The sequence below is a fragment of the Mycobacterium sp. MS1601 genome (genome assembly GCF_001984215.1).
GTDB lineage: Bacteria > Actinomycetota > Actinomycetes > Mycobacteriales > Mycobacteriaceae > Mycobacterium.
In genome coordinates, this window is sequence record NZ_CP019420.1 from 457,657 (window position 1) to 513,309 (window position 55,653).

The 55,653-nt window shown below is 66.5% G+C and carries 60 protein-coding genes (2 of these 60 cut by a window edge); 31 read left to right on the forward strand and 29 right to left on the reverse strand.

What is annotated here, in order from left to right; genetic code table 11:
* From BVC93_RS02160 to mtrA, 6 genes are all read right to left on the reverse strand, one after another.
* Positions 1–842 carry the beginning of an ADP-ribosyltransferase gene (locus BVC93_RS02160; protein ID WP_083735735.1) on the reverse strand. The gene continues 1,822 nt to the left of window position 1, outside the view, so 842 of the gene's 2,664 nt are visible here — the first part of the coding sequence; its start codon is at positions 840–842; the stop codon falls past the left edge of the window.
* 3 nt (positions 843–845) lie between these two features.
* Positions 846–1,139 (reverse strand): WXG100 family type VII secretion target, encoded by a 294-nt coding sequence (locus tag BVC93_RS02165; protein WP_083735736.1) that lies wholly within the window; start codon positions 1,137–1,139, stop codon positions 846–848.
* Entirely contained in the window at positions 1,132–1,434 is a 303-nt protein-coding gene (locus BVC93_RS02170) for a WXG100 family type VII secretion target (RefSeq protein ID WP_083735737.1), read from the reverse strand. Before BVC93_RS02170 ends, BVC93_RS02165 begins: the two co-directional genes overlap by 8 nt.
* A 127-nt stretch (positions 1,435–1,561) precedes the next feature.
* The gene (gene lpqB / locus BVC93_RS02175; protein WP_442929063.1) at positions 1,562–3,298 is read right to left on the reverse strand and encodes an MtrAB system accessory lipoprotein LpqB; all 1,737 of its coding nucleotides are present in this window, start codon (positions 3,296–3,298) and stop codon (positions 1,562–1,564) included.
* A 20-nt stretch (positions 3,299–3,318) separates the two neighbouring features.
* On the reverse strand, positions 3,319–4,989 hold the full coding sequence (gene mtrB, locus BVC93_RS02180; RefSeq protein WP_083735739.1) for an MtrAB system histidine kinase MtrB: 1,671 nt from the start codon (positions 4,987–4,989) through the stop codon (positions 3,319–3,321).
* 106 nt (positions 4,990–5,095) lie between these two features.
* Positions 5,096–5,782, reverse strand: a complete 687-nt coding sequence (gene mtrA, locus BVC93_RS02185) for a two-component system response regulator MtrA (protein WP_068915896.1) — start codon at positions 5,780–5,782, stop codon at positions 5,096–5,098.
* 158 nt (positions 5,783–5,940) lie between these two features.
* Here mtrA and BVC93_RS02190 point away from each other — a divergent pair, with 158 nt between their 5' ends.
* From BVC93_RS02190 to BVC93_RS02200, 3 genes are read left to right on the forward strand one after another with little or no spacing between them, the layout of a single operon-like run.
* The gene (locus BVC93_RS02190) at positions 5,941–6,747 is read left to right on the forward strand and encodes an alpha/beta hydrolase (RefSeq protein ID WP_083735740.1); all 807 of its coding nucleotides are present in this window, start codon (positions 5,941–5,943) and stop codon (positions 6,745–6,747) included.
* Positions 6,744–7,304: a TetR/AcrR family transcriptional regulator gene (locus BVC93_RS02195; RefSeq protein WP_083735741.1), complete on the forward strand. Its 561-nt coding sequence runs from the start codon at positions 6,744–6,746 to the stop codon at positions 7,302–7,304. The genes BVC93_RS02190 and BVC93_RS02195 overlap by 4 nt, the downstream gene beginning before the upstream one ends.
* Before the next feature lie 36 nt (positions 7,305–7,340).
* Positions 7,341–8,603, forward strand: coding sequence for an HNH endonuclease signature motif containing protein (locus BVC93_RS02200; protein ID WP_083735742.1), 1,263 nt, complete (start codon positions 7,341–7,343; stop codon positions 8,601–8,603).
* Here BVC93_RS02200 and BVC93_RS02205 read toward each other — a convergent pair.
* Entirely contained in the window at positions 8,600–9,235 is a 636-nt protein-coding gene (locus BVC93_RS02205) for a dTMP kinase (protein ID WP_083735743.1), read from the reverse strand. The two genes, BVC93_RS02200 and BVC93_RS02205, sit on opposite strands and share 4 nt — an antisense overlap.
* A 254-nt stretch (positions 9,236–9,489) precedes the next feature.
* On the opposite strand from BVC93_RS02205, the gene BVC93_RS02210 reads away from it, so the two are divergent.
* Positions 9,490–10,368, forward strand: a complete 879-nt coding sequence (locus BVC93_RS02210; protein ID WP_197687525.1) for a heme-binding protein — start codon at positions 9,490–9,492, stop codon at positions 10,366–10,368.
* On the opposite strand, the gene BVC93_RS02215 is transcribed toward BVC93_RS02210, so the two are convergent.
* Both BVC93_RS02215 and ahcY read right to left on the reverse strand, forming a co-directional pair.
* Positions 10,365–11,678: a lipase family protein gene (locus BVC93_RS02215; protein WP_083735745.1), complete on the reverse strand. Its 1,314-nt coding sequence runs from the start codon at positions 11,676–11,678 to the stop codon at positions 10,365–10,367. The genes BVC93_RS02210 and BVC93_RS02215 overlap by 4 nt on opposite strands.
* 121 nt (positions 11,679–11,799) lie before the next feature.
* Positions 11,800–13,263 (reverse strand): adenosylhomocysteinase, encoded by a 1,464-nt coding sequence (gene ahcY / locus BVC93_RS02220; protein ID WP_083735746.1) that lies wholly within the window; start codon positions 13,261–13,263, stop codon positions 11,800–11,802.
* 230 nt (positions 13,264–13,493) lie between these two features.
* Here ahcY and BVC93_RS02225 point away from each other — a divergent pair, with 230 nt between their 5' ends.
* The gene (locus BVC93_RS02225) at positions 13,494–14,744 is read left to right on the forward strand and encodes an MFS transporter (protein ID WP_083735747.1); all 1,251 of its coding nucleotides are present in this window, start codon (positions 13,494–13,496) and stop codon (positions 14,742–14,744) included.
* On the opposite strand, the gene BVC93_RS02230 is transcribed toward BVC93_RS02225, so the two are convergent.
* The 5 genes from BVC93_RS02230 to BVC93_RS02250 form a co-directional block, all read right to left on the reverse strand.
* On the reverse strand, positions 14,686–15,360 hold the full coding sequence (locus BVC93_RS02230; protein ID WP_192860163.1) for a TetR family transcriptional regulator: 675 nt from the start codon (positions 15,358–15,360) through the stop codon (positions 14,686–14,688). The genes BVC93_RS02225 and BVC93_RS02230 overlap by 59 nt on opposite strands.
* Positions 15,361–15,409: 49 nt before the next feature.
* Positions 15,410–15,592: a rubredoxin gene (locus tag BVC93_RS02235; RefSeq protein WP_083735749.1), complete on the reverse strand. Its 183-nt coding sequence runs from the start codon at positions 15,590–15,592 to the stop codon at positions 15,410–15,412.
* A complete protein-coding gene (locus BVC93_RS02240) occupies positions 15,589–15,753 on the reverse strand; it encodes a rubredoxin (RefSeq protein WP_083735750.1) in 165 nt (54 codons plus the stop codon). Before BVC93_RS02240 ends, BVC93_RS02235 begins: the two co-directional genes overlap by 4 nt.
* Positions 15,750–16,892, reverse strand: a complete 1,143-nt coding sequence (locus BVC93_RS02245; protein ID WP_442929064.1) for an alkane 1-monooxygenase — start codon at positions 16,890–16,892, stop codon at positions 15,750–15,752. The genes BVC93_RS02240 and BVC93_RS02245 overlap by 4 nt, the downstream gene beginning before the upstream one ends.
* 184 nt (positions 16,893–17,076) lie before the next feature.
* Positions 17,077–18,543, reverse strand: coding sequence for an amino acid permease (locus BVC93_RS02250; RefSeq protein WP_083735752.1), 1,467 nt, complete (start codon positions 18,541–18,543; stop codon positions 17,077–17,079).
* A 59-nt stretch (positions 18,544–18,602) separates the two neighbouring features.
* On the opposite strand from BVC93_RS02250, the gene BVC93_RS02255 reads away from it, so the two are divergent.
* The gene (locus BVC93_RS02255; protein ID WP_083735753.1) at positions 18,603–19,928 is read left to right on the forward strand and encodes an FAD-dependent oxidoreductase; all 1,326 of its coding nucleotides are present in this window, start codon (positions 18,603–18,605) and stop codon (positions 19,926–19,928) included.
* Between the two features lie 112 nt (positions 19,929–20,040).
* Here the strand turns inward: BVC93_RS02255 and manA are convergent, their stop codons facing one another.
* The 4 genes from manA to BVC93_RS02275 all read right to left on the reverse strand — a co-directional run bounded on the left by manA (position 20,041) and on the right by BVC93_RS02275 (position 24,399).
* On the reverse strand, positions 20,041–21,267 hold the full coding sequence (gene manA, locus BVC93_RS02260; RefSeq protein WP_083735754.1) for a mannose-6-phosphate isomerase, class I: 1,227 nt from the start codon (positions 21,265–21,267) through the stop codon (positions 20,041–20,043).
* Positions 21,268–21,284: 17 nt separating this feature from the next.
* Complete coding sequence (locus BVC93_RS02265) at positions 21,285–22,430, reverse strand: TobH protein (RefSeq protein WP_083735755.1); 1,146 nt, start codon at positions 22,428–22,430, stop codon at positions 21,285–21,287.
* Entirely contained in the window at positions 22,427–23,809 is a 1,383-nt protein-coding gene (locus BVC93_RS02270) for a phosphomannomutase/phosphoglucomutase (RefSeq protein WP_083735756.1), read from the reverse strand. Before BVC93_RS02270 ends, BVC93_RS02265 begins: the two co-directional genes overlap by 4 nt.
* A gap of 155 nt (positions 23,810–23,964) precedes the next feature.
* Positions 23,965–24,399, reverse strand: coding sequence for a DUF3499 domain-containing protein (locus BVC93_RS02275; RefSeq protein WP_192860164.1), 435 nt, complete (start codon positions 24,397–24,399; stop codon positions 23,965–23,967).
* Between the two features lie 177 nt (positions 24,400–24,576).
* Here BVC93_RS02275 and BVC93_RS02280 point away from each other — a divergent pair, with 177 nt between their 5' ends.
* Positions 24,577–24,999, forward strand: coding sequence for a metallopeptidase family protein (locus BVC93_RS02280; protein ID WP_083740731.1), 423 nt, complete (start codon positions 24,577–24,579; stop codon positions 24,997–24,999).
* Between the two features lie 68 nt (positions 25,000–25,067).
* Here BVC93_RS02280 and BVC93_RS02285 read toward each other — a convergent pair whose 3' ends face one another.
* A complete protein-coding gene (locus tag BVC93_RS02285) occupies positions 25,068–25,430 on the reverse strand; it encodes a WhiB family transcriptional regulator (protein ID WP_083735758.1) in 363 nt (120 codons plus the stop codon).
* A gap of 291 nt (positions 25,431–25,721) precedes the next feature.
* Between BVC93_RS02285 and cofD the strand changes: the two genes are divergently transcribed.
* From cofD to BVC93_RS02300, 3 genes are read left to right on the forward strand one after another with little or no spacing between them, the layout of a single operon-like run.
* Positions 25,722–26,720 carry a 2-phospho-L-lactate transferase gene (cofD, locus tag BVC93_RS02290; RefSeq protein WP_083740732.1) on the forward strand — a complete coding sequence of 333 codons (999 nt, stop codon included), beginning with the start codon at positions 25,722–25,724 and terminating at the stop codon, positions 26,718–26,720.
* A complete protein-coding gene (locus tag BVC93_RS02295; RefSeq protein WP_083735759.1) occupies positions 26,717–28,054 on the forward strand; it encodes a coenzyme F420-0:L-glutamate ligase in 1,338 nt (445 codons plus the stop codon). Before cofD ends, BVC93_RS02295 begins: the two co-directional genes overlap by 4 nt.
* Entirely contained in the window at positions 28,051–28,596 is a 546-nt protein-coding gene (locus BVC93_RS02300) for an NUDIX hydrolase (RefSeq protein ID WP_083735760.1), read from the forward strand. Before BVC93_RS02295 ends, BVC93_RS02300 begins: the two co-directional genes overlap by 4 nt.
* Here the strand turns inward: BVC93_RS02300 and BVC93_RS02305 are convergent.
* The 3 genes from BVC93_RS02305 to rfbD are packed head-to-tail and all read right to left on the reverse strand — an operon-like array spanning position 28,578 to position 31,454.
* Positions 28,578–29,675 carry a sugar phosphate nucleotidyltransferase gene (locus BVC93_RS02305; RefSeq protein ID WP_157516745.1) on the reverse strand — a complete coding sequence of 366 codons (1,098 nt, stop codon included), beginning with the start codon at positions 29,673–29,675 and terminating at the stop codon, positions 28,578–28,580. The two genes, BVC93_RS02300 and BVC93_RS02305, sit on opposite strands and share 19 nt — an antisense overlap.
* Before the next feature lie 22 nt (positions 29,676–29,697).
* Positions 29,698–30,540 (reverse strand): glycosyltransferase family 2 protein, encoded by an 843-nt coding sequence (locus tag BVC93_RS02310; protein ID WP_192860341.1) that lies wholly within the window; start codon positions 30,538–30,540, stop codon positions 29,698–29,700.
* Positions 30,541–30,554: 14 nt separating this feature from the next.
* The gene (gene rfbD / locus BVC93_RS02315) at positions 30,555–31,454 is read right to left on the reverse strand and encodes a dTDP-4-dehydrorhamnose reductase (protein WP_083735762.1); all 900 of its coding nucleotides are present in this window, start codon (positions 31,452–31,454) and stop codon (positions 30,555–30,557) included.
* Positions 31,455–31,521: 67 nt separating this feature from the next.
* Here rfbD and BVC93_RS02320 point away from each other — a divergent pair, with 67 nt between their 5' ends.
* From BVC93_RS02320 to BVC93_RS02335, 4 genes are all read left to right on the forward strand, one after another.
* Complete coding sequence (locus BVC93_RS02320) at positions 31,522–32,988, forward strand: LCP family protein (RefSeq protein ID WP_083735763.1); 1,467 nt, start codon at positions 31,522–31,524, stop codon at positions 32,986–32,988.
* A 2-nt stretch (positions 32,989–32,990) separates the two neighbouring features.
* Positions 32,991–33,704, forward strand: a complete 714-nt coding sequence (locus BVC93_RS02325; RefSeq protein WP_083735764.1) for a TIGR03089 family protein — start codon at positions 32,991–32,993, stop codon at positions 33,702–33,704.
* Positions 33,705–33,917: 213 nt separating this feature from the next.
* Entirely contained in the window at positions 33,918–34,247 is a 330-nt protein-coding gene (locus BVC93_RS02330) for a hypothetical protein (RefSeq protein ID WP_083735765.1), read from the forward strand.
* An 18-nt stretch (positions 34,248–34,265) separates the two neighbouring features.
* The gene (locus tag BVC93_RS02335; RefSeq protein WP_083735766.1) at positions 34,266–35,054 is read left to right on the forward strand and encodes a biotin--[acetyl-CoA-carboxylase] ligase; all 789 of its coding nucleotides are present in this window, start codon (positions 34,266–34,268) and stop codon (positions 35,052–35,054) included.
* 16 nt (positions 35,055–35,070) lie between these two features.
* Here BVC93_RS02335 and BVC93_RS02340 read toward each other — a convergent pair whose 3' ends face one another.
* From BVC93_RS02340 to BVC93_RS02350, 3 genes are read right to left on the reverse strand one after another with little or no spacing between them, the layout of a single operon-like run.
* Positions 35,071–36,237, reverse strand: a complete 1,167-nt coding sequence (locus tag BVC93_RS02340) for an acyl-CoA dehydrogenase (RefSeq protein WP_083735767.1) — start codon at positions 36,235–36,237, stop codon at positions 35,071–35,073.
* A gap of 39 nt (positions 36,238–36,276) precedes the next feature.
* The gene (gene purE / locus BVC93_RS02345) at positions 36,277–36,798 is read right to left on the reverse strand and encodes a 5-(carboxyamino)imidazole ribonucleotide mutase (RefSeq protein WP_083735768.1); all 522 of its coding nucleotides are present in this window, start codon (positions 36,796–36,798) and stop codon (positions 36,277–36,279) included.
* A 1-nt stretch (position 36,799) separates the two neighbouring features.
* A complete protein-coding gene (locus tag BVC93_RS02350; RefSeq protein ID WP_236950384.1) occupies positions 36,800–37,963 on the reverse strand; it encodes a 5-(carboxyamino)imidazole ribonucleotide synthase in 1,164 nt (387 codons plus the stop codon).
* Positions 37,964–38,103: 140 nt separating this feature from the next.
* Here BVC93_RS02350 and BVC93_RS02355 point away from each other — a divergent pair, with 140 nt between their 5' ends.
* Complete coding sequence (locus tag BVC93_RS02355) at positions 38,104–38,790, forward strand: GtrA family protein (protein WP_083735770.1); 687 nt, start codon at positions 38,104–38,106, stop codon at positions 38,788–38,790.
* Here BVC93_RS02355 and BVC93_RS02360 read toward each other — a convergent pair.
* A complete protein-coding gene (locus BVC93_RS02360; protein WP_083735771.1) occupies positions 38,745–39,263 on the reverse strand; it encodes a PH domain-containing protein in 519 nt (172 codons plus the stop codon). The two genes, BVC93_RS02355 and BVC93_RS02360, sit on opposite strands and share 46 nt — an antisense overlap.
* 309 nt (positions 39,264–39,572) lie before the next feature.
* On the opposite strand from BVC93_RS02360, the gene BVC93_RS02365 reads away from it, so the two are divergent.
* The 9 genes from BVC93_RS02365 (at position 39,573) to BVC93_RS02405 (ending at position 47,975) form a co-directional block, all read left to right on the forward strand.
* Positions 39,573–41,210 carry an acyl-CoA carboxylase subunit beta gene (locus tag BVC93_RS02365; protein ID WP_083735772.1) on the forward strand — a complete coding sequence of 546 codons (1,638 nt, stop codon included), beginning with the start codon at positions 39,573–39,575 and terminating at the stop codon, positions 41,208–41,210.
* A gap of 72 nt (positions 41,211–41,282) precedes the next feature.
* Positions 41,283–41,561: an acyl-CoA carboxylase epsilon subunit gene (locus tag BVC93_RS02370; RefSeq protein ID WP_083740734.1), complete on the forward strand. Its 279-nt coding sequence runs from the start codon at positions 41,283–41,285 to the stop codon at positions 41,559–41,561.
* On the forward strand, positions 41,558–42,190 hold the full coding sequence (locus BVC93_RS02375) for a Maf family protein (RefSeq protein ID WP_083735773.1): 633 nt from the start codon (positions 41,558–41,560) through the stop codon (positions 42,188–42,190). Before BVC93_RS02370 ends, BVC93_RS02375 begins: the two co-directional genes overlap by 4 nt.
* 39 nt (positions 42,191–42,229) lie before the next feature.
* Positions 42,230–43,123 (forward strand): sulfurtransferase, encoded by an 894-nt coding sequence (locus BVC93_RS02380; protein WP_083735774.1) that lies wholly within the window; start codon positions 42,230–42,232, stop codon positions 43,121–43,123.
* Positions 43,124–43,127: 4 nt separating this feature from the next.
* The gene (locus BVC93_RS02385; protein ID WP_083735775.1) at positions 43,128–43,544 is read left to right on the forward strand and encodes a SufE family protein; all 417 of its coding nucleotides are present in this window, start codon (positions 43,128–43,130) and stop codon (positions 43,542–43,544) included.
* A gap of 183 nt (positions 43,545–43,727) precedes the next feature.
* On the forward strand, positions 43,728–44,522 hold the full coding sequence (locus BVC93_RS02390; RefSeq protein ID WP_083735776.1) for a hypothetical protein: 795 nt from the start codon (positions 43,728–43,730) through the stop codon (positions 44,520–44,522).
* Between the two features lie 137 nt (positions 44,523–44,659).
* On the forward strand, positions 44,660–46,456 hold the full coding sequence (locus BVC93_RS02395; protein WP_083735777.1) for an acetyl/propionyl/methylcrotonyl-CoA carboxylase subunit alpha: 1,797 nt from the start codon (positions 44,660–44,662) through the stop codon (positions 46,454–46,456).
* Positions 46,457–46,560: 104 nt separating this feature from the next.
* Entirely contained in the window at positions 46,561–46,887 is a 327-nt protein-coding gene (locus BVC93_RS02400; protein ID WP_083735778.1) for a hypothetical protein, read from the forward strand.
* A 101-nt stretch (positions 46,888–46,988) separates the two neighbouring features.
* The gene (locus tag BVC93_RS02405; RefSeq protein WP_083735779.1) at positions 46,989–47,975 is read left to right on the forward strand and encodes a malate dehydrogenase; all 987 of its coding nucleotides are present in this window, start codon (positions 46,989–46,991) and stop codon (positions 47,973–47,975) included.
* A 1-nt stretch (position 47,976) separates the two neighbouring features.
* Here the strand turns inward: BVC93_RS02405 and BVC93_RS02410 are convergent, their stop codons facing one another.
* Positions 47,977–48,531: a nucleotidyltransferase family protein gene (locus tag BVC93_RS02410; protein ID WP_083735780.1), complete on the reverse strand. Its 555-nt coding sequence runs from the start codon at positions 48,529–48,531 to the stop codon at positions 47,977–47,979.
* A 33-nt stretch (positions 48,532–48,564) separates the two neighbouring features.
* Between BVC93_RS02410 and BVC93_RS02415 the strand changes: the two genes are divergently transcribed.
* From BVC93_RS02415 to BVC93_RS02435, 5 genes are all read left to right on the forward strand, one after another.
* The gene (locus tag BVC93_RS02415) at positions 48,565–50,469 is read left to right on the forward strand and encodes a solute carrier family 23 protein (RefSeq protein WP_083735781.1); all 1,905 of its coding nucleotides are present in this window, start codon (positions 48,565–48,567) and stop codon (positions 50,467–50,469) included.
* Between the two features lie 45 nt (positions 50,470–50,514).
* Positions 50,515–50,970 carry a 2-oxo-4-hydroxy-4-carboxy-5-ureidoimidazoline decarboxylase gene (gene uraD, locus BVC93_RS02420; protein WP_236950385.1) on the forward strand — a complete coding sequence of 152 codons (456 nt, stop codon included), beginning with the start codon at positions 50,515–50,517 and terminating at the stop codon, positions 50,968–50,970.
* Positions 50,967–51,290, forward strand: a complete 324-nt coding sequence (uraH, locus tag BVC93_RS02425; RefSeq protein WP_083735783.1) for a hydroxyisourate hydrolase — start codon at positions 50,967–50,969, stop codon at positions 51,288–51,290. The genes uraD and uraH overlap by 4 nt, the downstream gene beginning before the upstream one ends.
* A 5-nt stretch (positions 51,291–51,295) precedes the next feature.
* Positions 51,296–52,462 carry an FAD-dependent urate hydroxylase HpxO gene (gene hpxO, locus BVC93_RS02430; protein ID WP_083735784.1) on the forward strand — a complete coding sequence of 389 codons (1,167 nt, stop codon included), beginning with the start codon at positions 51,296–51,298 and terminating at the stop codon, positions 52,460–52,462.
* A 172-nt stretch (positions 52,463–52,634) separates the two neighbouring features.
* On the forward strand, positions 52,635–52,928 hold the full coding sequence (locus BVC93_RS02435; protein WP_192860165.1) for an STAS domain-containing protein: 294 nt from the start codon (positions 52,635–52,637) through the stop codon (positions 52,926–52,928).
* Here the strand turns inward: BVC93_RS02435 and BVC93_RS02440 are convergent.
* Both BVC93_RS02440 and BVC93_RS02445 read right to left on the reverse strand, forming a co-directional pair.
* Positions 52,916–53,719 carry an RNA polymerase sigma factor SigF gene (locus BVC93_RS02440; protein ID WP_083735786.1) on the reverse strand — a complete coding sequence of 268 codons (804 nt, stop codon included), beginning with the start codon at positions 53,717–53,719 and terminating at the stop codon, positions 52,916–52,918. The two genes, BVC93_RS02435 and BVC93_RS02440, sit on opposite strands and share 13 nt — an antisense overlap.
* Positions 53,716–54,153, reverse strand: a complete 438-nt coding sequence (locus BVC93_RS02445; RefSeq protein ID WP_192860166.1) for an ATP-binding protein — start codon at positions 54,151–54,153, stop codon at positions 53,716–53,718. The genes BVC93_RS02440 and BVC93_RS02445 overlap by 4 nt, the downstream gene beginning before the upstream one ends.
* Before the next feature lie 235 nt (positions 54,154–54,388).
* On the opposite strand from BVC93_RS02445, the gene BVC93_RS02450 reads away from it, so the two are divergent.
* The gene (locus BVC93_RS02450; RefSeq protein ID WP_083735787.1) at positions 54,389–55,405 is read left to right on the forward strand and encodes a DNA topoisomerase IB; all 1,017 of its coding nucleotides are present in this window, start codon (positions 54,389–54,391) and stop codon (positions 55,403–55,405) included.
* Between the two features lie 126 nt (positions 55,406–55,531).
* On the forward strand, positions 55,532–55,653 hold the beginning of the coding sequence (locus tag BVC93_RS02455; protein WP_083740736.1) for a DUF7218 family protein. The gene runs 136 nt beyond the window's last position; 122 of the gene's 258 nt are visible here — the first part of the coding sequence; it begins with the start codon at positions 55,532–55,534; its stop codon lies off the right edge, out of view.

The following is a 55,653-nucleotide window of genomic DNA, read 5'->3' on the forward strand; positions in this document are numbered from 1 at the left end:
GCCATCAGGGCGGACACCTGGGATGCGAAGTTGTCGACCACCGTTTTGATGTCTTCGGCGATCTGCTTGATCTCCGATTCCTCGTCGTCGGTGAGGAAATCCCAGATGATCTTCGCGCCGGTCATCGGATCGCAGATGCGCGCCAGCAGGTCGATGATCGCGGCGTGCACCTCGTCAACTTTGTCGGCGTAAGAGATCAACTTCGCCGCTACGGACGTGGTATGTGACATCACTTCGGATGCCGCGTTGAGTGAGTCGGCGAACGCCTTCCCCATTGCTTCCGCTTCCGGAATCTGCTGAGCGCCAATGACGCCCAGCGCGGGCGCCGCCGTCGTCTGCGTCACCAGCAGCTCGGTGCCCGCCGCCATCCACGCGCCGGCGGCAGTGCGGAGCTGCGCGGAATCAGCTGTGGGCCAGATCATTCCGATGTACTTGCTGACCCACCCGAAGCCAGGTGGTGCTGGGATGCTGCCGCCTACCGATGTGGGCGGTTGCCCGGAGGCTATCGATCCGCTGGCGGCGGGCACCGGCAGCGGTTCGGCCGCTCCCCTGCCGTCGGACAACGCTTCGGCCATCGAATAGTTGTGCGCCGACATCCGCACGCCGTCACCGAGATTGACCAGACCGTTGCGGGATGCGGCGAAAGCCTTGAGCAGGCCGGCGGCTGCGGAATCGTAGGACTCCCCGATGGCCGAGCCCACGGGATCATCCCCGCACATACCGCCGCACCCCGACAGCGTCCCGGCCAGCGTCGACATGGTCCAGCCGATGTCCTTACCGACATCGGTCAGTGTGACGCCGGCGCCGTCGAGCGCGGCGGGATCAACCGACAGCGGGGCCATCGGCTAGATCGACCACATTTTCGCGTTGAGGGAACTGGCGCCGGAGTAATTGTCGTGCGCTTCCCCGCCTGCGGTGTGCAGTTTCTGCAGTGCATCGCGCATGGTGGCGGCGCCTTCGGTCCACAGCTGATGGGCGGCCTGATGCGCGGCGGCCGCCTCGCCGTCCCACCCCAGGTGCAGGTTCTTGACCACTGCGTCGATCTCGGACAACAGACCGTCGAGGGTGGTCTGGAAGGTCGACATGCGCTCCACCGCGTCGGCCAGCCCCTGGGGATCCACCGAGAATGCCTCAGCCATGCGGGCCGCCCAATTGCGCTCGGGCGGCGTCATCCTGGGCGGCGAACTCCTGGCCGGCGTGCCCCAGCAGGTCGGCCATGATGGCCAGCCCTTTCTCCACCTCGTCGGCCCCGGCGGACCACATCACGTACGCCTCTTTGTAGGTGCCGCCGGACTGCCCGCGCCAGGAGGCGAGCATCCCCTCCACCTGAGAATCCAACGTCTGCAGTTGCTTGAGCAGATGCTCGGCCGCCGCCGACAACGATGAACATGTTCCCGCCAGCACCGCCGGATCGACCCGCAGTTCCCCACTCACAGGAGTGAACGTATCGACTTGACGAATTGCGCTCAATTCACCTAGCCCGAGCAAACTCCATGCGAACGCCACCACGAGAACGCCCAGTTCATCTATGACGCGGCGTTCATCTACCTCTGCTGACCCGTCAGCCGGGCAGCACCGGCACTGCGCCGGCCACCAGCAGGGGCTGCACACCCCGCCACGCAAGTTGGTTCTCGGTGCCCGCGGCGGAGAGCTGGATGACACCGGCACGATCGGCGACGTAGACGGCGGCGGGGCTGGCAGCCACCGTGGTCACCGGCATCCGCAGATCATCGCTGGGCCCATCGGAATTCACCCCGTCGAGGTTGACGAACGAGACCGGGTGGGCGCTGTCGTTGCGGGTGACCACGATGTCGTCACCGGTGCGCCACGACAACGACACCACCGACTCACCGAGCCCGAAACCCAGGCGCCGCGGATACGTCAGCGCGAATTCCCCGCCTGGTAGCAGCTCGACACCGGCCAGGATCACCTGCCCGTCGATCACCATGGCCGCCCGGGTGCCGTCCCTGGACAGCTGCAGCTCGGAGATGACGCCGGGAAACCTGGTGGACACCGCGGTGGCGTCGACGGGAATCTGGGCAGGCTCCCCGGAAGCGGCCTCGCGGATGACACGCAGGACGATGTTGCCGTCGACGACGATCCAGACCGCCTGATCCAGAGCCCAGGTGGGTCGCGACAGGCTGCGCGCAACGGTGGAGCGCTCGCCGTCGCGTCCCAGGGCACCGATCCACAGATTGGATTCCTGGTCCGGCGCTCCAGCGCGCAGTGTGGTGACCGACGCGACCTGCTGACCGTCACGCGACAGCGATGCAGCACGCTGGTCCGGCATCTGGCCGAAGGAACCAGGCACCCGCGTCGCACGCTCGCCATCGAGGAAATGCAACGAGCCGCCCACCAGTGCGTGCAGTCCTGCCGCCGCGCCGTCGGCCGCGCCGGGGTCGGTGGCCGCCACATCGGAGGTGTTCCAGCCGTCGGCAAAACGTTCATCGAGCGGCGCGCCATCGACGTCGATCACGTACGGGCCCTTGATGTCTGCGCGCGCCAGTGTCCAGATGATCTGAGCGGCCAGCAGCTGCCTGCTGTGCGGATCCGTGGTGGACAGGTTCTCCAGCTGGATGCGGGCACCGCCGTATCCGCGGCCGACCCCGGTTTTGCCGCCGTCGGCACGCGTCACCGGACCCCGCAACCGCAGCGGCTCGGCCACCATGTTGCGCACCGTGTTGGCCATCTCCGACCGCGGACCCGAGATCAGTTTGGTCACCAGTTCGGTGGCCAACTGATCTGAGTCCGAGACCGCGACGTAGCGGGGATCGGGGGCCATGGTGGAGCCGGTGGGGTCGACGAAGTACAGCGTGTGGCGCTTGTAGGTGGCCTGGAACTGCTGCCAGTCCAGGAACACCCCGTTGGGCAGGCGGTCTATCCGCCAGCCGTCCTCTGTCTTGACCAATTCGATGGCACCGGGATCCGGAAGCGCACCCTCGGCGGTCTCGAACACCCCGATATCCGACAGTGAACCCAGGATGTCGGCCCGCATGGACACCGAAACTCTATCGGCACTGCGGGTTTCGACGAACACCACCCGGTCGAGCAGCAGCGCACTGCCCGCGTCGTCCCAGGAGCTGGACGCGGACTCGGTGAGGAACTGGCGCGCGGCGAGGTGTCGGTTGGCCGGATCAGCCGTCGCCTTGAGGAACTCCCGCAGCAACAGATCGGGCTCCATGCCCGGAGTCGGCTTGGGCAGGCTGGGTGGCGCTGAGCGCTCCACCGTGCCGATGGCCTGTGGCGCCGAGGAATTCGGCACCCCGGCGCACCCCGACAATGTTGCCGCCATGACCATCATTGCGGCCGCGATGCGCTTCACACGGTCTTCCCGGCGGGCTCACGATTACGCGGCTGCTGCGTCCCGCTCCGTCCACTGCGTTCTGGCCCAATGGGTTTCAGCGGCAATGGACTGGTGGTCACCTTGTGTCCACGCACCAGCGGAAGGGTCAGTCGGAAGCAGGCACCGTTGCCCGGCTCACCCCACGCCTCGAGCCGGCCCTGGTGCAGCCGGGCATCCTCGATGCTGATGGCCAACCCCAGACCGGTACCGCCGGAGCGGCGCACTCGCGACGGATCCGACCGCCAGAACCGGCTGAACACCAACTTCTCCTCACCTGGCCGCAGACCCACACCGTAGTCGCGCACCGTCACCGCCACCGTGTCCTCGTCGGCAGCCATGCGTATGCGCACCGGTTTACGCTCGGCGTGGTCTATGGCGTTGGCGATGAGGTTGCGCAGGATCCGCTCGACCCGGCGGGCGTCCACTTCGGCGATCACCTCGTCACCGGGCATCTCCACCAACAGTTCGATGCCGGCGTCATCGGCCAGGTGTCCGACGTTACCCAGTGCGCTGTTGACGGTGGAGCGCAGATCGACGGCCTCGACCGACAATTCGGCCACACCGGCGTCGTGCCGAGAGATTTCCAGCAGGTCGGCCAGCAGGGTCTCGAATCGGTCGAGTTCGTTGACCATCAGCTCGGTGGACCGCCGCAGGGCCGGGTCCAGTTCCTCGCTGTGATCGTGGATCAGGTCGGCGGCCATCCGGACAGTGGTCAACGGTGTCCGCAGTTCGTGGCTGACGTCAGAAGTGAAGCGGCGCTGCAGGTTGCCGAACTCCTCGAGTTGGGTGATCTGGCGACTCAGACTCTCGGCCATGTCGTTGAACGAGACCGCCAGCCGTGCCATGTCGTCCTCGCCGCGCACCGGCATGCGTTCGGTCAGGTGCCCTTCGGCGAACCGCTCGGCGATCCGCGACGCGGAGCGCACCGGCAGCACCACCTGGCGCGATACCAGCACCGCGATGCCGGCCAGCAACACCAGCAGCACCACGCCGCCGGTGGCCATGGTGCCGCGCACCAGCGTGATGGTGCTCTCTTCCGATGACAGCGGGAAGATCAGATAGATCTCGAGGTTGGTGACCCGCGACGGAGTTGGGCTGCCGATGATCAGCGCCGGGCCGGAGAAGCCCTCGGTACGCACTCCTGCGTACTGGTAGCTGACCTGGCCGGCCTTGACGAATTCCCGCAGCGCATCCGGGATCTGGTCGATGGGCCCGGCCGCCGTGGCGGCCCGCGGACCGTCGCCCGGCACCACGAGCACGGCGTCGAAAGCCCCTGCCAGTGCCGAGCCCGCCGCCGGGTCGGCTTTGGAGATCAGCGTGTTGCGGGCCAGCTGCAGACTGCTGTCGAGGGAGCGGCTCTCCTCACCCCCGACGATGCCGCCGACGGTGGTGCGCGCTCGCTCGATCTCTTCGGTGGCGGCGCGCACTTTGACCTCGAGCACCCGGTCGGTGATCTGGCTGGTCAGCACAAAACCGAGCACCATGATGACCGCCAACGACAGACCGAGGGTCAGCACCACCACCCGCAGCTGCAACGAACGGCGCCACGCGACGCCAACCGCTCGACTCACCGCGCTCAGGCCGCTCAGCAGGGGGCCGGTGCGACCCCAGCGTCCGCGAGTGCGCCGCTTCGAGCGCAGGATCACGTGAACGGCTCGATCACTGGAGCCGGATTGTTCGCCGCGTTCCCGTCTCTCGTCCCCCTGCGCTCCGCGCGGGAGGTACCCCCAGCGCTTCTTCCGCTCCCTTGGCTCACGGGGGTCCGGCCTTGTATCCCACCCCTCGCACGGTCAGCACCACCTGCGGGTTCTCGGGATCTTTCTCGACCTTGGCGCGCAACCGCTGGACGTGCACGTTCACCAGGCGGGTGTCGGCCGGGTGTCGGTAACCCCAGACCTGTTCGAGCAGCACATCACGAGTAAACACCTGGCGCGGTTTGCGTGCCAGCGCCACCAGCAGGTCGAACTCCAACGGCGTCAGTGAGATCTGCTCGCCTGCCCGGGTGACCTTGTGGGCCGGGACATCGATGTCGATGTCGGCGATCGACAGCATCTCGGCAGGCTCGTCCTCGTTGCGCCGCAGCCGCGCCCGCACACGTGCGACCAGTTCCTTCGGCTTGAACGGCTTCATCACATAGTCGTCTGCGCCGGATTCCAACCCGAGGACGACGTCCACGGTGTCGGTCTTGGCGGTGAGCATCACGATGGGCACACCCGAGTCGGCACGCAGCACACGGCAGACGTCGATCCCGTTCATCCCGGGCAGCATCAGGTCCAGGAGAACCAGATCGGGCCGCAACTCCCGCACCGCCGTCAGCGCCTGGGTGCCGTCACCGATCACCGCGGTGTCGAACCCTTCCCCACGCAAGACGATGGTGAGCATTTCGGCCAGCGATGCATCGTCATCGACGACCAAGATCCTTTGCCTCATGGTGTCCATGGTGTCACCGATACGCGACAAAACTCCGCTACCACACGCGCAAATATCGCCCGGATCTCCGAAGCTCACGGCCGGGAACAACTCGACCCTGGTCTCGGTTACACGCCTTGCAAGACTTATATAACATCGTTCTATAAGAGTTCGGAAGGACCAGGATCATGACCAACGTCGCCTTCATCCATGGACTGTGGGTCGCCCAGAGCGCATGGCAGCCCTGGATCGACTACTTCACGCAGAACGGTCATCAGGCCATCGCCCTCCCGTGGCCGGGCGAGCTCGCGACCGTCGACGCCACTCGCGAGAACCCGGACGCTCAGGCCGGCTACGGCATCAACGCCCTGACCGACCACTTCGCGACGCTGCTTCACCAGTTCGACGCCCCTGCGGTGGTGATCGGCCACTCCTTCGGAGGGCTCGTCGCGCAGAAGCTGCTGAGCCAGCACAAGGCGGCCGCCGCGGTCGCGATCGACCCCGCACCCATCAAGGGTGTCCGGGCACTGCCCCTGGCGCAGTTGCGCTCGGCGTTTCCGGTACTCGGCAATCCGCGCAACGGCAAGCGCGCCACGGGCCTGACCAAAGACCAGTGGCGGTACGGGTTCGGCAACGCGCTGACCCAGGCCGAATCGGACGCGCTGTGGGAGCGGTGGTCCATCCCGTCGCCGGGTAAGCCGCTCTTCGAAGCCGCCACCGCCAACTTCAGCCCGAACTCCCCCGCCGCGGTCGACACCGCCAACGGCACCCGCGGGCCACTCCTGATCACCGGAGGCACCGCCGATCACACCGTGCCGTTGGTGACCGCCAAGGCCGCGCATCATCTCTACCGCAACTCCGAGGCCATCACCGACTTCCACGAGTTCGACGGGCGCGGGCATTCGCTGACCATCGACAGCGGCTGGCGTGACGTGGCCGACACCTCGCTGGCCTGGATGGCACGGCGCGGCGTCGACAGCCCGGCGCGGGCGTGACCCGTCGACGCACGGCCAGCCAGGAGGTCTCGGGTGCGCTGCTGCAGGCGGCCGAAGCCGTCTTGGATCGCGACGGCGCAGGCGGTGTCACCGTCCGCGCCGTCGCCAGGGAAGCCGGAGTCGCGCCGATGGGTGTCTACAACCGGTTCGTGAACAAGGACGGAATGCTGACCGCTTTGGCAAACCGGGCGCTGGACGAATTGGCCGTCTCGATCGACATCGACGACGACGATCCGGATGCGCGATTTCGTCGCGCCTGCCGCGGCTACCGCGACTTCGCGTTGCGGCACCCGGCTCGCTACGCCCTGATCTTCGCCGCCGGCAGCCCGCTGAGCGACCAGTCCTCGGACGTGGCCGCGCATGGCCGTTCGGTGTTCGCCGTCCTGGTCGAGCTGGTCACCGAACTCGGCAGCGACGACCCCACCGAAACCGCACAGGCCGTCTGGAGCGCCGTGCACGGCGCGGTGTCCATCGAGCTGACGGGGATCGGTCAAACACCCGATTCATCAGCCTCTTTCGAGAACCTCTTGAGCTTGATGGTTGCCGGTCTGCGGTAACCCCAATTTGTCAGTGGCTTCTGCTTGGATGGTGTCATGTCCACCACCGCAACACCTTTGGCCGCTGCTGGGGAAAATCCCCAGCAGCGATTCGAGGTGTTGTTCGGCAGGCTGGGCGAGTTGGCCGGGCAGCGTAACGCGATCGACGGTGAGATCGTGGAGATCATCGCCGAGATCGACCGCGACGGACTGGCAGGCAACACCGGCTTCCGCTCCATCGAGGCACTGGTGGCCTGCAAAACCGGAGTATCCCCACACCGGGCGAAAACCGCCACCACCATCGCCCGACGCAGCGCCGAGTTCCCCCGATGCACTGACGCCATGCGCGAAGGCTGGCTCTCCCTCGATCAGGTCGGTGTCATCGCCACCAAGGCCGGCGCCGGTTCCGACGCGCACTACGTCCAGTTCGCGAAATACGCCACCGTCCAACAGATCCGCACCGCCATCAAACAGGAACCCAAACCAGAGCCTCTACCCGACGCTGAGCCCGCGCCGCAGCCGGAGCCGGAGCGCTCACTCACCCAGACCTCGGATGGCGAGTCCACCACCTGGCACGTCACCCTTGCCTCTGAGGAAGCTGCCGAGTTCGACGCCGCCCTACGCTCGCACCAGGACAAGCTCGTCGTCGAATGGAAACGCGACCACACCGAGGAGTCAGAAACTACGCCGCCCTTCCCGACGCCGGTGGACGGGTTCATGAGCCTGGTGCGAGCCGGCTGGGATACCGATGTCACCGCCCGGCCCCACGGTCAGCGCACGACCGTCGTCGTCCACCTCGACCTCGAATCCCGCCTCGCCAACCTGCATCTCGGGCCACTGCTTTCCGATGCCGACCGCCAATATCTTCTCTGCGATGCGACCTGCGAGGTGTGGTTCGAACGCCACGGCAAGCCCATCGGTTCAGGCCGGGAAACCCGCACCATCAGCCGTCGCCTGCGTCGCGCTCTGGAGCACCGCGACAGCGGCACGTGTGTGGTGCCCGGTTGCGGCGCCACCCGCGGCCTGCATGCCCACCACTTACGGCATTGGGAGGACGGCGGACCCACCGAACTCTGGAACCTGGTGTTGGTCTGCCCCTTTCACCATCGCATGCACCACCGCGGGCGGATCACCCTCACCGGCCCCGCCGACGGTTTGGTCGTCGCCGACGCCACCGGCCGCCGCATGACTGCAGGGTCCCTGGCAAGACCACCCACCACACCACGACCCGATGTGCCGCCACCGTTCGGGCCAACCGGGGAACGATGCGACTGGTGGTGGTACACGCCCTACCAGCCACCCACTGATACCGCGTGCTAGCGGGCGCCCGCCACTTCAGCTGCCACCGCAGCCGGATCGGCGTCAGCGCCGGCGATGAGCCAGCGGCCGCCCCAGTCGGCCGCAGCCAACTCCGAGTAGACGGCGCCGGTGCGGTACTGCAGCCCGCCATCGCGTTCGTAGGCGTCGCGAGCCCGGCTGGGGTCGCTCTCGGCACGTGAGCGGGCCCGTTGCTCAGCGAGCTCCACCGGAACATCGAGCAGCAGTTGGTAATCCGCACTCGGCAGGCGCAGCCGCTGGTATTCCAGCCGATACACCCAGTCCACCACCTCACCGTCGGCGCCCTGATGCAGGCGCGCCGCGCTGTATGCGGCATTGGATGCGACATAGCGGTCCAGGATCACCACGTCATGGCTGGCCCGCAGCTGCACCAACTCATCGATGGCACCCGCGCGATCCAACGCGAACAGCATCGCCATGGCATACACCGAGTCCGCGAGGTCGCCGTGATCACCATGCAGGGCCTCGGCGGCGACGTCTGCGGTCACCGACTGGCCGTACCGAGGAAACGCCAGCGTAGCGACAGTTTTTCCCGCAGCTGAGAATGCCGCCTGCAACGCTCGCGACAGCGTGTTCTTGCCGGCACCGTCTACGCCTTCGATCGCGATGAGCACCGCCGCAGCCTAGCGGCAAGTTCGCGTAGTGCACTACGCGCGACCCCGTGAACGAGTCCTCCGACACTGAGGTCAGGGCGGCCGCATCCACGCTGCCGCGCAGCCACAGGGGGAAACACATGCTGTCGAGCGCTCAAAAACGGGAACTGATCACGCAACCGCGAAGCGTAGAACGGGCCGTCACCGACGATCCGGCCCTCGGACCGCTACGCCTTCTGCCTGGCACCTGGATCAGCGAAGGCCGGGGATGGAACATGATCGCCCTGCCATTCGAGACCGCGACATTGGACTACCGGCTGCTCATGAACCAGTACAACGAGAAGCTGACGTTCAACCTCGTCGACAAGGCAGTGCCCAACCGTGGCCTGACGTCCGACCACGAAGCGCAGACCGACCAGCACATCGTCACCCTCGACTACGAGCAGGTGATCGACCAGCTGATCGCCACCGACAGCCCCGAGAGCACCGTGGCCGGACCGCAAGGCGCGGCCATCCACCACGAGCCTGGATTGTTCCTGCACATGGTCGACCAGATCGCCCCAGAGCGGATGGACATCGGCAGACTGGCCACCATCCCACACGGAAATGCAGCGCTGGCGCTCGGGAAAAGCGCCCGGATAACCGATTTCGAGCCGACGACGTCGATTCCGGCGGTGAATGGCCTGCCGATCGGGGTCAACCAGAACATCGGCAGCCCGTACCTGCTGCCCTACAAGTTCTTCGTCGACAACCCGTTCAAGGGCATCGTCTCCGATCCGAACTTCCCGGGTTTCGTTCCGACAGCGCCGCACCTCTTGCTGGTCAGCGCAGCCGAATCGCTCTCGATCAAGAGGACCACCATCCTCGATCTCGACACCACAAACGCCACCGGCGGGATCCACAACATTCCGTTCGTCGAGAGGCAGGCCGATGCAACGAAGATGCACTCCATGTTCTGGATCCACGAACTGACCGATGGTGGACTGGTCCTGCAGTATCTGCAGGTGGTGATCTTGGAGTTCTTCTTGCGCTTCGACGGCTCCGGCCTGCTGATCGGCTGGCCGCACGTCAGCATCAACACGCTGACCAAGCAGTCGGACACACCGCTCGACATGCTGGAGATGGCAACGCCGTTGGCTCGTGAGGTGGGCTAGTACTGACCGCAATTCGGTGTCGTCGGCACGCCGTTGAAGCGGGCGGCGATCCACTGCATCGCAGGCTCGCCGTCCACCAGCATGGGCAGTGCGTGATTGACCGCCGCCTTGTTGAGGAACGGGGGCTGTTCGTTGGTGCGGAAGTCGACGTCAGCGCCCTGGGCGCACCAGTCGCGGGCAAGTTGCGCGACCGGCGCGTAGGGAACCAATGGATCGAATCGGTTGCTGTTCAACAGCACTGGCGCATTCGGCCGGTATCGACCGAGCTTCTGCAGGTCCAGCAGCCCCTTGAACGGCTCCTTGGTGATCAACTGCTCGATCGGTGCGTTGAAGTAGGGTTGCAGGTGCCGAAAGGTGAATTTCGCGATGGTCTCGGCGATACACTGCTCCTGCACCTTGGACAGCATGTCGGTGCCGCGCGGGGTCAGCGTCGATCGGATCGCGGGCTCGGCCTCCGGGTAGCTGGCCATCACCGAGTTGACGGCGTAGCCCACCACACCCACCAAAGCGCTGCCGTCGGCGAAGGGGAACAGCGCAGTCAGATCGGCGGGCGGCGCACCGGCGTAGGTACCCACGATCTTCAATTCAGGCGCGTAGGCCGACGCCAGTTCGGCGGCGGACGCGGCAGCACCGCCACCTTGCGAGTAGCCCCAGAAAGCCAGTGGCCCTTGGGGGTCCAGCGAGGTTCCGGGCAGCCGCATGGCTGCGCGGCCGGCGTCGAGCATGGCGTTGCCCTGGGCGATCCGGTTGACGTAACTGTGCACACCGGGGGTGCCGAGGCCCTCGTAATCGGTCATCACGATGGCGAATCCGCGAGCCACCATGGTCGCGACGAACAGTTCCTCGTAGTTGAACGCGATGTCGAGGTACGGCGACCAGTGGATCCCCTGGTTGAACAGCCGCGACGGTGCACAGTGGTCCCCCTGGCCCTGGGTGCCGGGACCGTAGACGATGAGCGGACGGGGCCCCTGGCCCGGCCAGGGGTTGAACGGCTCGAAATAGGTACCCGTGACGGCGTTGGGGTTGCCGCGAGCATCGGTGCTGCGGTACATGATCCGAGTCCCCGTCGCCATGATGGCACCCAGTTGTCCGGACGGTTCGAGTACCAGCCGTGACGGTTCCGTCCGAATCAGGTCGCCGGGCGCGCCCTCGGGCAACGGATTCGGTGGTGTGTAGAACGCGGTGTACTCGTCCTCATTCCAATACGGATGATCGTCGTCTGCGCTGGCTGCAGGGGCGAAAACAATTGTCGAACAACTATTTACGAGCCCGACAAGACAGACGAGCAGGACGACCCCGACGCGAAACATTACTGGACAGTAACAAAGGAGGGGCTATTTGACTACGGATTCCGCAGTTTACGGATCGACAGTCAGCTGTCACACGAAGAACGCCCCCTTCCCGGAGGAAGAGGGCGTTCTCGCAGAAACGTCAGTAGCGGTAGTGCTCGGGCTTGTACGGGCCCTCGACGTCGACGCCGATGTACTCGGCCTGCTCCTTGGTGAGCTTGGTGAGCGTGCCACCGAGCGCCTCGACGTGAATCTTGGCCACCTTCTCATCGAGGTGCTTGGCCAGCCGGTAGACCTCGTTGTCGTACTCGTCGTTCTTGGTCCACAGCTCGATCTGCGCGATCACCTGGTTGGAGAAGCTGTTGCTCATCACGAAGGACGGGTGCCCCGTCGCGTTGCCCAGGTTCAGCAGCCGGCCCTCGGACAGCACGATGATCGACTTGCCGCTGTCGAACAGCCACTGATCGACCTGCGGCTTGATGTTGATCCGCTTGGCACCGGAACGCTCGAGGGCAGCCATGTCGATCTCGTTGTCGAAGTGCCCGATGTTGCCCAGAATCGCCTGGTGCTTCATCGCCTTCATGTGATCGAGGGTGATGATGTCCTTGTTGCCGGTCGAGGTGATGATGATGTCTGCCTCGGCAACGCCCTGCTCGACGGTCACCACGTCGAAGCCGTCCATCAGCGCCTGCAGCGCGTTGATCGGGTCGATCTCGGTGACGGCCACTCGGGCGCCCTGACCGGCCAGCGACTCGGCGCAGCCCTTACCCACGTCGCCGTATCCGCAGATCAGCACCTTCTTGCCGCCGATCAGCACGTCGGTGCCGCGGTTGATGCCGTCGATCAGGGAGTGGCGGGTGCCGTACTTGTTGTCGAACTTGCTCTTGGTGACCGAGTCGTTGACGTTGATGGCCGGGAACGCCAGCTCACCGGCGGCGGCGAACTGGTAGAGCCGCAGCACACCGGTGGTGGTCTCCTCGGTGACACCCTTGACCGACGCGGCGATCTTGGTCCACTTGTCCTTCTCCGTCTCGAAGCGCTTGGACACCAGCGCCAGGAAGACCTTCCACTCCGCGGAGTCGTCGTCCTCGGCGGGCGGCACCACGCCGGCCTTCTCGTACTGCGCGCCGCGCAGCACCAGCATGGTGGCGTCGCCACCGTCGTCGAGAATCATGTTGGCCGGCTCACCCTCCCAGGTGAGCATCTGCTCGGCCGCCCACCAGTACTCCTCCAGCGTCTCGCCCTTCCAGGCGAAGACCGGGGTGCCCTTGGGCTCCTCCGGGGTGCCGTGGGGGCCGACGACGACGGCCGCTGCGGCGTGATCCTGGGTGGAGAAGATGTTGCAGCTCGCCCACCGAACCTCGGCACCGAGGTCGGTCAGGGTCTCGATGAGAACGGCTGTCTGCACGGTCATGTGCAGCGACCCGGAAATCCGTGCGCCCTTGAGCGGCTGGACGTCGTGGTACTCGCGCCGCAGCGCCATCAGGCCGGGCATCTCGTGCTCGGCGAGCCCGATCTCTTTGCGGCCGAACTCGGCCAAGGATAGGTCGGCGACCTTGAAGTCGATGCCGTTGCGTACGTCGGCGGTCAGTTCCGGTGCAGTCATGTAAGAGCCCCTAAATCATTCGTCATTGTCGAGAACGTCGGGCGCGCATGAGGCAGCACCCAGACAGACAACCCAAAGCCTGCGGGCTCGCGGGACAGGCGGCTGAAGCGCTCTGCCAGCTAAGGGGTATCGATGACACCGTAGCGCCCGGCCGCGCGGTTCATCAATCTGCCCTGTTTGGACGGGTCGCCGCACGGGGTACCTCCGCCTGGCCGAATGGAGGTGTGCCGATGGGCGAACGCAGTGAGACCGTCGGAAGACGGTCCCTGATCAGCCTCGCGGTGCTGAACCTCTTCCTGGCGGATGCGCGCGACGGCCTGGGGCCGTTCCTGGACGCTTTCCTGGCCACCCGGGGCTGGTCCCCCATGGCACTCGGCGGCATCGCCACCGTCGGCGGGCTGATCGGTCTGGCTGCGACACCGTTGTTCGGCGCCCTGGTGGACGGCACCCGGTACAAACGCGCCCTGGTGGCGGGTCCGGTGGTGTTCGTCACGGCGGTGGGGTTGGCCACGCTGCTCGCCCCGACGAGTGCCGTGGTGTGGCTGGGTCAGACCGGTACCGCGGTGGTGGGGGCCGTCATCGGCCCGGCCCTGACGGGTTTGACGCTCGGACTGGTCGGCGAGCGGCTGTTCGGCAGGCAGATCGCCCGCAACGAGGTGTGGAACCACGTCGGCAACGTGGCGTATCTGACTGCGGTGTTCCTCGGGGTCTCGCTCTATGGCGAGGCCGCCATCATCGTCTTGATGCTGGTGACCGCCACTGGTGCGGTGGTCGCGGTGCTGGCCATCGATCCCCACCGCATCGACCACGCGACAGCACGTGGGCTGGGCGGGCCCGAGACGGGCTCCCAGCCGTCCGGGCTGCGGGTGCTGGTCTCCACACCCGGGCTGATGCTGCTCGGAGGGGTGCTGCTGATGTTCCACTTCGGCAATGCGCCGGTGAGCAGGTTGGTGGCCCAGGACTTCGCGATCGAACTCGGCAGCCCGTTTCGGACCACCGCCATCATCACCGGGGTGTCGCAGGTGTCGATGATCGCAGTGGCGGTGCTGGCGCCGTTTCTCATCCGGCGGTTCGGGCTCGGTGCGGTGCTGCTGGCCGGCCTGTGCGCACTGCCCGTGCGCGGGCTGATCGCCGGGACACAGAGCGGCTTCTGGTCGATCATCCCGATCCAGGCCCTCGACGGTATCGGCGCGGGTCTGATCGGTATCGCCACCCCTATTGCGGCCGAACGGCTACTGGCCGGATCGGGCCGCTTCAACATCGGACTCGCGGCCGTCATGACCATGCAGGGCGTCGGCGCCTCACTGAGCAATGTGGTTGCCGGCGCCGTCTCGCAGCGCTACGGCTACCAGGCCTCACATTTGCTCAGTGGCGGTATCGCCGTGGCGGCCGTGGCCGTGTTCCTGCGGTGGCGCGGCGCCATCATCCGGCCGCCGCGGGAGACCCGTTTGGATCCGGCCCGGCCGAGTGCGTCTCGATGACACCGTAGCGCTGGGCGTATGGCGTCATGAGCCGCGCCAGGTCGGCGGCCACATCATGGTCGGACTCCGGCGGCATCGAGACGTAGCTCATGGCCAGCCGGACGATGGCCCGCGCCAGCACCCCGGCGTCGTGCTCACTGCACTGCACCCAGCTGTGCCGGAACGACTCGGTGAGCCGCGCCGAAGACCGCGAGATGATAGGGGCACTGTCGGTGGTGATGATCTGCAGCAGGTCGGGTTTTGCCACCCCGGTGAGCAGTGAGATCACCAGCGGATCGGCCGCCGACTCGGCGAAGAACGCGCGGAAACCCTGCAGGAACGCCTCGGAGATGTTGCCGACGTTGGCCTCGACGGCATCGTCCACCGCGTCCACCAGACGGTCCGCCAGCCGCAGCGCGTATCCCTGTGCCAAGCCCTGTCGAGAGCCGAACTCGTTGTAGATGGTCTGGCGGCTGATCCCGGCCACCTTCGCGACATCGGAGAGGGTGATCGAGGACCAGTCCTTGGTGAGCAGCAGCTCGCGCATGGCGTCGAGAACCAGGTCGCGCAGCAGCACCTTGGAGGCCTCGGCGTACGGAACGCGCACAGGCTTGCCCTCGCTGCGCCGTCGTGCCACACGGGCGAGAGTGGCAGTAACGCCGCCGCTCGTCAAATGGACCCGCTGGTCAAGGCCGGGCAACTTCGATCATCTCGAAGTCGGATTTGGCCGCACCGCAGTCCGGACAGCTCCAGTCTTCGGGGATGTCGTCCCAACGGGTGCCCGGGGCGATCCCGTCCTCCGGCCACCCTTTCTCCTCGTCGTACTCGAATCCGCACTGCACACAGACAAACAGCTTCCAGTCGCTCACGACACTCCTTCGAAATCGGCTTTCTCGCGCACCGCGCAGTCCGGGCAACACCAGTCGTCAGGCACATCCGTCCAGGGCGTTCCCGGCGGAAACCCTTCCCGCGGTTCACCTTTGGTCTCGTCATAGGTGTAACCGCAACCGGGGCAGGCAAATGAGCTCATGCCCCGTACCGGGCCAGCACGCGCTCTCGCACGCGGGGGTGGATGTTCACCCGGGTGATGTCGCCGTCGTAGTGGTCCAGCACCCGGTGGTCCATCACCTTGCGCCACAGCGGCGGGAAGTACGTCAGCCCGATCATCGACGCGTAACCGCTGGGCAGGTTCGGCGCGCCGTCCATGCTGCGCAGTGTCTGGTAGCGCCGGGTGGGGTTGGCGTGGTGGTCGCTGTGCCGCTGCAGGTGGTAGAGAAACAGGTTGGTCACGATGTGGTCGGAGTTCCAGCTGTGCTCAGGGGTGCAGCGCTCGTAACGCCCGCTGTCCTTCTTCTGCCGCAACAACCCGTAGTGCTCCAGATAGTTGACCGTCTCCAGCAGCGTGAATCCGTAGATCGCCTGAATCACCATGTAGGGCAGCAGCATCGGTCCGAACACCGCGATCAGCACACCCCAGAACAGCACCGACATGGCCCAGGCGTTGAGCACGTCATTCGACGGGTGCCAGACCGGCTTGCCCGCACGCTTCAGGCGCTGCGCCTCCAGCTCCCAGGACGACTTCAGGCTGCCCCACACACTGCGCGGCAGGAACTCCCAGAACGTCTCACCGAAGCGGGCCGACGCCGGGTCCTCCGGGGTGGCGACACGGACGTGGTGGCCGCGGTTGTGCTCGATGTAGAAATGGCCGTACCAGGTTTGGGCGAGCGTGATCTTGGACAGCCAGCGCTCCAGAGAGTCCTTCTTGTGGCCCATTTCGTGGGCGGTGTTGATTCCGACACCCCCGAGCACACCCACCGACAGCGCCAGCCCGATCTTCGCCGGCCAGCCGAGACCACCGTCGAATCCCAGCCAGCCGAGGTCGGACGCGGTGAACAGGTATGCGCCCACGATCACGCTGGCGTATTGGAACGGCAGGTACGCATAGGTGCAGTAGCGGTAGTACTTGTCGTTCTCCAAGCGCTGCATCACTTCGTCCGGCGGGTTCTGCCCGTCCGGCCCGAAGAACCGGTCCAGTGTCGGCAGCAGCACGTACACCAGCAGCGGGCCGACCCAGAACGGCACCTGCGCCGCGGCGTGCCAGCCGGCGTTGTTGAGTGCCCAGACCACCGGCAGCATCACAAACAGCGCAGTGGGCGCAATCAGGCCCATGAGCCACAGGTAGCGCTTCTTGTCGCGCCACTGGTCGATATCCGGCGCCTGAGTGGCGGCATTGATGTCTGCGGTCACGTTCACCTCCATGTGAAAGTCATCACCTCGATGAGTTGACTATAGAAGCGAATTTGTCCCATGTCTAGACACGGAGACATCATTTGTAAAGCAATGTCGCAGTCCCTCAGGAGCGGAGCGCGGCCTCGCGGCGGGCCATCACCGAATGCCGACGCCCATAGAGGAAGTAGACGACCACACCGATCGCCATCCAGATCAGGAAGCGGATCCAGGTCAGGCCGGTGAGATTCAGCATCAGCCAGACGCACGCGATGATCGACAGGATCGGTAGCACCGGTACCCATGGGGTCCGGAACCCGCGCTCGAGGTCCGGCCGCGACCGGCGCAGCATGATCACGCCCGCAGACACCAGCACGAACGCGAACAGCGTGCCGATGTTCACCATTTCCTCGAGCTTCCCGATGGGAAACACCGAGGCCGCCACCGCCACCAGCGCCCCGACGATCAACGTGATCCGCACCGGAGTGCCGTGCACACCTGTTTTGGCAAGCTGTTGCGGGATCAGACCGTCGCGCGACATGGCGAACAGCACGCGGGTCTGCCCCAGCATCAACACGATCACCACGGTCGTCAGACCGGCCAGCGCGCCGATCGAGATCACCGTCGCCGCCCAGTTGATGCCGTTGGCTTCGAACGCGGTGGCCAGGTTGGGCGACTCGGCGTCGCGCAGCACCGTGTAGGACACCATTCCCGTGAGCACCACCGTGACGGCGACGTACAGCACCGTGACAATGGCCAGCGACGACAAGATGCCTCGCGGGACGTCGCGCTGCGGGTTCCTGGTCTCCTCGGCGGTGGTGGCCACGATGTCGAATCCGATGAACGCGAAGAACACGATCGACGCACCCGCCAGCAGTCCGTACCAGCCGTAGGAACTGCCCTCGGCGCCGGTGATCAAGGAGAACAGCGACTGCTCGGACCCCGACCCGCTGTCACCGGATTCCGCGGGCGGGATGAACGGCGTGTAGTTGGCGACGTTGATGTAGAAGGCGCCGACCGCGACCACCAGGAGCACCACGGCCACCTTGATGACGGTGACCACCAGGCTGACGCCGGCCGACAGTTTGGTTCCCCGGGCCAGCAGCAGGGTCACGAGCACGATGATCAGCAATGCGCCCCAGTCGAAGGGCACCCCGCCGATCTCGGCGACCGCGCTGCCGAACCCGAACACCGTGCCCAGGTAGCTGGACCAGCCTTTGGCCACCACCGCAGCGGCAACAGCGAATTCGAGGATCAGATCCCAGCCGATGATCCAGGCGATGAACTCCCCGAATGTCGCGTAGGAGAACGTGTACGCGCTACCGGCAACAGGCACGGTGGACGCGAACTCTGCGTAACACAGTGCGGCCAGGCCGCAGGCGATCGCGGCGATGACGAACGAGATCGAGATCGCCGGCCCGGTGAGGTTACCTGCGGTGGAGGCGGTGATGGTGAAGATGCCCGCACCGATCACCACACTCACGCCAAACACCGTCAAATCCCACCAATTGAGATCCTTGCGGAGTTTGGTTCCCGGTTCGTCCGTGTCGGCGATCGACTGCTCGACAGATTTGGTCCGCCACCGTCCGGTCATAGTTTCGTTACCTCCCGATCGCCCCGACCTCGGCTATGTAACCACTAGGTTGGGCAGCAATGGGGCGGACTGGAGAACATGCAGTCGTCATCGGCGCCAGCATCGCTGGGTTGTGCGCCGCCCGTGTGCTGTCCGAGTTCTTCGACCGGGTGACGATTGTCGAGCGCGATCAGCTCCCCTCGGTACCAGGATGCCGCACGACAGTGCCGCAGGATCGTCACGTGCACCTGCTGATGGCGCGCGGGGCAGCCGAATTGGACGCTTTGTTCCCCGGATTGCTGCGCGATATGGCCGACGCCGGGGTGCCCGTGCTGCAGAACCGTCCCGACTGCATCCACTTCGGCGCTGCCGGCCACGTCCTGGGCACCCAGCAGCGGCTGCGTAAAGCGTTCACGGCCTATGTGCCCAGCCGCCCATATCTGGAATGGCAACTGCGCCAACGTGTCCGCGCGATTCCCAACGTCGAGCTCGTTCAGGCGACAGTGACCGAACCGACCTACGATCGGGCACGAAGGACAGTGACCGGCGTCGATGGCCTGCCCGCGGACCTGGTGGTCGACGCAGGGGGACGCGGCACCCGATTGCCGGTGTGGTTGCGACAGTGGGGCTTTCCCGCCCCCGACGAGGACACTGTGGACGTCGGGATCGGGTACGCCACCCTACAGGTGCGGATTCCCGACGGCCTGTTCGACGAGGTGGTGGTGGTGGCCGGAGCTTCCCGCGACCAACCGCTGGGGCTGGGCATGCTGTACTACGAAGACGGGCTGTGGGGATTGACGACGTTCGGCACCGCGGGCGCCCAGCCTCCGCGCGATTTCGCCGCCATGGTCGAACTTGCCGAACGTGTACTTCCCGCACACATCGCGGCGGCGGTGCAGCTGGGCGAGCCGGTGGGCGACGTGGCCCGGCACCACTACCCGACCAGCCGGTGGCGGCGCTACGACAAGCTCACCGAGTTCCCCGATGGCATTGTGCCCCTGGGAGATTCCGTGGCGAGCTTCAACCCGACCTTCGGTCAGGGCATGACGATGACAGCCATTCAGGCGGCACATCTACGCCGGGTGCTGCAGTCCGGTTCCGACGACATCGCCGGGCAACTCGCGCGACTGGCCGCCAGAGCCATCTTCCCGGTGTGGACCATGAACGCCATCGGCGACCTGGTGCTGCACAACGCACCAGGCCCCCAACCCTGGTGGTACCGACCCGTCGGCAACCTGTTCGACCAGTTCCTCGGTGCGGCAGAGACAGATCCTGTTCTGGCCGAATGGTTCCTGCGCCGCTTCAGCCTGCTCGACAGCCTTTACATGGTGCCGACCCCGCAACTGGTCGGACGAACCGTCCGACACAACACATCGCTGTGGCTACGGCAACGACGGGCAGGTTAGATCGCACCCCGGCCCTCTCTCCCCCTCGTCCCTCGGGCTCGTCGACCGGGCTGGTCAACTCGCACCCCGGCCCTCTCTCCCCCTCGTCCCTCGGGCTCGTCGACCGGGCTGGTCAGATCCCGACCGTGGCCCGGAACAGCCGGGTGGGCTGGTCGGCGACCAACCGGATGGGTCCGTCGTCAGCAGCCACCCACGCCGCCGATCCGCGCTCCAACGTCAGGGTGTCGGACTTGGCCCGCACCACGGCAGAACCCTGCGCACACAACAGGATCTGTGGACCGTCGTGCTCACACGGCGCGTCGACCTCATGCCCGAGGTCATCGCCCTCGAGCACCAGCACCGACACCGCGAACTCGCCGGCCGGGGTGCGGTAAGTGGATTCGAACCCGTCAGTCTCGACGGGTGAGAGCAACGTCTCCTCGGTGGCCGGGGTGAAGTCGAGCACCCGCAGAAGCTCGGGCACATCGACGTGTTTGGGCGTCAGTCCGCCGCGAAGAACGTTGTCCGAGTTGGCCATCACCTCGATGCCCACGCCACGCAGATAACTGTGCAAATTGCCTGCGGGCATGTAGAGCGCCTGACCCGGCTCCAGGTGCAGCACGTTGAGCAGCAGCGCGGCCAGCACACCGGCGTCACCGGGATAGCGCTCACCGAGTTCGAGCACCGTCTTGGCTTCGGCCTCGAATTCGGTTGCATCCGAACGCAGGTAGTTGATCGCGCCGTCCAGCACCGCGGGCACCAGCACGTCGAGATCCGGCTGCGGGGCGGTGATCCACGTGGTGAACAGCGCGCGCAGTCCGTTGGCGTCCGGCTGGCCGGCGAGCAGCTGAACATAGGGGTCGAGGTCAGATACGGCAAGTGCGTTGAGGAACTCCACCGTGCGCGCCGCCGGCCGGAACCCAGCCAGCGCGTCGAACGGTTCGAGCGCGACGAGCAACTCGGGCTTGTGGCTGCGATCGCGGTAGTTGCGCACCGGCGCGCTCAGCGGCACCCCCATCCGCTCTTCGCGGACAAAGCCTTCGACGGCCTGCTCCGAGCTCGGATGTGCTTGCAGCGACAGCGGTTCGTCGGCGGCCAAGACCTTCATCAGGAACGGCAACGCGTCACCGAATCGAGCGCGGACAGTCGGGCCCAGTTGCCCCTCCGGGTCAGCGCGGACCACCTCGAGAAGTGACTGCTCGCCGGCGTCGGTGATGATGAAAGCCGGGTCACCCGGGTGCGCGCCGAGCCACAGTTCGGCTTCCGGATGGTTGGTCGGCACCTCGCGACCGGTGAACTCGGCAATAGCCGTCCGAGATCCCCACGCGTAGTTGCGAACCGCTCCCCGCATCAACTCCATGATCTGTTATCCCCCTGTCATCCGCGTGCGAGCCTCATGTACACGGCCGCCATCTCCAAACGAACTGCCAGAACAGCCAATTGCTGTTCGGGGCGCCCGGCATCCGCCGGCGCGGCAGGCAGCCCGCTCCCCTCCCATGGATCGGACCGGGGCCGGTCGCCACTGGGCCCGCCATCGGGTACGTCCTCGGTGCCCACCAGGTCCACATCACTGACCCCGGCGACACGCGCACCCACCACCGCACGTTCGGCGGCCAGCGTCAACGCCAGCACCCGAGGCCGCTGAGGCAGCGGTCCGTCGAGTTCCTCGTCATGGAACAGCGCATCAAAATCGCTTCCCGCACTGCCGCCTTCGGCACCCATCCCCTCACGCAGCGCCACCACCGCGTCGGCAAGTCCAGCGGCGGCCACCGGCTTATGAGCCACCCGCAGCAGCACGGCGGCCAGGTGTCGCGCCAGGGCCACAGTGGCCAGGTTGTCGCCGGCCAGCACCACGTCGCGTCCGCTCATCCGCTCGGCAAGTGATTTGGCGGCGTTGGTGAAGACTTCGCGCCCGGCACTGTTGCGCAACGCCTCGGCATCCAGTTCGTCGGCCATCACCGACAGGTCGGTGCGCACGGCGGCGGCACCGGTCTCGACGGCCCCCAGCGTCGCCAATCCCGTTGCCAGATAACGGCACAATCCGAACTCGTCGCGCACCCACAACCGTGGCTCGAGTACCGCAACCCGGCCTGCGGTGGCATCGCGCAGCGGCCCGGCATACGGGGCGGCGATCACCACCCTGGCACCTCGGCGAACTCCGGTGGCCGCGGCCGTCACCAGGGCCGGGTCGCCCACATCGTCGCCGGCAACCACCAGGACGTCCAGCGGGCCGATCCACGGGGGCACCTCCGAAGCGGTGACGATGGGCTCGGCGGCCGCGCCCCCCAGCACCGCGGCCAGCATGGCTCCCGCGGACTCCGCGGCGCCACGACCGGCCACCCAGATCAGTGAGCGAGGCCGTTGGCCGGTGTCGACGGATTCCAGCGCTCCCTCGGCGACCGCGGAGGCCACCGCGCGGACCTGAGCACCCGACATCGACGCACCCCGCAGCAAGCCGTCACGATCGGCGCCGATCAGGCCGTCGCTGTCGTCGAGATCGATCGAGGCGCGGGTGGCGCTCACGGTGCCGCCTGGGCCGCTTCGATCTCGGCAGCCACCTTGGCGACGATGGCGTCCACCTCGTCGGCGGTGCGGGCTTCGACGTTGAGCCGCAGCAGCGGTTCGGTGTTCGAGGTACGCAGGTTGAACCAGCTGCCCTCGCCGAGATCCACGGTGACACCGTCCAGGTGGTCGATGGACTGGATGCCGGTGCCGAACATCTTCAGCACGGACTCCACGCACGCCGGCGCGTCGTGCACCGTGAAGTTGATCTCCCCGGATGCCTCGTAGCGCTGGTAGTCGGCAGCCAGGTCCGACAGCGGACGGTCCTGTCCGCCCAATGCCGCCAAGACGTACAGCGCCGCAAGCATTCCCGAATCCGCACCCCAGAAGTCACGGAAGTAGTAGTGAGCCGAGTGCTCGCCACCGAAGATGGCTCCGGTCTCGGCCATCAGGCCCTTGATGTAAGAGTGCCCCACCCGGGAGCGCACCGGGGTGCCGCCGCGCTCGATCACCAGTTCCGGCACGGCTCGGGAGGTGATCAGATTGTGGATCACGGTGGCGCCGATCTCGCGGGAGAGTTCCCGGGCGGCCACCAGTCCGGTGACCGACGACGGGGAGACCGCCTGTCCGCGTTCATCGACCACAAAACAGCGGTCGGCGTCGCCGTCGAATGCCAGCCCGATGTCGGCGCCCGACTCGACGACAAATCGCTGCAGGTCCACCAGGTTGGCCGGATCCAGCGGGTTGGCCTCGTGATTGGGAAACGACCCGTCGAGTTCGAAGTAGAGCGGCAACACCGTCAACGAGGAGACCTGCCCCAGAACCTCGGGTGCGGTATGCCCCGCCATGCCGTTGCCCGCGTCGACGGCGACCCGCAGCGGCCGCAGATCGCTCACGTCGACGAGACTGCGCAGGAACTTCCCGTAGTCGGCCAGCACATCCTGATCAGTGACCGAACCGGCGGGCCCGTCGAAATCGGGGACCCCCGCCACGATCTCTTCACTGATGGTGGTCAAGCCGGTGTCCTTGCCGACCGGTTTGGCTCCGGCGCGGCACAACTTGATGCCGTTGTAGGCGGCCGGGTTGTGGCTGGCGGTGAACATGGCGCCGGGGCAGTCGAGCAACCCCGAGGCGAAGTACAGCTGGTCGGTGGAGGCCAAACCGATACGGACGACGTCCAGTCCCTGGGCGGTTACGCCGGCAGCGAACGCCGCCGCCAGTGCCGGCGAGCTCTCACGCATGTCGTGCCCGACGACCACCTGGGAACTGTCGGCTCGAACCAGGCGGGCGAACGCCGCGCCGACCTCGGAGACGAACTGCTCATCGATCTCGGAGCCGACCAGACCGCGCACGTCATAGGCCTTGATCACCCGGGCAACCGCGTCAGCGGATCGAGACATGGCAGGACTCCTGACTTCGACGTGGGCTGCAGTTGGTTGCCGATACCAGCCTAGCCGGAAGAGGCGTCCGATTAGCGGGCCAACTCGATACGAAAATGGGACGGCGGGCCCAAAAACGGGTTGCCGACGTGCCAGGAAGCGAGATGAATACAGATCTACTCGGACGGATCCGGCAACACTCGCAGATGCCCCCGGCGCCGTCCGGCGCCGGCGGGACGCTGGGCCGCCGGCGCGAGCACACCGCCGACCGGAGCGGCACTGGTCGCGGGATGCGGCCCGGGGTCGGAGAAGGAGCCGTGCATCGGCGCACCGGTAGGGACACCCGTGCGGCCTTCGCGAACAGCATCGGCCAACGCCACCAGGTCGTCCTCGTCCGGGTGGCTGGGCAGTGGCCCGGCGTGGCGAACCAGCTCCCACCCGCGTGGCGCGGTGATCCGGCCTGCGTGTGTCACACACAGGTCCCACGAGTGCGGCTCACGAACCGTGGCGAGCGGACCCACCACTGCCGTCGAGTCTGAATACACGAACGTCAGCGTCGCCACGGCATAGTGAGGGCACCCAGGCCTGCAGCAGCGACGGGGAACATTCACGCCCGTGAGGCTATCGCGCTGGTGCGCTCGTGCTCGGGCGGACACGCGCAGCCACGGCCGCCACTACTGAACCGTTACCTCTGTATGCCAGACCGTTACGATCGGCCGGTGGCACACTCCGGCAGCTCTCGACACCGCCCGTCAGGCGGTCGGTGGTCGTCGCGCCACGGCAGAGACATCCGGGGGCCGCTGTTGCCACGTGATGTTCCGGGCTGGCGCAGCCGGGCCGAGCGCTTCGACATGGCGGTGCTGGAGGCATACGAACCCATCGAACGCCGGTTCTCCGATCGGGTGACGACGCTGGATGTGGCGGTGGACGAGATTCCCCGCATCGCTGCGCGGGATCCGGAGAATGTGCAGTTCCCACCGGAGGTGGTCGCCGACGGGCCGGTGGCGCTCGCCAGGCTGATCCCTGCCGGGGTGGACGTCCGGGGTCAAAACACCCGGGCACGAATAGTCCTGTTCCGCAAGCCGATTGAACGGCGGGCCAAGGACACTACAGAGTTGACGGACCTACTTCACGACATTCTGGTGGCACAGGTGGCCACCTATCTGGGTGTCGAGCCGTCAGTGATCGACCCCACACTCGACGACGACTGAGCGCCACGACCGGTCGACGAGCCCGAGGTACGAGGGGAGAGAGGGCCGGGCGAGTTGTTCTGCGCCGACTAGATGATGCCGCGCTTGATGCGGCGGCGCTCACGCTCGGAGAGTCCACCCCAGATCCCGAAGCGCTCGTCGTTGGCGAGTGCGTACTCGAGGCATTCGTTCTTCACTTCACACCCCAGGCAGATGCGCTTGGCCTCCCGGGTGGAGCCACCCTTCTCGGGGAAAAACGCCTCGGGGTCGGTTTGCGCGCACAGGGCACGCTCCTGCCACTGGTCGTCGGCAGGTTCGGGTTCGGGCTCGAAACGGTCGGGGACGAGGCTCAAGTGCGGACGTCCTCCCATCTCTGTCTCCCCCTCGGTTGCCGGTTCCATGTTGGTGCGCGGGATACTGCCCATAGCGCCGATCAGGTGCTGATAGGACATGTTCCGCCTCCTCACATTTCTGCTAGTCGATCCTTGAATGTCGCCCACTATTGATCTGTGGCCATGCCAATTCGAACAGGTGATCGAATCTCGGTCTGCGACACCGGAACCGGCCGGCCAACCGGGAAATGACACTGATGTGATTAGACACGGGTTAGCTGGCGAGGTCAAGCCGTAGAACGGAATTTCATACCATTTGAGACCGACATTTCCGCGAGTCGGCGCTTGGGCGTGTCGTCACTGTGACCGCGCTGAGATCAGATGCAGCAACAACGCCTAGTCTCGTTCAATGTGAAGGTCACCGTTTTGGTCGGCGGAGTCGGCGGCGCGAGATTCTTGCTGGGCGTTCAAAAATTGCTGGGTCTCGGCCAGTTCGCCGCCGAACCTGAGGGTCAAGCTGAGGTCGAGCATGAGCTCACGGCCGTCGTCAACATCGGCGACGACGCATGGATGCATGGCGTGCGCATCTGCCCCGACCTCGACACGTGTATGTACACCCTCGGCGGCGGCATCGACCCCGAACGAGGGTGGGGCCATCGCAACGAAACCTGGCACGCCAAAGAGGAACTCGCCGCCTACGGAGTGCAGCCGGACTGGTTCGGCCTGGGCGACCGCGACCTGGCCACCCACCTGGTCCGCAGCCAGATGCTGCGAGCGGGCTACCCACTCTCACAGGTCACCGAGGCGTTGTGCAAGCGATGGAACCCCGGCGCCCGCCTGCTGCCCGCCAGTGATGACCGCAGCGAGACCCACGTCGTCATCACCGATCCCGACACCGACGAACGCAAGGCGATCCACTTCCAGGAGTGGTGGGTGCGCTACCGCGCCAAGGTGCCCACCCACAGCTTCGCGTACGTGGGTGCCGAAAAGGCAACGCTGGGGCCTGATGTGGCCGACGCCATCGCCGAGGCCGACATCGTGTTCGTCGCACCGTCCAACCCCGTCGTGAGCATCGGCCCCATACTGGCCATCCCCGGCGTCCGGGGCGCGCTGCGTTCCACAGCAGCTCCGGTGGTGGGCTACTCCCCCATCATCGGCGGGAAACCGTTGCGGGGCATGGCCGACGAATGCCTGACGGTGATCGGCGTGGAATCCACGTCCGAGGCGGTCGGCCATTACCACGGTGCCCGATCGGGTACCGGCATCCTCGACGGGTGGCTGATCTCCGAGCAGGACAGCGCCCAGATCGACGGCGTGGCAGTGCGGTCGGTGCCGCTACTGATGACCTCGCCGGAGGCCACCGCGCAGATGGTCCGCGACGGGCTCGACCTGGTGGGAGTAAGCCTGTGACGGAACACGGCTCCGCCGCCACCATCGAAATCCTGCCGGTGCCAGGGCTTCCGGAGTTCCGTCCCGGCGATGACTTGACAGCTGTCCTGGCCGGCGCCGCACCGTGGTTGCGGGACGGCGACGTCCTGGTGGTCACCAGCAAGGTGCTCTCCAAGTGCGAGGGTCGCATCGTCTCCGCGCCGTCTGATCCGGAGCAGCGAGACACTCTGCGGCGCAAACTCATCGACGGTGAGGCCGTGCGGGTGCTGGCGCGCAAGGGTCGCACGCTGATCACCGAGAACGCCATCGGCCTCATCCAGGCCGCCGCCGGCGTCGACGGCTCGAACATCGGCAGCACCGAATTGGCGCTGTTGCCCGTCGATCCCGACGGCAGCGCCGCCGCCCTACGCGCAGGGCTGGCCCAACACCTGGGCGTTGACGTCGCGGTGGTGATCACCGACACCATGGGGCGGGCCTGGCGCACCGGCCAGATAGACCAGGCCATCGGCGCTGCCGGACTGCCAGTACTGCACGGCTATGCCGGAGCCGTCGACAAGCACGGCAACGAGCTGGTGGTCACCGAGGTGGCGGTGGCCGACGAGATCGCTGCCGCAGCCGATCTGGTGAAGGGCAAGCTGACCGGCGTACCGGCCGCCGTGGTGCGCGGTCTGCAGTTCCGCGATGACGGAAGCCGCGGCCGAGATCTGCTGCGCCCCGGCGCAGACGACCTGTTCTGGCTGGGTACCGCCGAGTCGATCGAACTGGGTCGCAAGCAGGCTCAGCTACTGCGCCGTTCGGTGCGCCGATTCAGCGACCAACCGGTTCCTGCCGCACTCATCGAAGAGGCTGTCGCCGAAGCGCTCACCGCCCCGGCCCCACATCACACCCGCCCGGTGCGGTTCCTGTGGCTCACATCGGACAGCCGCACTCCCCTGCTGGACGCCATGAAACAGCAGTGGCGAGATGATCTTTCGCGGGACGGCAAACCCGCCGACGCCGTGGAGCGGCGGGTGGCCCGCGGGCAGATCCTCTACGACGCGCAGGAAGTCGTCATCCCGTTCATGGTGCCCGACGGCGCCCACGACTACCCCGACGACGCCCGTACCGCCGCCGAGCACACCATGTTCACTGTTGCGGCAGGTGCGGCCGTGCAGGCCTTGCTGGTGGCACTGGCGGTGCGACAGGTGGGCAGCTGTTGGATCGGGTCCACCATCTTCACCCCCGACTTGGTGCGCAAGCAGCTGGATTTGCCCGACGACTGGAATCCGATGGGCGCCATCGCAATCGGCTACCCCGCCGATGAGTCCGGCCCCCGCGACCCGGCTGCCGTCGACGGGCTGCTGGTGCGTCGATGACGGTGCGCGACTCCGTCATCAGAGTTCTCAACGCTTGGGCCGCACCGAATCCCGACCAGGATGCGCTACGGGAAGCGGTGCTCGGATTCGTGCTGGCCCGTCCGGATTCGTGTGAGCGCGCCTGCGAACCCGGTCACGTCACGGCGTCGACGGCGTTGCTGGACAGCACCGGCAGCCGGGTGTTGCTGACGCTGCATCCGCGACTGGGCCGGTGGGTGCAGCTCGGCGGGCACTGCGAACCTCACGACACCGACATCCAGACGGCCGCACTGCGCGAAGCCACCGAGGAGTCCGGCGTCACCGGCGTACAGCTCGGCGAGCTCGCCGCCCTGCACGTGCACGCGCTGACGTGTTCGCTGGGGAAGCCGACACGGCACCTGGATCTGCAGTTTGTCGCGACCGCACCACCGGGTGCCGAGATCACGATCAGCGACGAATCACTGGATCTGCGGTGGTGGCCGGTCGACACACTTCCGCAGGACACCGATCACTCGGTGCGCGCCCTGGTCGCCGCCGCGCGTGCTCAGAGGTCGCTGGAGTAGCGGATCCCGTGGTCGGGCAGCATCACGCCGGGCCACACCCTGGCGCCGCGCAGCAGCTCACAACGGGCACCGATGCTGGCCCCGTCGCCGATGACTCCGTCGCGGATCAACGACCGTGGCCCGATCTGGGCACCGTGTCCGATGATCGACCGTTCGATCACACAACCCGCCTCCACCCGCACACCGTCGAAGATCACCGCACCGTCCAGTCGGGCGCCCGCACCGATCTCGGCGCCGCGGCCGATCACCGTACCGCCGATGAGCACCGCCCCCGGCGCGACGGACGCACCGTCGTGCACCAGCGATTCGCCGCGGTGGCCACGCAGCGCAGGTGACGGTGCCAGGCCGCGCACCAGGTCAGCCGATCCACGGACGAAGTCCTCCGGAGTTCCCATGTCACGCCAGTAGGTGGCATCGACGTACCCGCACACCTTCACCCCGTCGGAGAGCAGCTGCGGAAACACCTCACGCTCCACCGACACCTCACGTCCGGTGGGGATGCGGTCGATGATGTCGCGGTTAAAGACATAGCAGCCCGCGTTGATCTGGTCGGTCGGCGGATCCTGCGTCTTCTCCAGGAACGCCTCCACCCGGTGGTTCTCGTCGGTGGGCACACAGCCGAAGGCGCGCGGGTCGCCCACGCGCACCAAGTGCAAGGTGACGTCGGCGTCGTTGGCGTGGTGGTGGTTGAGCAGTGCACCGAGATCGGCGCCGGAGAGCACGTCGCCGTTGAAGATGACGGCTCGCTCGTGCCGCAGTTTGGGCGCGACATTCGCGATGCCGCCACCGGTGCCCAGCGGCTCCTCTTCGAAGACGTACTCGATCTGCAGCCCGAGCTTGGATCCGTCACCGAACTCCGCCTCGAACACCGACGCCTTGTAGGACGTACCGAGGATCACGTGCTCGATCCCGGCTTCGGCGATCCGTGACAGCAGGTGCGTCAGGAACGGCAAACCGGCCGTGGGCAACATCGGCTTGGGCGCCGACAAGGTGAGCGGGCGCAGCCGGGTGCCTTTGCCACCCACAAGTACCACCGCGTCGACCTTGGACGGGTCAACCACTTCCAGAGTGCCGCTCATTGGCCTCCCCTTCCCCCTCGCCTCAGCCGCGGTGCCGCCGCGCACCACGTACTACCAGGTGCGATCGTACGGCCAAAGCGGCTCTCATGGCCCACCTCAGCGGAGCCCGCTGCCAGCCGGTATGCCGGTCGGACAGATACACATAGGTGCTGCGATGGTGGGCAGCGAGGTTGCGGGCGGGGTCCCGACCGGTGGAATGGCCTTTGGCATGCAGGATCTCGGCGTCGGGGACGTAGACGTTGAGCCAGCCGGCGCGGCCCAGCCTGTCTCCGAGGTCGACGTCTTCCATGTACATGAAGTAGCGCTCGTCGAACCCGCCGATCTGTTCGAAGGCCGCCCGCCGCATCAGCAGACACGATCCGGACAGCCATCCCACGGCCCGTTCGCTGGGTTCCTGGCGCTCCTGACGGTAGGCCCGGGTCCATGGATTGTTCTTCCAGACCGGGCCGACCACGGCGTGCATCCCGCCCCGGATGATGCTCGGCAGATGCCGCGCCGACGGGTACACCGACCCGTCCGGGTCGCGGATCAGTGGGCCCACCGCGCCGGCGGTGGGCCAGCGGGTCATCGCCTCCAGCAGCGCGTCGATACTCCCGGGTCCCCACACCACGTCGGGGTTGGCCACCACGATGAAATCCGAGTCGGGCAGCGAGTCCACGCCGCGATTGACCGCACTTCCATAACCCAGGTTGGCACCGGTGCTCAGCAGTCGGGCGTTGGGATGCCGCTGCACCGCGCTCTCCGGGGCGCCATCGGTGGAACCGTTGTCTGCCATCACCACGGTCACCGGACGATCGGTGGCCAGGCTCAACGACGACAGGAACCTCTCCAGGTGCGGGCCCGGTGAGTAGGTCACTGTCACCACCGGCAGTTCGTCACTCACGGCGTAGAGGGTAGCGGGCCGACGTTGGTGATCAGCGCCTCAGCCAACGCCTGCCGCCACGGACGCAACGGGGTGAGTCCCGCCCGCGCGGACAGCTCGCCGCCCAGTGCGGAGAAGGGCGGTCGCGGGGCCGGCCGGGGATGGGATTCCGTCCCCACCGGCCGGACCAGTTCCGGGTCGGCGCCGACGTTCTCGTAGACGGCCCTGGCCAGCTCGAATCGGCTGGCAGGTTCACTGTTGGCGGCGTGCAGCACCGACTCTCGGATGGTGCCGCCGGCGATCTCGAGCAGCGCGGCGCACAGGTCACCGACGTAGGTGGGAGAACCGATCTGGTCGGCCACCACGTCGACTCCCTCCCCTGCTGCGGCCTTGGCCCGCATCACCGCGGCGAAATCCGATCCGGTGCCTCCGGTGAACACCCAGGCGGTCCGGACCACCGTCGTGTCGGGCAGAGCAGCCAGCACCGCCAGTTCGCCGGCCAGCTTGGTGCTGCCGTACACCGAGTGGGGACCGGTCTCGTCGCCGGGCTCGTAGGGTCGGGGCCGGCCGGAGAAATGGCCGCTGAACACGTAGTCGGTCGAGATGTGGATCAACTGCGCTCCGACCCGAGCGCAGGCCTGTGCGACGTTCTCGGCGCCGGTCACGTTGACGGCGTATGCCCGGTCCTGTTGGTTTTCGGCAGCGTCGACCGCCGTGAACGCCGCGCAGTTCACCACCGCGTCACCGTCCTCGATCAGTGCTTCGGCGGCCTGCGGATCGGTGATGTCCCACTGCGCGGAGGTGTAGGCGGCAACCCGGTGACCTCGCTGTTCGACCAAGCGGGCCAGGAATCCGCCCACCTGTCCGCCGGCTCCGGTGATGACGATCCTGGGCAGGTTGGGTCCGGTGTCAGCCATGTCACCGAGTCTGGCACGCCGGTGTCGGCTACCCGGTTCCCGGCGGTGTCACCAGTAGCCTGGGCGGGTGCCAGCCCGAGTGATACGTGTGGTCTCGACCCTGATCGCCATCGCGATCGTGGCGGGGACCGGCGTCGCCTGGAGCACCATCCGGTCTTTCGAGGAGGGCATCAACCACATCAGCGCCGAGGCGCTCGGCGGTGGCGGCGAGGACGGCGCCATCGACATCCTGCTGGTGGGTGTGGACAGCCGGACCGACGCGCACGGCAACCCGCTGTCGCCGGAGGAGCTGGCGATGCTGCGGGCCGGCGACGACGTGGCCACCAATACCGACACCATCATCCTGGTCCGCATCCCCAACAACGGGAAGTCGGCCACCGCCATCTCCATCCCGCGCGACTCCTACGTCGAGGCGCCGGGCCTGGGCAAGATGAAGATCAACGGCGTCTTCGGCCAGGTCAAGCTGGAGACCATGAAAGAGCTCATCGAGGTCCAGGGCATGGACCCGGTGGAGGGCGAAAAACGCGGCGTGGAAGCCGGCCGCGAACGGCTGATCGAGACGGTTGCCGATCTCACCGGTGTCACCGTGGACCATTACGCCGAGGTCGGGCTGTTGGGCTTCTCCCTGATCACCGACGCCATCGGTGGCGTCGACGTGTGCCTCAAAGCCCCTGTCTACGAACCGCTTTCCGGCGCCGATTTCCCCGCCGGCTGGCAGCGCCTGGGCGGCCCGCAGGCGCTGAGCTTCGTCCGGCAGCGCCACGATCTGCCCCGCGGCGACCTGGACCGGGTGGTGCGCCAGCAGGTGGTGATGGCTTCCCTTGCCCACCAGGTGATCTCGGGCAAAACCCTGTCCAGTCCGGCCACACTGAGCCGGCTGCAGGATGCGGTGCACCGGTCGGTGGTGTTGTCCGACGGCTGGGACATCATGAGTTTCATCACCCAGCTACAGGAACTGGCCGCGGGCAGCGTGGCCTTCGCCACCATCCCGGTGCTCGACGAGGCCGGTTGGAGCGACGACGGCATGCAGAGCGTGGTGCGCATCGATCCCACCCAGGTCAAAGACTGGGTGACCAGCCTGCTCCAAGACCAGGATCAGGGCAAGACCGAGGAACTGGCGTACTCGCCGGGCAAGACCACCGTCGAGGTGCTCAACGACACCGACATCAACGGACTGGCCTCCTCGGTGTCGGACGTGTTGACCGCCAAGGGTTTCCTGCCGGGCAACGTCGGCAACAACGAAGGTCCCCGGCCGCCGGCCAGCCAGGTGCTGGCCCGCAGCGTCGACGACCTCGGCGCGCAGGCGGTGTCCGGCGAACTCGGTGACGTGCCCGTCGTGACCGACGAGACGCTGCCCGAGGGCACCGTGCGGGTGGTGCTCGCCGACGACTACACCGGCCCCGGCTCGGGCCTGGAGTCCGACCCCGCGCTGCACGGCGACGTGATCTCACAGGCCGCGGGCCCGGTGACGGCGCCGCCACCGCCGTCGCCGATCCTGACCGCCGGGTCCGACGACCCGCAGTGCGTCAACTGACCATGGCCGCCACTGTTTCCGGCGCGGTACTGGACCCGCTGCTGCGCAGTGACCCGATGGGGCCGCGCATCACCTTCTACGACGACGACACCGGTGAGCGCATCGAGCTGTCGACGGTGACGCTGGCCAACTGGGCAGCCAAGACCGCCAACCTGCTGCGCGACGAACTCGGCGCGGGCCCGGGTAGCCGGGTCGCGGTGCTGCTGCCTGCACACTGGCAGACCGCGGCGGTGGTGTTCGGGGTCTGGTGGATCGGCGCCGAGGTGGTCTTCGACGGTGACGCCGAGGTGGCACTGTGCACCGCCGACCGGTTGTCCGAGGCCGTTGCCGCGGTGGGCATGGGCGAGGTCGCGGTGCTGTCACTGGACCCGTTCGGCAAGCCGGTTCCGGATCTGCCCGTCGGTCTCACCGACTACGCCACCGCGGTACGGGTGCACGGTGACCAGATTGTGCCCGAGCAGGCCCCGGGCCCGGCACTGGACGGCCAGACCGTCGAGCAGGTACTCGCCGCCGCGAAGGCGGGCGCGCAGGCGCGGGGGTTGTCAGGAACAGACCGGGTGTGGTCCTGCGGTGCGTGGGACACCCCCGAGTTGCTGATCGCCAATCTGGTGGCGGTGTTCGCCGCGGGCGCGTCCCTGGTTCAGGTGGCCAACCCCGATCCGCAGGCCCAGCCGCACCGCCGCGATATGGAGAAGGTGACTGTCACCTTCGACTAGTTGCTGTATCCACGCGAGCCGTCACACAAAGCCTGGTACATCGAGGACAATCGCTGGTACAACAAAGTCAACGAGAAATCTCAGACTTCTGACTGGATTCGCCGGGCGTTGCCAGATATGTTACTGAACAGTTACGCGTGTTTGTTCCGTCAAACTGTCGGCGGGGTGGACACTAGGCAACAGCAGTTCCGTCGACGAAGCCGGAGAACCCCAATGGTCACACCTGTGTTCGCCATCGCCGTGGCTGTGATGCTGGCTGTCTTGGGCCGGTTCACTCGCAGCCACCCCGCGTGGCATCTCAGCGTCCACGCCCGCTTCTACATGGGCGCCGGTTACCTGAGCTCTCTCATCGCCACCTACTTCTTCCTCGCCGACGGCGGCGCGTCGTGGGTGTTCGGCGCCGCCTGGGCTGTCGCAGCCGTGTCGATGTTCGGTGCGGGTTACCTCGCCTTGCTCGGCGTTGTGCGCAGGCAGCACGCAGCGGCACTCTCGATGGAGACCATCGAGGTCGACCAGGTGCAGCCGCAGAGTCACGGCTTCTGACCGATAGGCTCGGGGGCCGTGAGCGCCGAGCCCCGATCTCCTCTTGATGTCACCACACTGCGCGACCTGCCCACCTGGCGCAGCGTCGACGTCGTGGACGAAACCGGATCCACCAATGCCGACCTGTTGGCCAGGGCTGCTGCCGGCGAGGACATCGCGGGCAACGTCCTGCTGGCGGAGTACCAGAATTCGGGTCGCGGCAGGCATGGCCGCGCCTGGACGGCACCGCCGCGATCGCTGATCGCGATGTCGGTCGGTATAGGCACCGCCGGAGTGCCGCCGGACGCCTGGGGGTGGCTGCCGCTGCTGACCGGCGTCGCGGTGGTTGATGCCCTGGCGCGCAGCTGTTCGGTATCGGCGAAACTGAAGTGGCCCAATGACGTACTGGTGGGCGGCGGCAAGCTGGCCGGCATCCTGGCCGAGGTGGCGGCTCCCGCTCCGGTGATCGTGGTGGGCCTCGGCCTCAATGTGTCACTGTCAGCCGACGAAGCCCCGGACCCCCGCGCGACGTCGCTGGCCATGCTGGGCAATTCGGCCGTCGACCGCACTGCGCTGGTAGCCGGGATTCTCGGGACGCTGGCCGACCGGGTGCGGCAGTGGCGTGCGGCCGGCGGCGCCGACGAGACCTTGATGCGCGACTACCGCACGCGCAGTTCGACTCTGGGAACCGAGGTACGCGCGCTGCTTCCGGGAGACACCTCGCTGGTGGGCACGGCCACCGACATCGACGCCTTCGGCCGCCTGATCATCGACGACGGCAGTACCGTGACGACGGTGGCCGCCGGCGACATCACGCACCTGCGGTGATTCGGGAAGTTTCAGTTCATTTCAAGAGGGCGCGGCTCATCACGACGCGCTGGATCTGATTGGTGCCCTCGTAGATCTGGGTGATCTTGGCGTCCCGCATCATCCGCTCGACGGGGAAGTCGACGGTGTAGCCCGCACCACCGAACAACTGCACCGCATCGGTGGTGACCTCCATCGCGATATCGGAAGCAAAGCACTTCGACGCCGCCGAGATGAAGCCGAGATTGCCCTCACCCCGCTCAGCCCGTGCCGCCGCGCTGTAGACCATCAACCGCGCCGCTTCGACCTTCATCGCCATATCGGCGAGCATGAACTGCACACCCTGGAAATCCGAGATCGACTTCCCGAACTGCTTGCGGTCCTTGGTGTACTCGATCGCCGCGTCCAGCGCCCCCTGCGCAATCCCCACCGCCTGCGCACCGATGGTCGGACGAGTGTGATCCAACGTCGCCAACGCCGTCTTGAAACCAGTTCCCGGATCACCGATCATGCGATCCCCGGAGACCCGGCAGTTCTCGAAATACAACTCCGTGGTCGGCGAACCCTTGATACCGAGTTTCTTTTCCTTCGGTCCGACGGTGAACCCCTCGTCATCGGCGTGCACAACAAACGCCGAGATACCGTTGGCGCCCTTGTCCGGATCGGTCACCGCCATCACCGTGTACCACGACGACTTACCACCATTGGTGATCCACGCCTTGGCACCGTTGAGAATCCAACCGTCACCATCGGGCTTCGCCCGGGTCTTCATCCCCGCGGCATCCGAGCCCGCCTCGCGCTCGGACAGCGCGTACGACGCCATGGCGCCGTCCACCAAGTCCGGCAGCACCTTGTTCTTCAACTCCTCCGAGCCCCGCAGGATCAGGCCCATGGTGCCCAGCTTGTTCACCGCGGGAATCAACGACGCCGAAGCATCCACCCGCGCCACCTCTTCGATGACGATGCACGCCGCCACCGAATCCGCACCCTGGCCGCCGTACTCCTCGGGCACATGCACCGCATTGAAACCCGAGGCGTTCAGCGCCTTGAGCGCCTCCTCCGGGAACCGTGAATGCTCGTCGACGTCAGCGGCGTACGGGGCGATCTCCTTCTCGGCCAGCCCACGGATAGCCGCGCGGAGCTCGACGTGCTCCTCCGGCAGCTGAAACAGATCGAATGACGGATTTCCGGCCCAACCAGCCATGATGCCTCCCGGTACTTCGGTCGCTACTCGTCGGTAACGTTACTCGGTTCCTACAGTTCCCAGCAGCCGGTCCCGCAGCGCGGCGTCCTTTTTGAGGACCATCGCCTCGAGGTCCGCCTGGAACGCCACCATCCGGGCGCGCAGTCGCGGATCGGTGGCCCCGAGGATGCGCGCCGCCAGCAGTCCGGCGTTGCGGGCCCCGCCGATCGACACCGTGGCCACCGGCACGCCGGCGGGCATCTGCACGATGGACAGCAGTGAGTCCATGCCGTCGAGGCGGGCCAGCGGCACCGGGACCCCGATGACGGGCAGTGGGGTGGCAGAGGCGACCATGCCGGGCAGGTGGGCAGCGCCGCCCGCCCCGGCGATGATGACCTCGATACCGCGGTCGGCGGCCGACTGGGCGTACTCGAGCATGCGGCCCGGCGTGCGGTGCGCGGACACGACACCCACCTCGAACGCGATCTCGAACTCGGCCAGCGCCTCTGCGGCGTCGGACATCACCGTCCAGTCGCTGTCGCTGCCCATGATCAGCCCCACGCGCGCGCTGCTGCGGCTCATGTCAGTGCCCTTCCCATCCGTCGGTCCATTCGGCGTGCGACAACCAATGTGCCGCGCGGTTGGCGCGTTCCCTGATGCCCGCGGGGTCGTCGCCCGGCGCACCGACGATGTTGACGTGTCCCAGCTTTCGGCCCGCTCGCTCGCTCTTGCCGTACATGTGCACCTTCGCCTCGGGCATGCGGCCAAACAGGTGGTGTATCCGCTCGTCGACACTCATCTGCGGAATCTCCGGGGCGCCAAGCACATTGGCCATCACTGTCACCGGGGCCAGGGCCGCGGTGTCTCCCAGCGGGTAGTCCAGCACCGCACGCAGGTGCTGCTCGAACTGACTGGTCACCGAGCCGTCCATGGTCCAGTGCCCGGAATTGTGTGGCCGCATTGCCAATTCGTTCACCAGCAGGGCGCCGTCGAGGGTTTCGAACAACTCGACAGCCAGCACCCCCACCACGCCCAGTTCACTGGCCAGGCGCAGCCCGAGTTCCTGGGCTGCGGCACCCAACCCGGCGGGCAGGTCCTGTGCGGGCGCGATCACCTCGACGCAGATCCCGTTGCGCTGCACCGTCTCCACCACCTGCCAGGCGGCCCCCTGCCCGAACGGTGAGCGGGCCACCAGGGCGGCCAATTCGCGCCGCATGGCGACCTTCTCCTCGATCATCACCGGTACCCCGTCGGCCAGGTACTTCTCGGCGATGGCGCGGGCCTCGTCGGGCGAATCGGCCATCAACACCCCGCGGCCGTCGTACCCGCCTCGTACCGTCTTGAGCACAGCGGAGCCGCCGACCTCGCGGGCGAAAGCCGCGGCGTCCTCAGCGGTGTCCACGGCGGAGAATCGCGGCACCGGAGCACCCAGCGCGCTCAGCTTGCGGCGCATCAGGAGCTTGTCCTGCGCGTGCACCAACGCCTGCGGCGGCGGAGCCACGTTCACACCGTCGGCCACCAGCTTGTCCAGCATTTCGGTGGGTACGTGCTCATGGTCGAAGGTGAGCGCCGTGGCTCCGGAGGCCGCGCGCTTGAGGGCGTCGAAGTCGGTGTGGGACCCCAGCACCACGTCGGGGCTGACCTGAGCGGCGGGATCGCGCTCGTCAACAGCCAGTACACGCAGCGTCTGCCCGAGGGCGATCGCGGCTTGGTGGGTCATCCGGGCCAACTGGCCGCCACCGATCATGGCGACCACCGGCGCATTCTGCGAAGATCTCGGCACACCATCATGGTGTCATGGCCGTCCCGGTCGCCGTACCGCCGGTGAGCAGCGCCGATGATCGACGATTACCCAGCGCCCAGCAGCGCTCCGTACACTCCCTCTTTATGTCCTTCGCTGATGCAACGATCGCGCGGCTTCCCCGTCCGATCCGTCCCTTCACCGAACGGCATCACGAACTCATCAAGTTCGCCATCGTCGGTGCCACGACGTTCGTCATCGACTCGGCGATCTTCTTCACCCTCAAGCTGACGGTGCTCGACACCAAGCCGGTGACCGCCAAGATCATCGCGGGCATCGTCGCGGTGATCGCCTCCTACATCCTCAATAGGGAATGGAGCTTCCGCGACCGCGGTGGACGGGAGCGCCACCACGAGGCCCTGCTGTTCTTCGGGGTGAGCGCGGTGGGCGTGATCCTGTCGATGGCACCGCTGTGGATCTCCAGTTACGTGCTGATGCTCCGGGTGCCGATGGTGTCGTTGACCATCGAGAACATCGCCGACTTCATCTCTGCCTACATCATCGGCAACCTGCTGCAGATGGCCTTCAGGTTCTGGGCGTTCCGCCGCTTCGTGTTCCCCGACGAGTTCGCGCGCAACCCGGAGAAGGCTCTGGAATCCACGCTCACCGGTGGTGGTATCGCCGAAGCACTCGAGGACGAATACGAGCTGCGGCACGGCCTCGCGGCCGATCAGACCGACAACAGCACGGTGACACCGCTGCGCCCGGTCCGCCCCGGCCTGCCGGATCAGCTGGGCGATTCCTCCGCCCCCAGGGTGTCGAAGACCTCGTGATACAGCAGCGAGTGGACCTGCTCCACTCGCGGGATGTCGTAGAACTCCAGCGGGTCCTGTGACGCCGACTCGATGATCAGCGTGCCGGTGCGCAGGATGCGATCCAGTAGTCCGTGCCGGAACTCCACACTGTTGACCCTGGCCAGCGGGATGTCGATGCCACTGCGGGTGATCAGGCCGTGCCGGAACATCACCCGGCGGTCGGTGATCACGAAATGGGTGGTCCACCAGTTCAGGAAGGGCCACACCGTCAGCCAACCCACCAGGATCAGCCACACGGCGCCGATGACCACGGAGACGACGGTCTTGGCGGCGGATTCCCAGTCGGTGTTGGTCACCACTGCGGCGCCGAACGCCGCCAGGGCGGTGGTGACCAACAGCACGAGAATCGGGCCTGTCAGCCGCTTCCAGTGTGGATGCCGGTGCAGCACCACACGCTCGTCTTTGGCCAGGACGTTATCGGGATAACCCACGAGGGCACTTTACCCAGGTCATCTGCGCGTGCAGCGGGTAAATCAGCCAGAGCCCTCACCGCCGGAGTGTTTGCCACATCGGCAAATCTGGTCAGTTTCCCCAGCAATAGTCGTACCGAATGCCAAGTAGTCCCCGGCGCCCTTTCGCGCGCACGTCAGCAAGCATTGTGAGCCAAGACAGCAACGCTGAGAGCTGGATTTCGAGGCACCTTGCGGCACCGGCACCAGGCGCACCGACACGCCCCGGCGCGGGCACCAAACGAGAACCCTGGCGGAATTCTAAGAAGACAGCCGATACCATCGGTTCCCATGACGAGTGTTACCGAGCCTGACGCCGGGGTTCCCGCAGAGAGCAAGGTCGATATCCACACCACCGCGGGCAAGCTGGCCGACCTGCGCAAGCGTGCCGAAGAGGCGCTGCACCCGGTGGGCGAAGCGGCAGTCGACAAGGTGCACGCCAAGGGCAAGCTGACCGCCCGTGAACGCATCTACGCGCTGCTCGACGAAGGGTCGTTCGTCGAACTCGACGCGTTGGCCCGCCATCGCAGCACCAACTTCGGCCTCGAGAAGAACCGTCCGGTGGGCGACGGTGTGGTGACCGGTTACGGCACCATCGACGGCCGCGAGGTGTGCGTGTTCAGCCAGGACGCCACGGTGTTCGGCGGCAGCCTCGGCGAGGTCTACGGCGAGAAGATCGTCAAGGTCCAGGAGCTGGCCATCAAGACCGGTCGCCCGCTGATCGGCATCAACGACGGCGCCGGCGCGCGCATCCAGGAGGGCGTGGTCTCCCTCGGCCTGTACAGCAAGATCTTCCACAACAACATCAAGGCCTCCGGTGTCATCCCGCAGATCTCGCTGATCATGGGCGCCGCGGCCGGCGGGCACGTCTACTCCCCCGCGCTCACCGATTTTGTGATCATGGTCGACCAGACCAGCCAGATGTTCATCACCGGCCCCGACGTCATCAAGACCGTCACCGGCGAGGACGTTTCCATGGAGGAGCTGGGCGGCGCCCACACCCACATGGCCAAATCGGGCACCGTGCACTACGTCGCCTCGGGTGAGCAGGATGCGCTGGATTACGTCCGCGACCTGCTGTCCTACCTGCCCCCGAACAACTACGCCGACCCGCCGCGCTACCCGGCGCCGCACCCGGCCCCCATCGAGGAGAGCCTCACCGATGAGGACCTCGAGCTGGACACCCTGATCCCGGATTCGCCGAACCAGCCGTACGACATGCACGAGGTGATCACCCGGATTCTCGACGACGACGAGTTCCTCGAGGTGCAGGCCGGCTACGCGGGCAACATCCTGGTGGGCTTCGGCCGAGTCGACGGACGTCCCGTGGGCATCGTGGCCAACCAGCCCACCCAGTTCGCCGGGTGCCTGGACATCAATGCCTCGGAGAAGGCGGCCCGGTTCATCCGGACGTGTGACTGCTTCAACATCCCGATCGTGCTGCTGGTCGACGTGCCTGGCTTCCTGCCCGGCACCGACCAGGAGTTCAACGGCATCATCCGCCGTGGCGCCAAGCTGCTGTACGCCTATGGCGAGGCCACCGTCGCGAAGGTCACCGTCATCACCCGCAAGTCCTACGGCGGTGCGTACTGCGTCATGGGATCCAAGGACATGGGCGCGGACGTGGTGGTGGCCTGGCCCACCGCCCAGATCGCCGTGATGGGTGCCTCCGGCGCGGTGGGCTTCGTCTACCGCAAGGAACTCAAGGATGCGGCTGCCGAGGGTGCCGACGTCGACGCCCTGCGCCTGGAACTGCAGCAGACCTACGAGGACACCTTGGTGAACCCGTACGTGGCCGCCGAGCGCGGGTACGTCGACGCCGTGATCCCGCCGTCGCACACCCGCGGGTACATCGGCACCGCGCTGCGACTGCTGGAGCGCAAGATCTCCCAGGTGCCGCCGAAGAAACACGGCAACATCCCGCTCTGATTTCGCGATTTGGGCGTGATTCCGGTCTCTCAGCGGCTGGAATCACGCCGAAATCACCTGAAAGGACACGCCTTGTCTCAGCACGTCGACATCACCGAGGTCAGCGACCCCCGGGACATGACCATTGACGACCCCGCCCCGCCGCAGACGGAGATCCGGATCGTCAAGGGTGAGCCGACCGACGAAGAGATCGCCGCGCTGGTCGCCGTGCTCTCCGCGGCGGGCGGCGGCACCGGAGAGCCGGGCCCGCAGGAACTCAACCCGTGGGGCCACCCTGTCGACAAGCTGCGCTACCACCTGACCAGCTGGCAGCGGGTCACCTTGCTGGAGCGGACGCACATGCGCCGATGACGCGACTCGTCCTCGCGTCGGCGTCCTCGGGACGCCTCAAGGTGCTCAATCAGGCCGGGGTGCAGCCCCACGTGAGGGTGTCCGGTGTCGACGAAGACGCCATCATCGCCGCGATGCCCGGCGCACCTCATGCCGAGGTCGTCACTGCGCTGGCCGTGGCGAAGGCGCACGACGTGGCAGCCGGGTTGCCCGCGGACATTTCGGCCGATTGTGTTGTCATCGGCTGTGATTCGATGCTGCTGCTGGACGGTCAGCTGCGCGGCAAACCCGGCACGCCCGAGGCCGCGCACGCGCAATGGGGGCAGATGGCCGGACGCAGCGGTGAGTTGTTCACCGGCCACTGCGTTGTCCGCATGGCAGCCGGCAGCCATCGCGAGATCGCCGAATCCGGCTGCACCACAGTTCATTTCGGCAAGCCAACCGCAGCTGATCTGACCGCGTACATCGCCGGTGGCGAACCGCTGTTCGTGGCGGGCGCGTTCACCCTCGACGGGCTGGGCGCCTGGTTCGTCGATCGGATCGAGGGCGACCCGTCGAATGTGATCGGGCTGAGCCTGCCGCTGTTGCGACGGATGCTGGCCGACCTCGGTGTGTCCGTTGCGTCACTGTGGGCCGCCAACCCCGCCTGAGCGCGCGTGCACGGCGTGGGCGACCGGTAGGCTCGACGCGTGCCGCTACCAGCAGATCCCAGTCCCAAGCTCCAGGACTACGCCCACCCCGAGCGCCTCGTGACCGCCGACTGGCTGTCGGCCCATCTGGGCACCAAAGGTCTGGCCATCGTCGAGTCCGACGAGGATGTCCTGCTCTACGACATCGGCCACATTCCCGGCGCGGTCAAGATCGACTGGCACACCGACCTCAACGACCCCGAGGTGCGCGACTACATCACCGGCGAACAGTTCGCGGAATTGATGGATCGCAAAGGCATTTCGCGTGACGACACCGTGGTGATCTACGGCGACAAGAGCAATTGGTGGGCCGCCTACGCGCTGTGGGTGTTCACCCTCTTCGGCCATGAGGACGTCCGGCTGCTCAACGGCGGACGCGACCTGTGGATCTCCGACGGCCGTGACACCACCTTGGACGTGCCGTCGCGGAGCACCACCGGCTATCCCGTGGTTGAGCGCAACGACGCCGCCATCCGCGCCTTCAAGAACGACGTGCTGGCCACCCTGGGCACCGAGACGCTGATCGATGTTCGTTCGCCGCAGGAGTACACCGGTGAGCGCACCCACATGCCCGACTACCCGGAAGAGGGTGCGCTGCGCGGTGGACACATTCCCACCGCGATCTCGGTGCCGTGGGCCAAGGCCGCCGACGATCACTCCCGGTTCCGCAGCCGCGCCGAACTCGACGAGATCTACAGCTTCGTCGGCGAGGCGGGCAAGCCGGTCATCGCCTACTGCCGCATCGGCGAGCGGTCCAGCCACACGTGGTTCGTCCTGACCCACCTACTCGGCGTGGAGAACGTCCGCAACTACGACGGCTCCTGGACCGAGTGGGGCAACACCGTGCGGGTGCCGATCGTGGCGGGCGAAGCCCCCGGCGACGCGCCGGGGTGAGTCGATGAGCATGCCCGCCGCCCTGGCCGAAGTGGTGTCCGATTTCGCCGAGGTGCAGGGGCAGGACAAGCTGCAACTGCTGCTGGAGTTCGCCCAGGAGCTGCCGGAACTGCCCGCCGACCTCGAAGAGGCGGCCATGGAACCGGTGCCGGAATGCCAGTCGCCATTGTTCCTGCATGTCGACGCCGCCGATCCCGCTCATGTGCGGCTGTTCTTCAGCGCTCCAGCCGAGGCTCCCACCACCCGCGGGTTCGCCTCGATCCTGGCCACCGGGCTGGACGGGCAGAGCAAGGACGACATCTTGGCCGTGCCCGACGATTTCTACTCCGAGTTGGGCCTTGGGGCACTGATCAGTCCGCTGCGACTGCGCGGCATGTCGGCGATGCTGGCACGAATCAAGCGGCGGTTACGGGACATCTAGTCGGCACAGCCGGCGCCGTTTGCCACACCTGCCCATTGCCGGCACACACCCATCTGTGCGCGTGTCCACCGCCGGGCAGCGAGTGCGCCCGGTCGCCGACGAGCAAGCTCCAAGCAATACCTGGCAAACTGCTGTGAATTGTTCAATACATGCTCACCACTATTGGGCACTACACTCGAGCAAATGACCGCGGCCGACCATCAGCGGCACGCCGACGCCGTCGCAACCACCCTGGAGAGCCAGGTCGGCCAGACGCGGCGCGAGCTCGACCGCACCGGACTGGTCCGTCTCGTCGACGTCATCACCTCGGACTGGCTCTGCAGCGCCCGCGCGGAGGTCGACGACCATATTGGCCGCCACGGACGCGGTGAGCACAGTTTGATCGACGTCGAGCAGTGGGAGTGCCCCGCGATTGCGGCGCTGGCCACCGACGCACGGGTGGAGTCCTTTCTGCACTCACTGACGTCGCTGCCCGCGGCGCCGGGCTTCGGCGGATACCGCCTACGGGTGCTGCGGATCCTGGACGGCTCCGGCGTCGACTCTCCGCCGTTCGACTGGCACTACGACGCCAATGCCGTGACCATGCTGGTCCCGATCGTCATCCCGGACGACGATTCCGGTCACGTCGCCTTGTTCCCCGATCATCGCCCGCACCGACGCTGGGCGATGCTCAGCGCCGCGGAGCGACTGATCGTCCACAACAACGCGTACGGCCGGCGGCTACGGCACCGGTTCGACAATGCCCCGGAGGTCTTCACCGTCCGACTCAGGCCGGGCGATGCCTATCTGTTCCGCGGCTACCGCTCGCTCCACGCGACACTGCCGTGGCCGGCGAACACGCTGCGGGTCACCCTGCTGCTGCAATACGGCCATCCCTACGGCCCCGAGGGCAGGGTTGTGCAGGCGCTACGGGCGCGACGAAATCAGCAGCGGCAGCGCCGAACCAGGCGATACCCGGGCCACGAATCGCGAGGCTGACAGAACCTACCCGTCGGTAACCGGCACCGCCTCCCCCCGCCGACAGACGGGGCGCTTAAACTGCCCGATAGATTCTTAAAGACGTTTCTTAGAGACGGCCGCCGATCGGCCCACAGACTTGACCCCCAGGAGGCGTAGTGCCTAGTCACGCCAGTTCCAGCATCTCGAAAGTCCTCGTCGCCAACCGCGGCGAGATCGCGGTCCGAGTGATCCGAGCAGCCAAGGATGCCGGCCTGGCGAGTGTGGCGGTGTACGCCGAACCGGACGCCGACGCGCCGCACGTACGTCTGGCCGATGAGGCATTTGCACTCGGCGGACAGACGTCCGCCGAGTCGTACCTGGTGTTCGACAAGCTGCTCGACGCCGCCGCCAAATCCGGCGCCAACGCCGTCCACCCCGGCTACGGCTTCCTGTCCGAGAACGCCGACTTCGCCCAGGCCGTCCTCGACGCCGGGCTGATCTGGATCGGGCCCAGCCCGCAGTCCATCCGCGACCTCGGTGACAAGGTGACGGCTCGCCACATCGCCGCCCGTGCCCAGGCTCCCCTGGTTCCCGGCACCCCGGATCCGGTCAAGGACGCCGACGAGGTCGTCGCCTTCGCCAAGGAGTACGGCGTACCCGTCGCGATCAAGGCCGCGTTCGGCGGCGGTGGGCGCGGCATGAAGGTGGCCCGCACCATCGAAGAGATCCCCGAGCTGTTCGACTCCGCCACCCGCGAGGCCATCTCCGCCTTCGGCCGCGGTGAATGCTTCGTGGAGCGCTACCTGGACAAGCCACGCCACGTCGAGGCTCAGGTGATCGCCGACATGCACGGCAACGTCGTGGTCGCGGGCACCCGCGACTGCTCGCTGCAGCGCCGATTCCAGAAGCTCGTCGAGGAGGCCCCGGCGCCGTTCCTGACCGACGCGCAGCGCAAGGAGATCCACGAATCGGCCAAGCGCATCTGCAAGGAAGCCGGCTACTACGGTGCAGGCACCGTCGAATACCTGGTGGGCCAGGACGGGCTGATCTCCTTCCTCGAGGTGAACACCCGCCTGCAGGTGGAACATCCGGTCACCGAGGAGACCTCGGGCATCGACCTGGTGCGCCAGCAGTTCCGCATCGCCAACGGTGAAGCCCTCGACGTCACCGAGGATCCGACGCCGCGCGGACACAGCTTCGAGTTCCGGATCAACGGCGAAGACGCCGGTCGCGGCTTCCTGCCCGCCCCGGGTCCCGTCACCAACTTCGTTCCGCCCACCGGTCCCGGCGTGCGCCTGGACTCCGGCGTGGAGACCGGTTCGGTTATCGGCGGACAGTTCGACTCGATGCTGGCCAAACTGATCGTCACCGGCGCCACCCGTGAAGAGGCGCTGGAGCGCTCGCGCCGCGCGCTGGCCGAGTTCACCGTCGAGGGTCTGGCGACCGTCATCCCGTTCCACCGCGCCGTGGTGTCCGACCCCGCCTTCATCGGCGACGACAACGGCTTCACCGTGCACACCCGCTGGATCGAAACCGAGTGGGACAACACCGTCGAGCCGTTCACCGGCGGCGGTGCCGTCGACGAGGAAGAGGCGACTCCGCGCCAGACCGTGGTCGTCGAGGTGGGTGGCCGTCGTGTCGAGGTGTCGCTGCCCGGAGACCTCGCGATCGGCGGCGGCGCTGCACCCGCCAGCGGTGTGATCCGCAAGAAGCCCAAGCCGCGCAAGCGAGGCGCTGCCGGTGGTGCCGCCGCGTCCGGTGACGCCGTGACCGCACCCATGCAGGGCACTGTCGTGAAGGTCGCCGTCGAAGAGGGCCAGCAGGTCTCTGCCGGGGATCTGATCGTGGTGCTGGAGGCGATGAAGATGGAGAACCCGGTGACCGCGCACAAGGACGGCACCGTGACCGGGCTGTCCGTCGAAGCCGGTGCCGCTGTCACCCAGGGCACCGTCCTGGCGGAGCTCAAGGACTAGCCATCACCCACTGACCGCAACGGCCGCTCCTTCGGGGGCGGCCGTTCTGGTCTGGCACAGAGCACCGAGCCCGGGCCCGGGCCCGACGCCGCATAATTGCGGACGTGGAACCCGTCGAGATCAACGCCGGCAGTTGGTATCTGCGCGCGCTGCGCGCCGACGACCGGGTGGACGACCGGCCGGCGCTGACAGCTCTGGGCGAGACCGACCCGGACTACGTCACCCGATGCACCAGGGACTGGTTCGAGGAGAACCGCTTCACGTGGGCGGTCAGTGAGCCCACCACCGGGGAGATGCTGGCCGAGGTGACGCTGGACCCCGACGACGGCATGGTCACCTCACGCGCTCGCAGCGGTCATGACGACGTGTTGCCGACGTCCGAGGACGCTGTGCGTCGGTTCGCCGCAGGTGCGTTGGGTCTGGGTCAGTAGCCAAACCAATTGATGTGAAGTCGATCTCGATGACCTCAGCACTGCCTGTCTGACTGCAAGACTGGCGGACGGATCCTCACCACGAGCCGCAGGAGTCAACGATGACCCGCCCCCAGATCGTCGCCGTCACAGGTGCGGCAGGCAGCATCGGCTACGCCGCGCTGTTCCGCATCGCCGCGGGCGCCATGCTCGGCCATGACACCCCGGTGATCTTGCGCCTGGTCGAACTCCCCGAGGCGGTGCGCGCCGCCGAAGGCGTGGTGATGGAACTCGACGACGGCGCCTTCCCACTGTTGGCGGGCACCGAGATCCACGATGATCCCGTCCGCGCGTTCGACGGGGTCGATGTCGCGCTGTTGATCGGCGCCCGCCCGCGTACCAAGGGTATGGAGCGCGCCGATCTGCTGTCGGCCAACGCCCAGATATTCGCCACCGCAGGCCGGGCCCTCAATGCCGGAGCAAGCGCCGATGTCCGGGTTCTGGTGGTGGGCAACCCCGCCAACACCAACGCCATGGTGGCCGCAGCCAACGCCCCCGACATCCCCGCCGAACGCTTCACGGCGCTCACCCGCCTGGACCACAACCGTGCCGTCGCGGCCATGGCCCGCCACGCGCGGGTGCCCGTCACCGAGATCAGCCAGATGACCATCTGGGGCAATCACTCCCCCACGATGTACCCCGACATCTTCCACGCCAAGGTCGGCGGCCGCTCCGGTGCCGACTACGCCGCCGATACCCATTGGCTGACAGATGATTTCATTCCCACCGTGGCCCGCCGCGGCACCGCCATCATCGAGGCCCGCGGCGCCAGCTCAGCGGCATCGGCCGCCAACGGCGCCATCGACCACATCGACGACTGGGTGCACGGTACCCCGGTCGGCGACTGGACTTCGGTGGCGCTGCCCTCGCCCGGCGCCTACGGCGTCGACGAAGGGCTGGTGTGTTCGTTCCCGTGCCGGGCCGTCGACGGTCGGTGGCAGATCGTGGACGGCCTGGACATCAACCCCTTCTCCCGGTCACGCATCGACGCCTCGGTGACCGAGTTGCGCGAGGAACGCGACGCGGTGCGATCACTGGGCCTGCTCTGAGTCAGTCCGAAAGCGACCCATCGAGGGGGCTGTCGATGTCGGTACCGGTCGCCAGGTCGCCACACTCGACCGCCACCACGTCGGCGCGCCCGGACAGGAATGCCCGCGCGCCCTGGTCCCCGGACAGACCTGCCAGCAACGCGGGCCAGTGTGCCGCGGCAATCAGTACCGGATGCCCCGGTCGCCCGTTGTAGACGGCACGGGCCAGGTCAGCGCCGGACTCGAGGACCCGACGCACCACGTCGGCGCCGACGTCGGGGGTGTCCACCAGATGCAGCACCACCCGACCCGCACCGGTCGCGGCCGCCAGCCCGACCCGTAATGACGCGCTCAAACCCTGCGACCAGTCCTCGGCGATCACCGCGCGAGCCGGCGCCGGCACCTCCACCACGGCCGCTCCCAGCACCACCACCACATCGTCACAACCGCCGCCCGTGAGCGCCGAGACCGCGGACTGAAGCCAAACACCGTCCTCAGCAAGCACTTTCGGCATGCCAAAGCGCGTTCCCGCGCCGGCTGCCAGCAGCACTCCGGTCACGTGTTCTTCGCTCGACATGCGAACATTGTCGACCTGTCCGAAACTTGCGAGATGTCAGCCCCGGCGAAGTCCAACTCAGGCAAGCGAGTGCACCCCGTCGACGAGGTGTTGCCGATCCCGAAACTGGCCACCTACGGCTTCCAGCACGTGGTGGCGTTCTACGCCGGTGCGGTGCTGGTGCCGATCATCATCGCCGGCGCGGTCGGGCTCTCCCAGGAAGAACTGGTCATGCTGATCACAGCGGACCTGTTCACCTGCGGCATCGCCTCGATCATCCAGGCAGTCGGGTTCTGGAAGGTCGGTGTGCGGCTGCCGCTGCTGCAGGGCGTGACGTTCGCCGGCGTAGCGCCCATCATCGCGATCGCGATGGCCCATGGCGGCGCGTCGGCCGGCATGCTCTACGTATACGGCGCAGTGATCGTGGCAGGTGTCTTCACATTCCTGATCGCGCCCATCTTCATCAAGCTGCTGAAGTTCTTCCCGCCGGTGGTGACCGGTTCACTGATCACCATCATCGGGCTCGCGCTGGTACCGATCGGGGCAATGGACGCCGTCACCAACCCCCACACCCATGAGCCGGACCCCACCAACATCCGCTGGTTCCTCTACGCGCTGGGCACCATCGCGGTGATCGTGGCCATTCAACGCCTGTTTCGCGGGTTCCTGGCCACCATCGCCGTGCTGCTGGGCCTGGTGATCGGCTGTGCGGTGGCCTACGCGCTGGGCGATATGGATTTCGACCGCGTCGGCGAGGCAGCCGCCTTCGGTTTCACCCCGCCGTTCCTGTTCGGGATGCCCAAATTCGACATCGTGGCGTGCCTGACCATGATCATCGTGATGCTGATCATCGCCGTGGAGTCCACCGGCTCCACCATCGCCACCGGTGAGATCGTCGGCAAGCGCATCAAGGCCTCCGACATCGGCAACGTGCTGCGCGCCGACGGTGTGGCCACCACTATCGGCGGCATCTTCAACTCGTTCCCGTACACCGCGTTCTCCGAGAACGTCGGCCTGGTGCGACTCACCGGTGTCAAGAGCCGCTGGGTGGTGGCCGCAGCCGGGGTGTTCATGATCGTGCTGGGATTCCTGCCCAAGGTCGCCGCGGTCGTCGCCTCCATTCCCAACCCGGTCCTCGGTGGTGCGGCATTGACGTTGTTCGCCACCGTCGCCGTGGTCGGCATCCAGACGCTGGGCAAGGTGGATTTCACCGATCACCGCAACCTGATCATCGTCACCACCAGCCTGGCGCTGGCGTTGTGGGTGACGTCCTACCCCGACATCGCCCAGGCCATGCCCACGGGTCTGGACCTGATCTTCGGCTCGGGCATCAGCATCGGCGCGGTCAGCGCCATCGTGCTCAACATCGTGTTCTTCCACACCGGCGGCCTCGGTGCCCGCGTCGCCGGCGGCGGCTCGATCACGCTGGACGAGGTCAACACGATGACCAGGGAACGCTTCACCGAGGTGTTCGGGCACGTGGTGCAGGGTGTGCCGTGGGCCATCGAGCGGGCCTTCGAACAGCGTCCGTTCGCCGACACCAAGGCTCTGCGCGAAGCCTTCCAGGACGCTGTGCTCACCGGTACCAACGATCAGCAACTGGAACTGCTGAACGCCTTCCACGACCTGGGTGCCGAGGACGACACCGGGGCCGCACTGGCGGTCGATCACGTGGCTTTGTCCAACCTCGACGAGGACGACCACAATGACGTGGTGCAACTTGCCGCCGCGTACCGCGAACACTTCGGTTTCCCGCTGATCATCTGCGCCCGCGAGACCGAGCATTTCGATCGGGTCCTCAAGAACGGGTGGTCGCGAATCGACAACTCCCCTGCCGCCGAGCGCGCCTTCGCGTTGATCGAGGTGGAGAAGATCGCCAACTACCGCTTCACCGACCTGGTGGCCGACGCCAATCCCATCGCGGCGGCCCGATTCAGCCGGCTCAACGAGTTGCAGTAGATGCCGAGTCTGGACACGTTCAACTCCATGACGGACCGACAGCGGATGCACCTGCTGTTCGGGGTGTGCAGCTCGACCATCTGGGCTCGCCGGGTGCTGGCCGGGTCACCGTTTCGCAGTCTGGATTCGCTGTTCGATCGGGCCGATCGGGTGCTGGCCGAGCTGCCCGACGCGGAGATCGACGCTGCCCTCGACGGTCATCCCCGTATCGGCGCCAAAGTCGACAATCCGTCGTCGGCCCGTGAGCAGGCTGCGGTGACCTCCGCCGGCGACGAGGTGAAGGCCCAGCTGGCGCTGAAAAACAGGGAGTACGAGGACAAGTTCGGCTACGTGTATCTGGTGTGTGCCAGCGGCCGCTCCGCCGAGGAGTTGCTGGCCATTCTGACCGACCGGCTGGACAACGATCCCGAGACCGAGCGCCGGGTGATGCGCAGCGAACTCGCCAAGATCAACCGGCTGCGACTCGAGCGTCTGTTCAGCGAGGCAGGATCTAGCTCATGACACACGTGAGCACGCACGTCCTCAATGCCGTCACCGGCCTACCCGGTGCCGGTGTGGCGGTAACCTTGACCGACTCGGCGGGCACCATCCTGGCTCAGGCCAGCACCGATGCCGACGGCCGCGTCGGCAGTCTCACCGACGCAGATCTGACGGGCGTGTACAGACTGACGTTCGACACGGCATCGTATTTCGCGGCGCAGGGGGTGGCAGGTTTCTATCCGGAAGTGGTCATCTCCTTCGAGATCACCGATGCCGGCGGCAGATTCCACGTTCCGCTGTTGCTGTCGCCCTACGCCTACTCCACCTACCGAGGAAGTTGAGCCCTGTGAAAGCAATCGTCATCGGTGCCGGCATGGGCGGAATGAGCGCCGCAATTGCATTGCGGCAGATCGGCATCGAGACCGCGGTGTACGAGCGTGTCACCGAGAACAAGCCGGTGGGGGCGGCCATCTCGGTGTGGTCGAACGGGGTGAAGTGCCTCAACTACCTCGGCCTCGCGGAGCAGACGGCCGAGCTCGGCGGCATCGTCGACACCATGAGCTACCTGGATGCACACACTGGCGAGACCATGTGCCGGTTCTCCATGCAGCCGCTCATCGACGAGGTGGGCCAGCGGCCCTACCCGATCGCCCGAGCTGACCTGCAGATGATGCTGATGCAGGCTTACGGTCTCGATGACATCAACTTCGGCATGAAGATGGTGTCGGTGCAGGACGGCGCGGATGCGGCCACCGCTGTGTTCGCCGACGGCACCAGTGCCACAGCGGATTTCATCATCGGTGCCGACGGCGCCAGCTCCATCACCCGCGAGTACGTACTGGGCGGGCCGGTGACGCGTCGTTATGCGGGCTACGTGAACTTCAACGGCCTGGTCGACACCGATGACGCCATTGGACCGGCCACCGAGTGGACGACGTATGTCGGTGAGGGCAAACGTGTTTCGGTGATGCCGGTGGCGGGGGGCCGGTTCTATTTCTTCTTCGACGTGGTGGAACCCCAGGGTGAATCCTATGAGCGCGGCAGTGCCCGTGAGGTTCTGCGCAAGCATTTCAGCGGATGGGCGCCGGGAGTGCAGGCGCTGATCGACAAACTGGACCCGATGACCACCAATCGGGTCGAGATCCTGGATCTGGATCCGTTTTACACCTGGGTCAAGGGGCGGGTCGCGGTCCTGGGCGATGCCGCGCACAACACCACCCCTGACATCGGACAGGGCGGCTGCTCGGCGATGGAGGATGCGGTGGCGCTGCAGTGGGCGTTCAAGGATCATCCCGACAATGTGCACGCCGCACTGTCGGCCTACCAGCAGGCGCGCGCCGTACGCGCGGGTGATCTGGTGCTGCGCGCACGCAAACGATGCGATGTCACCCATGCCAAGGACCCGGAGAAGACCCAGCAGTGGTACGACGAGTTGCGGGTCGAGGACGGCACCAACGTGATCAGGGGCATCGTCGGCAACATCATGGGTGGACCGGTCACCCCTGTCGGTTGACAACAGGGCGTAGGGTCTAAGCAGGTTGAGTTCACAGCCGGACCAGGAAACGTCAAAACTGGCGAGCTAGATCTGAGAACTCGAGCATTTGACGCGACCCACGTGCTGACAAGCGACTGATGGGGTCATGATGTCCACTGCACCGGCATGCACAACCTTCACACACGCCTGCGTGGCGTGGCACGACGACTATGTGGCCATCACCGTCGACGGTGATATCGACGCGGCCAACGCCGAGGCATTCGCCCGGTTCGCCATCGCCCACATCCAACCCGGCAGAAAACTGCAGATCAACCTCACGCAGCTGGACTTCTTTGGGACAGCCGGCTTTTCGGCACTGCACGCGATCAATGTCCGCTGCGCCGCCGCCGGGACCGACTGGACGGTGTCAGCCTGCGGTCCGGTGGCACGCGTGTTGCGGATCTGCGATCCCAACGGTGCGCTGCCCGTGCGTCACTCCAGCTGATCACGCAGCCGGGTCAGCGCCCTGGCCAGCAGTCGGGATACATGCATCTGCGAAACACCGATGCGTTCGGCGATCTGCGTCTGAGTCAGCGACTCGAAGAACCTGAGCACCACCACGGTGCGTTCCCGCTCGGGCAGTGACTCCAGCAGCGGCCTCAGCGCCTCACGGTTCTCGATCTGATCCAAGGTCAGGTCGACGTCACCGAGGGTGTCGGCGATGGCTGGGGCATCCTCGTTGCCGCTGCCGCCGCTGTCGATGGACAGCGTGTTGTAGGAACTGCCCGCCACCAGACCCTCGACCACCTCGTCGCGGTCCATCCCCAGTTCGGCGGCGAGTTCGGTGGGTGTGGGGGCGCGCCCCAGCCGTTGTGAGAGTTCGGCAGTGGCGCTACCCAGGCGCAGGTGCAGTTCCTTGAGCCGGCGCGGCACTTTCACCGACCAGCTGTTGTCGCGGAAGTGGCGCCGGACCTCACCCATGATGGTGGGCACGGCAAACGACACGAAGTCCGATCCGGCGTTGACGTCGAACCGGATCACGGCGTTCACCAGACCGACCCGCGCCACCTGCACCAGGTCGTCACGGGGTTCACCACGACCGTCGAACCGGCGGGCGATGTGATCGGCCAGGGGCAGGCAGCGTTCGACAATGCGGTCGCGCTGACGCTGGAACTCCTTGGAATCCTCTGCCAGCTCGGCCAACTCGTGGAACATCCCCGGCACATCGGCGTATTCAGAACTCGAACGCGAAGCTCCGGTACGCGAGGCCGACCCTTGCGAACCTGAGGGCGTCACCGTGCGGGGCTCACTCGCCTCGTCGTCAGCGAGATGCCGAAAACGGGGCCCTGCCCGTCGACATCCGATCCGTCACGGAAGGTGCTGACGTCATCGGTCAGAGAAGTCAGGACGTGCCAGCTGAAGCTGCCCGGCGTCAGAATGTCCTCGGTGGTGGAAGCCGTTGACACGTTGATCACCAATTCGGTGGGACGGGGGTCGATCACCAGAACCAACGAGGCGTCCTTGGCCGCCGACTTGATCAACCGCGTGCACGCTTCATCCACGGCCAGCCGCAGATCAGCCACCGCATCCAGGTCCAGGTCCTCGAATGTTCCGATGGCCCCGATGACGGTGCGCACCACGGCGAGGTTCTCCAGCTGCGCGTCGATACGCAGCTCAACAGCTTTGGGGCTGCGAACGCTCGCGGCGTCGGAACTATCGGAATCGAACATGTAGTGGCCTCCCGGCAATATCGCACCGAGACTACCCCAGCGCGCAGCCCAACTAACCATTGCGCCACCCTTCCCAGTCGCATTGTCGACGGCTGTCTCGATGTTTGTGGTGACCGACACTTACCCGCATCGAGGACGTCGCCAAACTCCTATGTGACATGGCCGTGCTCCGGTGTAAACAGCTGTGGCGCGGGTATTCGCGCGCCGTGACTGAACTTCCGCGGGTCGATCCGCCGTGCGACTGCGGCGCAGCGTAGTCACCGGTCCGGGTATTCGCCGGGTTCGCAAAGGGACGGGCTTCTCCTACCGCGGACCGGACGGCGAACTCATCGCCGACGACGTGATCCTGGGCCGCATCAAGGAACTGGTGATCCCGCCGGCGTGGAAGAACGTCTGGATCAGCGAGCATCCGCGAGGCCACATCCAGGCGGTGGGTACCGACGCGGCGGGACGGCGCCAGTACCTGTATCACCAACGGTGGCAGGACGAGCGCAGCGAAGAGAAGTTCGACCGAGTGCTCGAGTTGTCCGAGAAGTTGCCCGACTGGCGCAGTCAGGTGGTCGCGGACCTGGCCGGCCGCGGGTTGTCCAGGGACCGGGTGCTCGCCTTGGCCCTGCGGATGCTCGATCGCGGCTACTTTCGGGCCGGCGGCGAGACCTACGCCGAGGACAACCAGTCCTACGGTGTCGCCACGCTGTTGTGCGAGCACGTCACCGTCAAGAAGGACGCGGTCCACTTCGACTATCCCGCCAAGAGCGGTGTCCAACGCGAGTGGGAGGTCGACGATCCTGCCATCGTGAAGACCGTGCGGGCGTTGATGCGGCGCGAGGACCGCACGGACCGCCTGTTGGTGTGCCGGAGCGGTTCTGGGTGGACCGACATCCACTCCGACGACCTCAACAACCGGTTCAAGGAGATGGTCGGCGACGAGTTCAGCGTCAAGGACCTGCGCACCTGGCACGGTACGGTGCTGGCCGCGGCGGCGTTCGTGGACGCCGACCCGCCCTCCTCGGATCGAGCCAACAAGAAGATCGTGTCAGCGGTGATGAAGGAGGTGTCGGCCGAACTCGGCAACACTCCTGCCGTGGCGCGAAGTTCGTACGTCGACCCCCGAGTCGTCGCCGCCTACCAGGACGGGTTCACCGTCGCGGCGGCCGCGCGGCGGGCCGCCAAGACCCGCGACGACGACGCACAGGCCATCATGGAGAAAGCGACGGCGACGATGATCCGGAAGGTCAGTCGAGGCCGTTGACTCGCCCGGGTGTATCAACGCACTGCAGATGAACCGGTTTCACTGCCCTGGAGGCTGGGAACCCACAGCCCGTGGGTGAACCGCTCCACGATGTGGCCCACATCAGAACAAGGCCAGGAGGTGGAGATGCCGAATTCATCGATCAAGGACGAGGGCCTCTACGTCGATCTGCGCAAGCAGGGGAACTCCAAGGAGAAAGCCGCCCGAATCTCCAATGCCGCTGCGGCGCATGGTCGTACACGCGTCGG

Bases quoted from the DNA above. Each gene is read 5' to 3' on its own strand.
- BVC93_RS02270 (WP_083735756.1), bottom strand. From the start codon at position 23,809: ATGTCTCGATCCGCTGACGCGGTTGCCCGGGTGATCAAGGCCTATGAC.
- BVC93_RS02225 (WP_083735747.1), top strand. From the start codon at position 13,494: ATGGGCGAACGCAGTGAGACCGTCGGAAGACGGTCCCTGATCAGCCTC.
- BVC93_RS02240 (WP_083735750.1), bottom strand. From the start codon at position 15,753: ATGAGCTCATTTGCCTGCCCCGGTTGCGGTTACACCTATGACGAGACC.
- BVC93_RS02325 (WP_083735764.1), top strand. From the start codon at position 32,991: ATGGCCGCCACTGTTTCCGGCGCGGTACTGGACCCGCTGCTGCGCAGT.
- BVC93_RS02215 (WP_083735745.1), bottom strand. From the start codon at position 11,678: ATGTTTCGCGTCGGGGTCGTCCTGCTCGTCTGTCTTGTCGGGCTCGTA.
- BVC93_RS02385 (WP_083735775.1), top strand. From the start codon at position 43,128: ATGAGCATGCCCGCCGCCCTGGCCGAAGTGGTGTCCGATTTCGCCGAG.
- BVC93_RS02330 (WP_083735765.1), top strand. From the start codon at position 33,918: ATGGTCACACCTGTGTTCGCCATCGCCGTGGCTGTGATGCTGGCTGTC.
- BVC93_RS02355 (WP_083735770.1), top strand. From the start codon at position 38,104: ATGTCCTTCGCTGATGCAACGATCGCGCGGCTTCCCCGTCCGATCCGT.
- BVC93_RS02445 (WP_192860166.1), bottom strand. From the start codon at position 54,153: ATGTTCGATTCCGATAGTTCCGACGCCGCGAGCGTTCGCAGCCCCAAA.
- BVC93_RS02190 (WP_083735740.1), top strand. From the start codon at position 5,941: ATGACCAACGTCGCCTTCATCCATGGACTGTGGGTCGCCCAGAGCGCA.
- BVC93_RS02375 (WP_083735773.1), top strand. From the start codon at position 41,558: ATGACGCGACTCGTCCTCGCGTCGGCGTCCTCGGGACGCCTCAAGGTG.
- BVC93_RS02410 (WP_083735780.1), bottom strand. From the start codon at position 48,531: ATGTCGAGCGAAGAACACGTGACCGGAGTGCTGCTGGCAGCCGGCGCG.
- rfbD (WP_083735762.1), bottom strand. From the start codon at position 31,454: ATGGCTGACACCGGACCCAACCTGCCCAGGATCGTCATCACCGGAGCC.
- uraH (WP_083735783.1), top strand. From the start codon at position 50,967: ATGACACACGTGAGCACGCACGTCCTCAATGCCGTCACCGGCCTACCC.
- BVC93_RS02305 (WP_157516745.1), bottom strand. From the start codon at position 29,675: ATGAGCGGCACTCTGGAAGTGGTTGACCCGTCCAAGGTCGACGCGGTG.
- BVC93_RS02405 (WP_083735779.1), top strand. From the start codon at position 46,989: ATGACCCGCCCCCAGATCGTCGCCGTCACAGGTGCGGCAGGCAGCATC.
- purE (WP_083735768.1), bottom strand. From the start codon at position 36,798: ATGAGCCGCAGCAGCGCGCGCGTGGGGCTGATCATGGGCAGCGACAGC.
- BVC93_RS02255 (WP_083735753.1), top strand. From the start codon at position 18,603: ATGGGGCGGACTGGAGAACATGCAGTCGTCATCGGCGCCAGCATCGCT.
- mtrA (WP_068915896.1), bottom strand. From the start codon at position 5,782: ATGGACACCATGAGGCAAAGGATCTTGGTCGTCGATGACGATGCATCG.
- manA (WP_083735754.1), bottom strand. From the start codon at position 21,267: ATGGAGTTGATGCGGGGAGCGGTTCGCAACTACGCGTGGGGATCTCGG.
- lpqB (WP_442929063.1), bottom strand. From the start codon at position 3,298: ATGGTCATGGCGGCAACATTGTCGGGGTGCGCCGGGGTGCCGAATTCC.
- BVC93_RS02285 (WP_083735758.1), bottom strand. From the start codon at position 25,430: ATGTCCTATCAGCACCTGATCGGCGCTATGGGCAGTATCCCGCGCACC.
- BVC93_RS02390 (WP_083735776.1), top strand. From the start codon at position 43,728: ATGACCGCGGCCGACCATCAGCGGCACGCCGACGCCGTCGCAACCACC.
- BVC93_RS02245 (WP_442929064.1), bottom strand. From the start codon at position 16,892: ATGGGCCTGATTGCGCCCACTGCGCTGTTTGTGATGCTGCCGGTGGTC.
- uraD (WP_236950385.1), top strand. From the start codon at position 50,515: ATGCACCTGCTGTTCGGGGTGTGCAGCTCGACCATCTGGGCTCGCCGG.
- BVC93_RS02210 (WP_197687525.1), top strand. From the start codon at position 9,490: ATGATCGCCCTGCCATTCGAGACCGCGACATTGGACTACCGGCTGCTC.
- BVC93_RS02200 (WP_083735742.1), top strand. From the start codon at position 7,341: ATGTCCACCACCGCAACACCTTTGGCCGCTGCTGGGGAAAATCCCCAG.
- BVC93_RS02415 (WP_083735781.1), top strand. From the start codon at position 48,565: ATGTCAGCCCCGGCGAAGTCCAACTCAGGCAAGCGAGTGCACCCCGTC.
- BVC93_RS02365 (WP_083735772.1), top strand. From the start codon at position 39,573: ATGACGAGTGTTACCGAGCCTGACGCCGGGGTTCCCGCAGAGAGCAAG.
- BVC93_RS02300 (WP_083735760.1), top strand. From the start codon at position 28,051: ATGACGGTGCGCGACTCCGTCATCAGAGTTCTCAACGCTTGGGCCGCA.
- BVC93_RS02340 (WP_083735767.1), bottom strand. From the start codon at position 36,237: ATGGCTGGTTGGGCCGGAAATCCGTCATTCGATCTGTTTCAGCTGCCG.
- BVC93_RS02250 (WP_083735752.1), bottom strand. From the start codon at position 18,543: ATGACCGGACGGTGGCGGACCAAATCTGTCGAGCAGTCGATCGCCGAC.
- BVC93_RS02350 (WP_236950384.1), bottom strand. From the start codon at position 37,963: ATGATCGGTGGCGGCCAGTTGGCCCGGATGACCCACCAAGCCGCGATC.
- BVC93_RS02165 (WP_083735736.1), bottom strand. From the start codon at position 1,139: ATGGCTGAGGCATTCTCGGTGGATCCCCAGGGGCTGGCCGACGCGGTG.
- ahcY (WP_083735746.1), bottom strand. From the start codon at position 13,263: ATGACTGCACCGGAACTGACCGCCGACGTACGCAACGGCATCGACTTC.